The organism is Streptomyces sp. NPDC004031, from assembly GCF_053604375.1.
Map to the genome: position 1 here is coordinate 1 of NZ_JBSGHL010000049.1, position 57671 is coordinate 57671.

46 protein-coding genes (1 of these 46 running past the window's edge) are annotated in these 57671 nt (G+C 73.8%); 22 read left to right on the forward strand and 24 right to left on the reverse strand.

The window, feature by feature from the left end; translation table 11 throughout:
• Positions 1-112: 112 nt before the first annotated feature.
• Both ACWERV_RS26890 and ACWERV_RS26895 read right to left on the reverse strand, forming a co-directional pair.
• Positions 113-1681 (reverse strand): alkaline phosphatase family protein, encoded by a 1569-nt coding sequence (locus tag ACWERV_RS26890; protein ID WP_398183679.1) that lies wholly within the window; start codon positions 1679-1681, stop codon positions 113-115.
• A gap of 77 nt (positions 1682-1758) precedes the next feature.
• Positions 1759-5142 carry an NHL domain-containing protein gene (locus ACWERV_RS26895; protein WP_452937648.1) on the reverse strand — a complete coding sequence of 1128 codons (3384 nt, stop codon included), beginning with the start codon at positions 5140-5142 and terminating at the stop codon, positions 1759-1761.
• Between the two features lie 755 nt (positions 5143-5897).
• On the opposite strand from ACWERV_RS26895, the gene ACWERV_RS26900 reads away from it, so the two are divergent.
• Together ACWERV_RS26900 and ACWERV_RS26905 are read left to right on the forward strand one after the other, a co-directional pair.
• The gene (locus ACWERV_RS26900) at positions 5898-6773 is read left to right on the forward strand and encodes an SCO6745 family protein (protein ID WP_452937651.1); all 876 of its coding nucleotides are present in this window, start codon (positions 5898-5900) and stop codon (positions 6771-6773) included.
• Between the two features lie 174 nt (positions 6774-6947).
• Positions 6948-7511: an RICIN domain-containing protein gene (locus ACWERV_RS26905; RefSeq protein ID WP_452937654.1), complete on the forward strand. Its 564-nt coding sequence runs from the start codon at positions 6948-6950 to the stop codon at positions 7509-7511.
• 41 nt (positions 7512-7552) lie between these two features.
• Here ACWERV_RS26905 and ACWERV_RS26910 read toward each other — a convergent pair whose 3' ends face one another.
• Entirely contained in the window at positions 7553-9559 is a 2007-nt protein-coding gene (locus tag ACWERV_RS26910; RefSeq protein ID WP_452937656.1) for a TerD family protein, read from the reverse strand.
• A 151-nt stretch (positions 9560-9710) separates the two neighbouring features.
• Here ACWERV_RS26910 and ACWERV_RS26915 point away from each other — a divergent pair, with 151 nt between their 5' ends.
• Positions 9711-10037 (forward strand): YkvA family protein, encoded by a 327-nt coding sequence (locus ACWERV_RS26915; RefSeq protein ID WP_452937659.1) that lies wholly within the window; start codon positions 9711-9713, stop codon positions 10035-10037.
• 40 nt (positions 10038-10077) lie between these two features.
• Here the strand turns inward: ACWERV_RS26915 and ACWERV_RS26920 are convergent, their stop codons facing one another.
• Positions 10078-11109: a YihY/virulence factor BrkB family protein gene (locus ACWERV_RS26920; protein ID WP_452937662.1), complete on the reverse strand. Its 1032-nt coding sequence runs from the start codon at positions 11107-11109 to the stop codon at positions 10078-10080.
• 293 nt (positions 11110-11402) lie between these two features.
• Here ACWERV_RS26920 and ACWERV_RS26925 point away from each other — a divergent pair, with 293 nt between their 5' ends.
• Positions 11403-11531 (forward strand): hypothetical protein, encoded by a 129-nt coding sequence (locus ACWERV_RS26925; protein ID WP_398183696.1) that lies wholly within the window; start codon positions 11403-11405, stop codon positions 11529-11531.
• Between the two features lie 84 nt (positions 11532-11615).
• Here the strand turns inward: ACWERV_RS26925 and ACWERV_RS26930 are convergent, their stop codons facing one another.
• Positions 11616-11894, reverse strand: a complete 279-nt coding sequence (locus ACWERV_RS26930) for a GlsB/YeaQ/YmgE family stress response membrane protein (protein WP_398183699.1) — start codon at positions 11892-11894, stop codon at positions 11616-11618.
• 204 nt (positions 11895-12098) lie between these two features.
• Here ACWERV_RS26930 and ACWERV_RS26935 point away from each other — a divergent pair, with 204 nt between their 5' ends.
• From ACWERV_RS26935 to ACWERV_RS26950, 4 genes are all read left to right on the forward strand, one after another.
• Complete coding sequence (locus tag ACWERV_RS26935) at positions 12099-12797, forward strand: DUF4230 domain-containing protein (RefSeq protein ID WP_452937665.1); 699 nt, start codon at positions 12099-12101, stop codon at positions 12795-12797.
• Between the two features lie 132 nt (positions 12798-12929).
• Positions 12930-13277, forward strand: a complete 348-nt coding sequence (locus ACWERV_RS26940; RefSeq protein WP_398183704.1) for an STAS domain-containing protein — start codon at positions 12930-12932, stop codon at positions 13275-13277.
• Positions 13278-13374: 97 nt separating this feature from the next.
• Entirely contained in the window at positions 13375-14190 is an 816-nt protein-coding gene (locus tag ACWERV_RS26945; RefSeq protein WP_452937668.1) for an MEDS domain-containing protein, read from the forward strand.
• Entirely contained in the window at positions 14187-15149 is a 963-nt protein-coding gene (locus tag ACWERV_RS26950; RefSeq protein WP_452937671.1) for an anti-sigma factor RsbA family regulatory protein, read from the forward strand. The genes ACWERV_RS26945 and ACWERV_RS26950 overlap by 4 nt, the downstream gene beginning before the upstream one ends.
• 24 nt (positions 15150-15173) lie before the next feature.
• On the opposite strand, the gene ACWERV_RS26955 is transcribed toward ACWERV_RS26950, so the two are convergent.
• Positions 15174-15509, reverse strand: a complete 336-nt coding sequence (locus ACWERV_RS26955) for an STAS domain-containing protein (protein WP_452937673.1) — start codon at positions 15507-15509, stop codon at positions 15174-15176.
• Entirely contained in the window at positions 15506-19666 is a 4161-nt protein-coding gene (locus tag ACWERV_RS26960; protein ID WP_452937676.1) for a SpoIIE family protein phosphatase, read from the reverse strand. Before ACWERV_RS26960 ends, ACWERV_RS26955 begins: the two co-directional genes overlap by 4 nt.
• Positions 19667-19792: 126 nt before the next feature.
• On the opposite strand from ACWERV_RS26960, the gene ACWERV_RS26965 reads away from it, so the two are divergent.
• On the forward strand, positions 19793-20152 hold the full coding sequence (locus tag ACWERV_RS26965) for an STAS domain-containing protein (RefSeq protein WP_452937679.1): 360 nt from the start codon (positions 19793-19795) through the stop codon (positions 20150-20152).
• A gap of 53 nt (positions 20153-20205) precedes the next feature.
• Here ACWERV_RS26965 and ACWERV_RS26970 read toward each other — a convergent pair whose 3' ends face one another.
• Positions 20206-20613: an ATP-binding protein gene (locus ACWERV_RS26970; RefSeq protein ID WP_452937682.1), complete on the reverse strand. Its 408-nt coding sequence runs from the start codon at positions 20611-20613 to the stop codon at positions 20206-20208.
• Positions 20614-20813: 200 nt separating this feature from the next.
• Between ACWERV_RS26970 and ACWERV_RS26975 the strand changes: the two genes are divergently transcribed.
• From ACWERV_RS26975 to ACWERV_RS27005, 7 genes are all read left to right on the forward strand, one after another.
• Positions 20814-21659 carry an STAS domain-containing protein gene (locus ACWERV_RS26975; RefSeq protein ID WP_452937683.1) on the forward strand — a complete coding sequence of 282 codons (846 nt, stop codon included), beginning with the start codon at positions 20814-20816 and terminating at the stop codon, positions 21657-21659.
• Positions 21656-22033, forward strand: coding sequence for an STAS domain-containing protein (locus ACWERV_RS26980; RefSeq protein ID WP_452937685.1), 378 nt, complete (start codon positions 21656-21658; stop codon positions 22031-22033). Before ACWERV_RS26975 ends, ACWERV_RS26980 begins: the two co-directional genes overlap by 4 nt.
• 47 nt (positions 22034-22080) lie before the next feature.
• Positions 22081-22458: an anti-sigma regulatory factor gene (locus tag ACWERV_RS26985; RefSeq protein WP_452937761.1), complete on the forward strand. Its 378-nt coding sequence runs from the start codon at positions 22081-22083 to the stop codon at positions 22456-22458.
• Positions 22446-23498, forward strand: coding sequence for an ATP-binding protein (locus ACWERV_RS26990; protein ID WP_452937688.1), 1053 nt, complete (start codon positions 22446-22448; stop codon positions 23496-23498). Before ACWERV_RS26985 ends, ACWERV_RS26990 begins: the two co-directional genes overlap by 13 nt.
• Positions 23495-25300, forward strand: coding sequence for an ATP-binding protein (locus ACWERV_RS26995; protein WP_452937691.1), 1806 nt, complete (start codon positions 23495-23497; stop codon positions 25298-25300). The genes ACWERV_RS26990 and ACWERV_RS26995 overlap by 4 nt, the downstream gene beginning before the upstream one ends.
• On the forward strand, positions 25297-26901 hold the full coding sequence (locus tag ACWERV_RS27000; protein ID WP_452937693.1) for a SpoIIE family protein phosphatase: 1605 nt from the start codon (positions 25297-25299) through the stop codon (positions 26899-26901). Before ACWERV_RS26995 ends, ACWERV_RS27000 begins: the two co-directional genes overlap by 4 nt.
• A gap of 192 nt (positions 26902-27093) precedes the next feature.
• On the forward strand, positions 27094-27264 hold the full coding sequence (locus ACWERV_RS27005) for a DUF5670 family protein (protein WP_031516930.1): 171 nt from the start codon (positions 27094-27096) through the stop codon (positions 27262-27264).
• A gap of 84 nt (positions 27265-27348) precedes the next feature.
• Here ACWERV_RS27005 and ACWERV_RS27010 read toward each other — a convergent pair whose 3' ends face one another.
• The 4 genes from ACWERV_RS27010 to ACWERV_RS27025 all read right to left on the reverse strand — a co-directional run bounded on the left by ACWERV_RS27010 (position 27349) and on the right by ACWERV_RS27025 (position 32714).
• Complete coding sequence (locus tag ACWERV_RS27010) at positions 27349-27573, reverse strand: hypothetical protein (RefSeq protein ID WP_452937696.1); 225 nt, start codon at positions 27571-27573, stop codon at positions 27349-27351.
• A 283-nt stretch (positions 27574-27856) separates the two neighbouring features.
• Complete coding sequence (locus ACWERV_RS27015; protein ID WP_452937699.1) at positions 27857-28978, reverse strand: glycoside hydrolase family 3 N-terminal domain-containing protein; 1122 nt, start codon at positions 28976-28978, stop codon at positions 27857-27859.
• A 201-nt stretch (positions 28979-29179) separates the two neighbouring features.
• Entirely contained in the window at positions 29180-31387 is a 2208-nt protein-coding gene (locus ACWERV_RS27020) for an RICIN domain-containing protein (protein WP_452937701.1), read from the reverse strand.
• Positions 31388-31679: 292 nt separating this feature from the next.
• The gene (locus tag ACWERV_RS27025) at positions 31680-32714 is read right to left on the reverse strand and encodes a LacI family DNA-binding transcriptional regulator (protein ID WP_452937703.1); all 1035 of its coding nucleotides are present in this window, start codon (positions 32712-32714) and stop codon (positions 31680-31682) included.
• A gap of 189 nt (positions 32715-32903) precedes the next feature.
• Between ACWERV_RS27025 and ACWERV_RS27030 the strand changes: the two genes are divergently transcribed.
• A complete protein-coding gene (locus tag ACWERV_RS27030; RefSeq protein ID WP_452937705.1) occupies positions 32904-34823 on the forward strand; it encodes a glycoside hydrolase family 35 protein in 1920 nt (639 codons plus the stop codon).
• Positions 34824-34833: 10 nt separating this feature from the next.
• On the opposite strand, the gene ACWERV_RS27035 is transcribed toward ACWERV_RS27030, so the two are convergent.
• The 5 genes from ACWERV_RS27035 to ACWERV_RS27055 form a co-directional block, all read right to left on the reverse strand.
• Positions 34834-35178: a hypothetical protein gene (locus ACWERV_RS27035; RefSeq protein WP_452937708.1), complete on the reverse strand. Its 345-nt coding sequence runs from the start codon at positions 35176-35178 to the stop codon at positions 34834-34836.
• The gene (locus ACWERV_RS27040) at positions 35175-35639 is read right to left on the reverse strand and encodes a DUF6232 family protein (protein ID WP_452937711.1); all 465 of its coding nucleotides are present in this window, start codon (positions 35637-35639) and stop codon (positions 35175-35177) included. The genes ACWERV_RS27035 and ACWERV_RS27040 overlap by 4 nt, the downstream gene beginning before the upstream one ends.
• A gap of 279 nt (positions 35640-35918) precedes the next feature.
• Complete coding sequence (locus ACWERV_RS27045) at positions 35919-36923, reverse strand: helix-turn-helix domain-containing protein (RefSeq protein WP_452937714.1); 1005 nt, start codon at positions 36921-36923, stop codon at positions 35919-35921.
• 82 nt (positions 36924-37005) lie between these two features.
• Entirely contained in the window at positions 37006-37227 is a 222-nt protein-coding gene (locus ACWERV_RS27050) for a hypothetical protein (protein WP_398183769.1), read from the reverse strand.
• Positions 37228-37264: 37 nt separating this feature from the next.
• Positions 37265-38413, reverse strand: coding sequence for an anion permease (locus tag ACWERV_RS27055; RefSeq protein WP_452937717.1), 1149 nt, complete (start codon positions 38411-38413; stop codon positions 37265-37267).
• 648 nt (positions 38414-39061) lie between these two features.
• Here ACWERV_RS27055 and ACWERV_RS27060 point away from each other — a divergent pair.
• Positions 39062-41368: a discoidin domain-containing protein gene (locus ACWERV_RS27060; protein WP_452937719.1), complete on the forward strand. Its 2307-nt coding sequence runs from the start codon at positions 39062-39064 to the stop codon at positions 41366-41368.
• Positions 41369-41483: 115 nt separating this feature from the next.
• Here ACWERV_RS27060 and ACWERV_RS27065 read toward each other — a convergent pair whose 3' ends face one another.
• On the reverse strand, positions 41484-42329 hold the full coding sequence (locus tag ACWERV_RS27065; RefSeq protein WP_452937722.1) for a phytanoyl-CoA dioxygenase family protein: 846 nt from the start codon (positions 42327-42329) through the stop codon (positions 41484-41486).
• A 143-nt stretch (positions 42330-42472) separates the two neighbouring features.
• Here ACWERV_RS27065 and ACWERV_RS27070 point away from each other — a divergent pair, with 143 nt between their 5' ends.
• Both ACWERV_RS27070 and ACWERV_RS27075 read left to right on the forward strand, forming a co-directional pair.
• Positions 42473-43414: an AraC family transcriptional regulator gene (locus ACWERV_RS27070; protein WP_452937725.1), complete on the forward strand. Its 942-nt coding sequence runs from the start codon at positions 42473-42475 to the stop codon at positions 43412-43414.
• A 129-nt stretch (positions 43415-43543) separates the two neighbouring features.
• Positions 43544-44965 (forward strand): condensation domain-containing protein, encoded by a 1422-nt coding sequence (locus tag ACWERV_RS27075; RefSeq protein WP_452937728.1) that lies wholly within the window; start codon positions 43544-43546, stop codon positions 44963-44965.
• Here the strand turns inward: ACWERV_RS27075 and ACWERV_RS27080 are convergent.
• From ACWERV_RS27080 to ACWERV_RS27100, 5 genes are all read right to left on the reverse strand, one after another.
• Positions 44952-45233, reverse strand: coding sequence for a hypothetical protein (locus ACWERV_RS27080; RefSeq protein WP_452937731.1), 282 nt, complete (start codon positions 45231-45233; stop codon positions 44952-44954). The two genes, ACWERV_RS27075 and ACWERV_RS27080, sit on opposite strands and share 14 nt — an antisense overlap.
• Before the next feature lie 107 nt (positions 45234-45340).
• The gene (locus ACWERV_RS27085) at positions 45341-48700 is read right to left on the reverse strand and encodes an SAV_2336 N-terminal domain-related protein (RefSeq protein WP_452937733.1); all 3360 of its coding nucleotides are present in this window, start codon (positions 48698-48700) and stop codon (positions 45341-45343) included.
• Between the two features lies 1 nt (position 48701).
• Positions 48702-49712, reverse strand: coding sequence for an AAA family ATPase (locus ACWERV_RS27090; RefSeq protein WP_452937736.1), 1011 nt, complete (start codon positions 49710-49712; stop codon positions 48702-48704).
• Positions 49709-51853 (reverse strand): vWA-MoxR associated conflict system protein, encoded by a 2145-nt coding sequence (locus ACWERV_RS27095; RefSeq protein WP_452937739.1) that lies wholly within the window; start codon positions 51851-51853, stop codon positions 49709-49711. Before ACWERV_RS27095 ends, ACWERV_RS27090 begins: the two co-directional genes overlap by 4 nt.
• Positions 51850-52863 (reverse strand): hypothetical protein, encoded by a 1014-nt coding sequence (locus ACWERV_RS27100; RefSeq protein ID WP_452937742.1) that lies wholly within the window; start codon positions 52861-52863, stop codon positions 51850-51852. The genes ACWERV_RS27095 and ACWERV_RS27100 overlap by 4 nt, the downstream gene beginning before the upstream one ends.
• A gap of 353 nt (positions 52864-53216) precedes the next feature.
• On the opposite strand from ACWERV_RS27100, the gene ACWERV_RS27105 reads away from it, so the two are divergent.
• Both ACWERV_RS27105 and ACWERV_RS27110 read left to right on the forward strand, forming a co-directional pair.
• On the forward strand, positions 53217-55823 hold the full coding sequence (locus ACWERV_RS27105) for a glycoside hydrolase family 9 protein (RefSeq protein ID WP_452937763.1): 2607 nt from the start codon (positions 53217-53219) through the stop codon (positions 55821-55823).
• A gap of 223 nt (positions 55824-56046) precedes the next feature.
• Positions 56047-56952, forward strand: a complete 906-nt coding sequence (locus ACWERV_RS27110) for a hypothetical protein (protein WP_452937744.1) — start codon at positions 56047-56049, stop codon at positions 56950-56952.
• Here the strand turns inward: ACWERV_RS27110 and ACWERV_RS27115 are convergent.
• Positions 56949-57671, reverse strand: the 3' portion of a protein-coding gene (locus ACWERV_RS27115) for a LacI family DNA-binding transcriptional regulator (RefSeq protein ID WP_452937747.1). Its footprint extends 333 nt past the window's final position; 723 of the gene's 1056 nt are visible here — the last part of the coding sequence; its start codon lies off the right edge, out of view; its stop codon occupies positions 56949-56951. The two genes, ACWERV_RS27110 and ACWERV_RS27115, sit on opposite strands and share 4 nt — an antisense overlap.

Consider the following 57671-nt stretch of genomic DNA (forward strand, 5'->3'; position numbering starts at 1 on the left):
GCGGCAAGGACTTCACCACGGTCACCTCGTACGACGACGAGACGACCGAGATGACGTACACGTGCACCGTGGAATCACGGGCCCGCCACCGGGCGGCCGCCGTCGCGCAGTGTCAGTGCCGCTGGTGGGGCATCTCCTGGGTCGCGCCGGGCACCTGCGGCATGGGCTGGGTCGCGGCCTCGGCCTGCGCGTTGACGTTGGCGAGCCGGGCCTCCTCGTGGAACTCCGGGTCCGACGGCGCCGGCTTGGCACCATGGCGGAAGACTCCGGTGAGGTCGCTGAAGGTCTTCCGGCGCCACCGCGTGATGGCGTCGAAGGTCACCGCGCCCTTGCCCGACAGGCCGCCCGCCGCGGTGACCGACTCGATGAGCCGCAGCGGCGAGGTGTGGTCGGAGATCTCGGAGAAGACGTGGCCGCCGACCGTCCACGGGGACACCACGAGGCACGGCACGCGGAACCCCGCGCCGACCGGCAGACCGCCGCCCGGGGTGCCCTTGGGCGACGGGAGGCTCACGTACTCCTCGGGGTACGCCTTGCGGTCCGGGACCGGCGGCGGGACGTGGTCGAAGAAGCCGTCGTTCTCGTCGTAGTTGATGACGAAGACGGTCGAGTTCCACAGCTCCTCGTTCGCCGCGAGGGCCTCCAGCTTGGAGGCGAGGAAGTACGCGCCCGCGGCGGGGGTGTTCGGCGGGTGCTCGTCGGAGGCGTAGGGGCCGTCCGGGAAGAGCCACGTCACGTCGGCGAGGGTGCCGTTGGCGCAGTCCTCCTCGAAGCCGAGGTAGGGCGTGCTCGCCATGGTCGGGTTGAGCGGGTCGCCCACGCCGCCGGGCGTGCCGTCGCCGAACAGGGTGCCGTTGAGCCGTATCCGATTGTACAGCTCGGCCGGGACGAGGCCCGGCTCCTTGAAGTTGGCCCACCAGCTGAAGTAGTTGTAGCTGCCGGAGCTGGTGTACGTCTTGACGGTGTACCCGGCGTCGAAGAGCACCTCGGCCGCCGACTTCCAGGCCAGCGTGTTGGGCTGCACCGTCTCCAGGATCGGGCCGCCCTGCTTGCCCTGCGGGTCGTTGGTGCCCGACATCCACACCGCCCGGTTGGGGTAGGTGGGGCCGAGCACCGAGCAGAAGTAGTGGTCGAGCAGGGTGAAGTTCTCGGCGAGCGCCCAGTGGAAGGGGATGTCCTCCTTCTTCAGGTAGCCCATCGTGTAGGAGCCCTTCACGTCGCCGTCCGAGGCGAGGTGGGAGACCAGCCAGCCGTCCATCGCGCCCTCGTTCCAGGCGGCGTGCTGGTCGCGCCAGTCGTGCGAGAGGGACGGCACGGCGGCCGCGCCGGTCTTGACGGTGTCCATGTGGAAGGGCTCCAGCCACCCGTCGGGGTTGGCCGGGTCGGGCTGCTTGAAGACGGAGTTGCCGTTCGGCAGCTTCATCGCCTTCTTGTCGCTGAAGCCGCGGGCGCCGGGGAAGGTGCCGAAGTAGTGGTCGAACGACCGGTTCTCCTGCATGACGTACACGACGTGTTTGATCTGCGAGAGGTCGAAGCTGCGCCGGTCGGCGGACGCGGCGCGGGCCAGCTGGGCGGGCAGCACGCCGGACATCCCGGCGGCGGCGGCGATCGAGGCCGCCCCGGCGATGAAGGCGCGCCGCGAGGTGCCGCGGCTGCTCGGGTCGGTGCTGTTGTCGGACATGCGGGTGTCTTTCCTCGTCACGGAGTCGGGGTCGGGTCGGTCCGGGGGCCGGGAGCCGGGGATGCTTCCCGGCCGCCTCAGCGGGCGACGCCCAGGACCTCGGCGATGGCGCTGTTGGTGGTGTCGGCGATGTACAGGACGCCGGTCGACCGGTCGACCGCGACGGCGTACGGGGTGTTGAGGTGCGAGGCGGCCGGGGCCTGGCCGCTGCTCTCGCCGCCCGCGGCGGGCGCCGCGGCGTTGACGACGGTGGTGATGATGCCGTCGGGGGTGACCTCGCGGATCGCGTTGTTGAAGGTGTCGGCGATGAAGAGGTCGCCCGCGCTGTCGACGGCCACGCCCTGCGGGACGTTGAGCTGGGCCTTGACGGCGGGGCCGCCGTCGCCGGACCAGCCGCCGCGGCCGTCGTTCTCGGCCTTGTCCTTGGCGTAGTTGCCCGCGACCGTCGTGATGGTGCCGCGCTTGGCGTCGACCTTGCGGACGACGTTGTTGGACGCGTCGGCGATGTAGACGTCGCCGTGGCCGTCGACGGCCACGCCGGTGGGCATGCTCAGCTTCGCCTTGTGGGCGGCGCCGCCGTCACCGGCGTACCCGGCCTTGCCGCTGCCGGCGAAGGCGGTGATCTTCCCGTTCGGCAGGAGCTTCAGGACGCGGTTGTCGAAGGTGTCGGCGATGTAGACGCTGCCGTCCGCGCCGACCGCTACCGCCTGGGGGTGGTTGAGCGAGGTGCGGGTGGCGGCCCGCTGCTCCTGGCCGGAGAGGTCGGAGCCGGCGCCGCCGGCCTTCCCGGTGCCCGCGACGCGGTGGATGACCCCGTCGGGGGTGATCTCGCGGATCACGTTGTCGGCGCTGTCGGCGATGTACAGGTCGCCCTTGGCGTCCACGGCGGTGCCGCCGGGCTGGTAGAGCGTGGCGGCGGTGGCCGGACCGCCGTCGCCGGCCAGGCCGGAGCCCTCCAGCGAGCCCGCGACGACCGTGCTCCGGCCGTTCGACAGGGCGGCGATGACGTTGTCACCGGTGTTGGAGGCGTAGACGACGCCCTTGTCCGCGGAGACCCCGGCTGGGCGGTAGAGGCCGCCGGCGGGCGGCAGCGGCAGGCCCGTGGTCGGGTCGATGCGGACCTCGCCGCCGCCCGTGGCGTCGTAGGGCAGGGTCTGCAGGATCGGGCCGGTCGGCTTGGTGCTGTCGCCGATGACCAGGCTGAGGTCGTCCGCCTCGCCGTTGTTGTCGGCGCCGGTGTTCACCGCGGTCATGGTGATCTTCACGATCACCTTGGCGGCACCGGTGGGGACGGTCCCGTACCAGGCCTGCGGAACAAGGCTGGAGACTGCGGCCCGCTGGTTGGCCTTGACCGGGCCGATGCTCGCGACGGTGAGCGTCTTGCCGCCGCCGTCCTGGAAGTCGGCGGTCACCACGGCGTTGTCGTTCTGCGTGGCGTAGCCGCCGAGCAGGCCGGAGAGCTTGAAGGACCTGCCCTCGACGTCACCGAGCGGGCCGAGGTCGATCGGCTGGGTCTGGGTGGTGGCGACACCCGCGATCGCGTTCTGCGGGTCGTGGCCGCCCCAGAAGACGCGGGTGCTGGTGCGGGCGGGCGGGTAGCTGGACGGGGCCTGCGCGTAGGACTCGGCGACGGCCCGGGGCGCGGGCAGCGGGGAGGCGCTGGCCCAGCAGTCCGGTACGGCCACCGACGCGTCACCGGGGGCGCCGAACCACACGTCGGAGGTGTAGTTCTCCGCGCCCGGGTTGGACACCAGGTTCTGGTCCAGGGCCGGAACCGCCGGGTCGGGGCAGTTCGGGACGCCGCCGTGGGTGCCGGTGGTGAGGTCGTAGTTCTGCGCGTGGGTGCCGGACGCGGTGGGGTCGATGACGAAGCCGAGGTCGTCGGCGATGCCGTTGCTGTCGTTGCCGGACGAGATCGCCGTCGCGGAGATCGTGACGACGACCTTGACGGTGCCCTGGGGCAGGGTGCCGAGCGTCTGGGTGGGCAGCATGCCGCTGTCGGCCGGGGTGCCGCCCTTCGCCGCGAGGTAGTCGGCGGCCGCGACCCGCTCGGTCTCGGTGATCGGCCCGATCTGCGCCTGGGCCAAGGTGGTGCCCGCCGCGTCCTGGAAGGCGGCCTGGACCTGGGCGAAGTCGCCCTGCGTCGAGTAGCCGCCGAGCTGGCCGGAGAGCGCGAAGGGGTGGCCGCCGGCGTCCAGGCCGCTGACGTCGATGGTCTGGCTGGCCGTGGTCGTCACGCCCTGGACGTCGTTGCGGAAGCCCGGGGCCGGGGTGAAGCCGGGGTTCGCGGCCGGGGTCGCGCTGGAGTTGTTCCCGCCGAAGAAGTACCGGGAGCCCTCCAGGCCCGGGTACGGGCCCTTCTGCGTCCTGGACTCCACGACCGCGTCGGGCGCCGGCAGGTCGCCGTGGCTGATCCAGCACGCCGGCACGTCGAGGGTCGCGTTCGCCTGGCCGGGGTTGGTGACGCCGCCGCCGGTGCCGTACGGGTAGGCGACCGTGTCGTGGTCCTCCGCGCCCGGGTTGGAGATCAGGTTCTTGCCCGCGCCGATCGCGGCGGGGTGCGGGCAGGTGGCCGTCCGGTCGTAGTCCTGACCGGCCGGTGCGACCGCTTTGTCACCGACGACGAGGCTGAGGTTGTCGGCGTTGGCGTCGTTGTGCCCGGCGCCGCCCATGGTGAAGGTCAAGGTGACGACGACCCGGGTCGCGCCGTCGGGCACGGTCCCGTAGTGGCTGCGCGGCAGCATGCTGGAGGTGTCGCCGCGGTCGGCCGCCATCACCGGGCCCAGCGTGGTGACCGCGGGGCGGGAGGTGCCGTCGTCGACCGGGTTGCCCTCGGAGTCCTCCCAGGTCGCGCTGACGGAGGTGGCGTCGTCCTGGTTGGCGTAACCGCCCAGGCTCGCTTCGAGCGCGAAGTGCTTGCCGGCGACGTCACCGAGCGGGGCGAGGTCGATCGTCTGGGTCGCGGTGGTGACCGTCCCGGCGGGCGCCTTGTCGTTGGCGCTCTTGCCGCCGTAGAAGTTCTGGGCGCCGGCCTTGCCGGGGTAGGAGGCGGCGGCGACGCTGGCGATCTCGTTCGCCGCGTCGGTGCCGGCGATGGTGGAGGTGAGCGACCAGCAGTCGGGCAGGAGTACCGCGTCGGGGTCCGTGACCCCGCTGCCGGCGGTGGTGCCCGCGCCGCCCGGCAGCGCCCCGCGCGTGGTCGCGTACTCCGCGCCCGGGTTGGAGATCAGGTTGGCGTCCAGCGCGACGTTCGCGAGCCCCGTGGTCGCGGAGCAGTACGCGCCGCCCGTGAGGTCGTACGCCTGCGGCGCCGCCGTGAACGGGATCGCCCCCGTCGCGGCGCCTGCCGACGGCAGCCCGACGATCGCGAGCCCCGCGGCGACCACCGCGACGGCGGCCTTCCGCTGCGCCCGTCCGCCCCACCGGCGTCCGCGCCATCTGACCAGCCCGTTCAACGCCACCGTGCCGCCTTCCGCTCGCAAGAGTGCTCCACCGGTGAACCGGCAAACGGCGAGCAGCACCGGAGGTCCCGGGTGCGCTCGCCTGTGCGTACGTTCGGCGTCCCGGGTGAACGAGCGTCAAACACCTGCCGATCAGCGTGTGTTGGATCAGCGAACGGTTCCGCCGGGGGAACGCCGCGCCGGCCGTGTGACCACGGACGACGTACGAACGCGGCCGGATCCGCCGCCGTCCGCCGGCGACAGCGGATGATCATGCGGTGACCGCGGGCCACAGCGTAGACCGGGCCCGCGGCGGCGGCACCGTCCCGAACCGCGCGCCGCGCCGCGAGATCACGCGGTTCGCCCAGCCCCTTGGATACCGGGTTGCGGCCCCGGCGCCGCCTCTGCTGGCATCCGCGCATGCGCATCACCTCGGAAACGGTGGAAGGCGGCGTCCGCGAACAGCTCTTCGCCGTCGGGGAGATCCCCGGGGCGCTGTGGACGCCCGTCACGGGCGCCGGCGACCGGCCGCAACACCCCGAGGTCGAGCGGCTGGTCGCGATCATCCAGGGACGGGAGGCGGCCGGCGAGCCCGTCGGCCCGGAGTGGCGCGCCCTTCGAAATCGACAGCTGCGTCCGCTTCTTCGCCCGCCACCTCGGCCCCGCGCCCGGCCCTTCCGGGGACGCCTTCTGACCCGCCTCCGGAAGGGGCGGGACGGCGACCGCCCGGCGGCGGGCCCTCCTCGCGCCGATCGGCGGCTTGTAGGCTGATCCGCATGACGGACCCCCGGGCCGGACGCCGGTGCCACAATCCTCTCAACGCCCTGCACTCCGCGGTGTACTTCTCGCCGGAGTTCGACGCGGAGATGGAGGCCCTCGGGCTCGCCAGGGCGCCCGGGGCCTACTTCAGCGCCGCGGGGTACTTCGGTGCCCGGTCCGCGGCGATGGGCGCCGTCGGGCCCGGTACGGTGACGGCGACCTTCTTCAACTTCAGCCATGCGCTGATCGCCCGGCACGTACCCGCGGTCTGGGATGTCGCCACGCCCGAGCAGCTGCTCGCGGCCCGGCTGCGGGCCGCCGACAGGCTGCTGCGGCGGCTGCTGGGCGACGCGGTGGTGGAATCCGCGGTGACGGCCGAGGCGGCCGAGCTGGCCCGGCGGGCCGCGGCGGGCTGCGAGCGGGCGGGCCGTCCGCTGGGCGCCGCGGAGGCGGACCGGCCCGCGGCGACACAGCCGCACCTGGCGCTGTGGCAGGCGGCGACGGTCCTGCGCGAGTACCGCGGGGACGGCCATATCGCCCTGCTCACCCGCGCGGGCCTGGACGGGCTGGAGGCGCTGGTCTCCCACACCGCCTCCGGGCGCGGCTTCACCCCGGTCTTCGCGCGGGCGACCCGCGGCTGGAGCGAGCAGGAGTGGGCGGCGGCCGAGGACCGGCTGCGGGACAGGGGCCTGCTGGACGCGGACGGTGATCCGACCGAGGCCGGGACGGCGCTGCGCGCGGACCTGGAGCGCGAGACGGACCGGCTGGCCGCCGCGCCCTACGACCGCCTGGGGGCGGACGGGGTCGCCCGCCTCACCGACCTCGCGGGCGGGCTGGCCGCGACGGCGCTGGGCAACGGGGCGTTCCCGGACGGGATCTTCGGCAGGGGCTGAACGGCGCGCGGGTACCGGCGCCGGGTGAGCGCGGCGGACCCTGCCGCCCACGCCCTGCGGCCAACCGGGCTATGTGCGGTGCATTCGTTTTCGAAAGTCACCTGTTGCCCGACTTCGTACCGTAATACTCCTCCTGTCTTTCTCATCTGCACGACGGAGCAGGAGGCACACCGCGTGAAGACCCTCAGGAATCTGGCGGCGGGGGCGGGCGCCCTGGCGGTGACCGCCGGGGTGGCGTTCGGGACGCAGGGGGCGGCCGCGGCCGACCACCCCGCGGGCCCGGCGCCGAAGGCGATCGTGGCCCAGCAGTTCACGCTGCGGCTGGCCGCGAACCCCGGCGAGGTCGCGAACGTCCGCGGGGCGGGCAGCTCGGACGGCGTGCCGGTCATCCAGTACCCGCTGACCAACGGGGCGAACGAGCGCTGGCAGCTGGACGCCGCCGGGGGCGGCTTCTACACGATCAGGTCCGTCAGCAGCGGCAAGTGCGTCAACGTCACCGGGGGCGGCACCGCCAACGGCACCGAGGTCATCCAGTACACGTGCGGAACCGCCCCCAACGAACTGTGGCGGTTCGTGCCCGCGGGCATCGGCTACCAGATCGTCGACAAGTCGGCCAACAAGTGCCTGAACGTCGCCGGCGGCCTCGGGATCGGCCACCTGCTGATCCAGTACGACTGCACGGTCCCGGGCTCGCCCAACGACGTCTGGCTGCCCGTCTGGGAGCCCAACGAACGCTGACCGGCCGCCGGGCCCCCGCCGGGGCCCGGCCGCGTACCCGCTCAGCCCCTCGGTTCGAGGGTCCACCGGCCGCCGCACCGGAACTGCACATAGCCGCTCGGCAGCCGCTGGAGTCCGGCGGAGGTGCTGATCCGGCGCACCGGTTCCAGCCGGTCGTCCAGCTCCCACAGCACCGGCAGGTCGAGCGTGCCGCCCGGCTCGTAGGCGACCATCACCTCGGCGGCGGGCCCGGTGTTGCGGACGACCGCGTAGCCCTGGCCCTCGGCGCCCTTGCCGATCTCCGGCACAGTGGCCAGGGAGGCCGTCTCCAGCCGCCACCCGGTACGGTCGCCCGCGCTGACCTGGACGTAGCAGTGGCCCGCCGCCGACACCCACAGCGGGCCGGTCACCGGGCGCCGCCGGCCCGCGGTGTCGGCGGAGATCGCCGAGCGGCCGCCGGCCTGGAAGGTGCGGGTGAGCAGGTTGCCGTCGTCACGCGTGGTGCGCCGCAGCCCGAGCAGCGCGGGTGGGCCGTCGTACCGCAGGACGGTGCTGCCGGTGCCCTCCACGGGGCCGGTGAGCGCCGGGACCTGTTCGGCCGGCAGCAGCCGCAGGCTCCACCCGCGCACGCCGTCCAGCCGCAGCCGCACCTCGCTCTCGCCCTTGCGGAAGAGCAGGGTACGGCCGTGGTCGCCGTGCTGGGAGCCGCTGAGGAAGTCCTCCTCGTCGTCGTACTCGTCGAGCAGCTTCACCTGGTGGCCGAAGACCGTGTCCTCGCTGGTGACCGCGTACTCCAGCAGCGCGGGCCGCCCCGGGGAGGGGTTGGCCAGGGTCACGGTCCCGGCGCCGCGTCCGGTCCAAAGGCCGGCGCTCTGCCGCGCGGGCCCGTCGTGGCCGGGCAGCGGCCGGGCGGCGAGCTGCCAGGGGCCGTCGGCCTCGACCACGAGCAGCAGCGGGCCGTCGGTCAGCGGCGCGGTCTGCCGCAGCCGGCCGGTGTCGTTGACCAGCAGGTCGTAGGCGTCCGGGTCGTCGAGCGACGAGGCCTCGTGGGAGGTCACCCCGAAGTAGCCCTCGCCGTCCTCGTCGCCCGCGTACTCCACGTCGAGATCGGCGGCGCCGCCCTCGTACACCACGACCTCGGGGCCGTTGCCGTGCAACGGGGCGGCGCCGAGGCGGCGCGCGGCCGACAGCGGCTGCACGAGCACCGTCCAGCCGTTGTCGCTCTCCACGCGCAGCCGCAGCGGGCGGTCCTGCGGGACGCGGACCAGGGCGCGGCCGCGGAAGTCGCGCGCGGTGGTGTTGAAGAGCAGATCGCCGTTCTGGTTGCGCCGGTCGAGGGTGTGGGCGCCGAAGTAGCCCTCGCCCTCGTGCCAGGCCTCGACGATCACCGGCCCCGCGGGCAGGGGGACGTCCACCGAGACCACACCGTTGCCGCGCCCGCGCCGGACGTAGGGCTCGAACCCGGGCCCGAAGGAGTACGGGAGGGCGTCCCGCACGGCGGCGGCGGGCGCGGGGGAAGAGGCGGGCGCGGGAGCGTCCTCGGGTGCGTCGACGGCGATGCCGAAGTCCGTGGCCAGCCCGGCGAGTCCGGACGCGTACCCCTGCCCGATCGCCCGGAACTTCCACTGCCCGCCGCGCCGGTAGAACTCGCCGAGCACGAACGCCGTCTCGCTCGACGCGTCGCCGACCTCGTAGTGGGCGACGACGGCGCCGTCCGCCGCCAGCGCCTGCACGTACAGCCCGGGGACCTGCCCGAACACCCCGCCGTCGCACGAGCCCGCTATCAGCACCCGCTGCACACCGGGTTCGACGCGCGGCAGGTCCACCTCCAGCCACTCGGCGAGGATGCCGCCGCCCTCGGCCGTTCCGGCGTGCCGTACCGCCCCCGAGGGATGCGCGGGCTGGTTGTAGAAGACGAGGTCCGCGTCGCCCCGGACCTTGCCGTCCGCGCCGAGCAGCAGCGCGGAGGCGTCCACCACCGGGGCGCCCGCGACCTGCCGCCGGCACACGGCGACCCGCAGAGCGGCTTCCGGGACGGGGGTGTTGGCGCCCTTGCTGAGGTGTGTCATGGCGATCATGGTGACACCCCCGCCCGCCGGCTCCTCGCGCAGGGGGCACGGCGACCTGCCGTTTCCCGCCGGGCGACCGCGGCGGCCCGCTCGACTCCCCAGGCGCGTCGGGCGGTATCCGGGGAAGACGCAGAGCACGGAGGTGATGCGGATGGACGGCAGGGAGCGTCTGCTGCTCTGGCTGGCGGCAGTCCTCGCCGTGGTCTGCCTGGTGATCGCGCTGAGGCTGCTGATCAGGCTGATCCGGACGTGGCGGCTGCTGAAGGCCTCGGGGGTGCCCCTACCCCACAAGGCGATGTTCTGGGCGTCGGTGGCCTATCTCGTCTGCCCGGTGGACCTGCTGCCCGACCCGGTCTACCTCGACGACATCGGTGTCCTGCTGCTGGCCCTGCGCTCCCTGAACGCGGCCGCGCGCCGCTACGGGGTACGGCCCGCGCGCGACGGCGGGTCAAGCGCCCCGCAGGGCAAGGACGGGTGAGGGCGGTGGTCCCCGGCGGTGCGGCCGCGCCGCGCGCGGGTCAGCGCGCGGCGCGTCCGGACCGCCGTGCGCGGCCGGGCGGCGGGGCGGCGGCCGGCGGTTCGGCGGGCGTGCCCGGCGCGGGCGGACGGCCCGCGTCGTCGCCCTCCCGTTCCGGGACGGCGGATGTCCGAGACACCAGGACGGCGTTGTAGTGCGCGCCGACGAGCAGCGCGAGGTTGGTGAACCACAGCCACACCAGGAAGGCCACGGCGCCGGAGAGCTGGCCGTACAGCCGGTCGTACGTGCCCAGGCGGGTGGTGTACGTCGCGAAGCCGGCCGAGCTGAGCAGCCACAGGGCGATGGCCACGCCGCCGCCCGGCGCGGTCGTCCGCAGCCCGCGCGTGGCGGGCGGCCCGGAGCGGAAGAGGATCAGTACCGTCACGGCGGCCACGGCGACCAGGCCGGGCCAGCGCAGCCCGCGCCACGCCGAGACCAGCGAGCTGCCGATGTGCAGCACGTCGCCGGTCCTGCGGGCGAGTTCACCGCTGACGACCACGCAGATGGTGCTGCACACCATCAGGACCAGCAGCATCAGCGCGGTGACGACGACGAGCGGCGTGGTGCGCCACGCGGGGCGGTGGTCCGCCACACCGTGGATGTGGTGCAGGGCGCGCCGGAAGACCGCCGCGTAACTGCACGCCGCCCAGGCGGCCGCCGCCCCGCTGACGGCGGCCAGTGACGTGGTCGCCGAGGCGTCCTCGGCCAGGTGCCGCAGCGTGTCGGCGACCAGCGGGCGTGACGCGCCGGGCATGAGGGCCTCCAGCCCGCCCGGCACGCCGCTGCCGTCGGGGTTCCCGGTGAGCCCGACCAGCGACAGGGTCATCAGCAGCGCGGGGAACAGCGCCAGCACCGTGTAGTAGGTGAGCGCGGCGGCCCGTTCGGTCGCGTCCTTGTCCCAGGCCGCCGCGAGGGCGCGCGCGAGGGTCCCGAGGACGGCGAACACCCGGCCCGCCCGTCGTGTCCGCCGCCGGTCCTTGCCTGCCGGTCTCTCCCGGCCGCCGTCGGACGGCGTGCCCCCGCCACCGGACATGTGCTCTCCCTGTCGCCGACGTTCCCTTGCCGCGGTCCACCGGACGGGCGCCCGGACCGGCCGCTTCGTCCATGGCGGCCGCTTTCCCCCGCCGCGCGCTCGCACGCCCGTGAACCGCCGCCACGATCACGGCGACCTGCGGCGCGGACGGCCGGAGCCGGTCGTACCGCGGGCCGGGCTGGAAACGCGTTCCGGGGGTAGAAGCCGACCGGACGGCGTCATGTCCGTACGCACTCGGGGCCGTTCGCGGCGCCGAGGCCGGCGTCCGGTCCCCGAAGGCACGGGAGGTCAGGATGCAGCATCGAATGGAGATGGTCGGTCAGGGGTGGGCCCCCGGGAGCCCGCTGTGGGATTTCGTCACCGTGCTGGTGATCGCCTTCTCCCTCGCGACCATTGTCAGGCTGCTGCGCAACAAGCAGTAGCGCGGGCCGCGCGCCCGCCGAACGAGGCCCCGCCGTACGAGTCCTCCTCGTACGGCGGGGCCTCGGCCACCGGCGTGACGCACCTCAGAAGCGGTGGTGGTGCCGGTGGCCGCGGCCCGCGTACAGCGGGGTGATGAGGCCGATCAGGACCGCCGCCGCGCCGATCTGGAGCGCGTGCCGGATCCAGTCGACGCCGTTGGTGTCGGCGACACCGAAGGCGGAGGCCAGGCCGTTGCCCAGCAGTCCGCCGATGATGCCGAGGACGACGGTCAGCCACAGCGGGATGGGCTGGCGGCCCGGCAGGACGAGCTTGGCGAGCAGGCCGATGATCAGACCGGCGATGATGGCCCAAAGAATAGTCATGACACTCCCAACCTTTCCGGTCAATTGGCTCAGGTGGACACCCAACGTCCGCTTGCCCGCTGCGACTCAGGTCACTCCTGGCAACTTTCGGCCGGGGGTCGTGGCCGGGCCGCGCGGCAGGAGAAGACGCCGCGGCGGAGTTCCAGGGACTTCCCGGTCATCTTCGGGTGCTCGGCGGGCACACGACAGATCAGGAGGTATGTCATGAACACCGAAGCCGCGGTAAGCCGCACCCCTTGGTGGGCGCGAGTCGTCGTCGCACTGGCGGCGCTGATGGTGCTGGTCCTCTTACTCGGCGGACTGCATCTGCTGCCGGGACTGCCCAACCCGTTCGCCGAACGGACCAACGACCGCAGCGGGCCCGTCCTGCTGAAGTCGATCCAGGACATGAACCGCTACGAGGGGGCGAGCGGCAACTTCGAGGTCGTCGTGGACCTCCAGAAGGACGCCAAGTACCTGCCGGACATCGTGCACGGCGAGCGGACCCTGTACGTGGGCGCGGGCAGCGTGGACGCGTACGTGGACCTCGGCTCGCTCAAGTCCGACGCCGTGACGGTCAGCGACGACCGCAAGTCCGCGACGATCCGGCTGCCGCACGCGGCGCTGGAGCGGACGAACCTCGACCCCGAGCACTCCTACGTCGTCTCGCAGAAACGCGGGCTGTTCGACCGCGTCGGCGACTTCTTCGGCAGCGACACCGGCAACGCGCAGAAGCTCAGCGTCCTGGCCGCGCAGAAGATCCAGGACGCGGCCAAGAAGACGGAGCTGACGGCGCGGGCCGAGACCAACACCCGGTCCATGCTCCAGGGCATGCTCACGTCCGTCGGCTTCACCCGCGTCACCGTCAGTTTCGGTCCGCCGCCGACGCCTTCGAGCCCGGCGACGCCCTCACCGTCCTCCTGACCCTCCCGGGCGGCGGCCGGCCGGGACACCGGCGGAGTGGCGTACCGGGCCTCCGGCCTGGCACTCTCTGCTGAACGTTCGCGGCCGGCCCGCCGCGACCGGGCGGACCGGTCAGGAGAGGAGGCGGCGTCGGTGGAGGGCGAGGACGTGGCAGCCGGCGTCTACTACTCCGAGCAGTTCGGACAGGTATGGATGATCGCCTTGCAGGGTGACTTCGACATGGACCGGCTGGGCGTCGTGCAGGAGGTCACCGCGCGGGTGCTGGACACCTTCCACGGCCCGGTCGTGTTCGACCTCGCGCTGGTCTCCTTCTGCGACTCGGCGCTGCTCAACCATCTCGTCCGCACCGCGGCCCGGCGGCCGACCGCCCTGGTCCACGTCAGCACCGCGGTGACGCGCCTGCTGGAGCTCACCGGGGCCGGGGCGGTGTTCGCCGCCTACGAGGACGTGATCGCCCCGACGTCCGACCCCGAGCCGTAACCCGGCCCCGGCCGCCGGGGTGCCGGTTACCCACCGGCGGCGCGGGGTGAAAGACTGCTCCGAGGAGACGCGCCAGGGTTCGAGCCGGGAGGGTTGTGTGAGGATCGCTCGCAGCGTGGCGAGCCTCGGCCCGGTGGACATCGGCGACCACGTCTGCTGGGTGGTGCCGCGGCCCGGTGACCTGCGGCGCGCCGCGCGAGGGTATCTGTCGGACGGCAGGAACCTCGGCGACAAGATCATGGTCGTGGGGCCGTCGGCACCCGGGTGGCGGGACTTCCGCGCCCCGCACGGGCTGCTGGTGGACCCCGCCGCGGACGGCGGAGGCGTACGCTGGGATGTGGACGCACTGGTGAAACTGGTGCGGCAGGAGGCGGAGACGGCTGACCGCCAGGGCTTCAGGGCCCTGCGGGTGCTGGCACAGATGGACCGCATCTGGCCTGCCGACATCACTGCCGAGCAGGTGGCCGACCACGAGTTGCGGCTGGATGCCCTCACCGGGGCGACGGCGGCGATGGTCGTCTGCGCCTATGCGAGTCCTGGATTTGCACCCAAGGTGCTGGAACAGGCGGCGAGCGTGCATCCCCATTTCGCGGGCGCCCCCGCGCAGGCGCCCTCCTTCCACATGTTCAGCCAGACGGCCGACTGCTGGAGCGTCAGCGGCGTGGTCGACGCGGACGGCGCGGGCGCCTTCCGCGTCGCGGTCACCGGACTGCTGCGGACGCTGGCCACGCTGCGGCTGCGCTGCGACGGTCTGCAGCTGATGGACGCGGTGGGCATGCAGACGCTCGCCGAGGCGGCCGCCGCCCTCCCCGGCCGCAAGATCGTGCTCGAACGCGCCAACCCCACCGTACGAAGGTGCTGGGAGTTGCTCGGCTACGACGATCCCGCCGTCCCCGCGGAGCTGGTGCCGTGACGACGCCGCTGACCGCCGGGCCGGACGACGCCGCGTCGCCCGCCTTCCGCCACGAGCTCTACGCGTACAAGGGCGACTCCGGGTTCCTCCAGGGCGCGGTGTCCTTCGTCCAGGACGCGCTGGCCGCCGACGAGACGGTCCTCATCGCGGTGGGCGACGACAAACGGCGCATGCTGCGCGACGCCCTCGACGGCGACAGCGCGGGGCGCCAGGTGTCCTTCGTGGACACCGGCGCGCTGGGCCGCAACCCGGCACGCCTCATCCCCGCCTGGCACGATTGGATCGCCAAGAGCGTCGGCGCCGGGCTGCCGGTGCGCGGGATCAGCGAGTCGCCCTGGGACGGGGCCACCCCGGCCGAGCGCGGCGAGCTGCGCTACCACGAGTGGCTGCTGAACCTGACCTTCGCGACCTCTCCGGCGTGGTGGCTGCTGTGCCCCTACGACGTCACGACGGTCGAGAGCGCCGTCCTGGACTCCGCACGCCTGTGCCACCCCTTCCAGCTCGCCGACGGCACGCACGGCCGGAACCCCGCCTTCTCCGACGAGCCCTTCCGCTTCGACGACCTGGCCCCCGCCTGCGGCCCCGACCGGGGCCTGGCCTACGGGGCGGGCGATCTCGCGAAGGTGCGCGGCGCGGTGGCGGAGTGCGCGGCGAGCCACGGCCTGGACGGCCCGCGACTGCAGGAACTGCTGGTCGCCGCGACGGAGGTGGCCGCCAACACCATCCGGCACGGAGGCGGCACCGGCACCCTGCGCACCTGGACGGAGGGCGACCTGCTGCTCTGCGAGTTCCACGACACGGGGTACATCAGCGACCCCCTGGTGGGCCGCTCGCGGCCGAGCCCGGCCCAGAGCGGGGGCCGCGGCCTGTGGCTGGTCCACCAGCTCTGCGACCTGGTGCAGATCCGCTCGACCCCGGAGCACGGCACGACCGTCCGGCTGACCATGGCGCTGTACTAGGGCCTGTCCGGACGGGCCGCGGCCTCAGCCGGCGGCGCCGTCCCCCGTCCCTTTCGGCGGTTCGAGGCCGTGCACCGTCGTCAGTTCGGTGAGGCCGCAGATGGTCAGCACCGGGCCGAGCAGCGAGGCGGCGACGATCTCGATGCGGTGGGCCCGGACGAGGAGTTCGTTGAGCCCGGCGCTGTCGAGGTACTCCACCGCGCTCAGGTCGACGACCAGCGGCCCGGGACCGTGCCCGAGAGCCCGGTCGGCGGCCGCTGCCAGCTCGGCGCAGTTGCTCAGGTCCACCTCGCCCGCGGCGCGGAGCACGACGGCGCCGTCCTGGCGCTTGCTGTAGGTGAGGGTCAAAGGCGTGGTCATCGGCTGATCCTCGTGTGCAGGGCGACGGTGGTGCCGCCGGCGTCCGACGTGACGGTGACGTTCTGCATCAGCGCCCGCATGAGCGTGAACCCGCGGCCGCGGTCCGTGCCGGGATCGGGGCGTGGCGTGCGCCATCCCCCGGTGTCGGAAACCGTCAGGTGCATGTCGTCCGCCCGCGCCTCCGCCCGCAGCCGGACGGTGTCCCCGGGGCTGTCGCGGTGCCCGTGCTCCACGGCGTTGGCGCACGCCTCGCCGACGGCGACCAGGACGTTCTGCACCGTCTGCGGCGGCAGCGCGCACTGGTTCAGCCAGTTGCGCAGGGCCCGGCGCACCGGTGCGAGCTGCGCCGCCTCAGCCGGGAAGGCCACGTTCAGCGGCGCCGGGTGCCGGTAGAGCAGCAGTGCGACGTCGTCGTCGTACCCGCCGGGCGGGGCCATCCGGTCCATGAGGCGGGCCGCGAGGTCCTCGACGCCGATGTGCCGCCCGTCGCGCACCGCCGACCCCGCCCGGTCGATGCCCTCGGTCAGCGGGCAGCGGCGGCGCTCGACCAGGCCGTCGGTGTACAGCAGGAGGGTCGCGTGCGGCGGCACCCGGTCGTACGCGCAGGGGCGGGAGTCGGCGGGACGCACCGCCAGCGGGAGGGAGCGCCCCTCGTCGAGCAGCCGGACACCGCCGTCGGGGTGCACCAGCACGCCCGGCGGGTGGCCCGCGCTGGAGTAGGCCAGCCGGCCGCTCGCGGGGTCGAGGACGCCGCAGAAGACGGTGGTGCACATCGCCCCCGGGAGGTCGGCGGCGAAGCGGTCGAGCGCGAGCAGCACCCGGTCGGGGCGTGGGTCCTGGAGCAGCAGCGCGCGGCACGCGCTGCGCAGCTGGCCCATGACCGCCGCGGCCTGCAGGCCGCGGCCGACGCAGTCCCCGACGACGATGCCGATACGCCCGTCGGCCAGCGCGACGGTGTCGTACCAGTCGCCGCCCACTTCCAGCGGGCGGGCGGCCGGCTCGTACCGCACGGCGAAGCCCTCCGGCAGTTCGGACGGCCCCAGGATGGCGCGCTGGAGCGCCAGGGCCGTCTCCCGCTGCTGGTCGATCTGGTGGGCGCGGGACAGGCCCTGCGCCAGGTGCCCGGCCAGCAGCGACAGCAAGGTGACGTCCTGCTCGGTGAACGGCCGGTGCTCGCCGAGGTCGAGCCACAGCACCAGCGGGCCCCGCGGGTGCTCCAGGCGGACGCCGACGCCTCCGCCCCGGGCCGACGGGGTCAGCGACGGGCCGTCCCGCAGGGCGCAGAGGGTGGCCTGCTGCTCGGCCGCGAGGGTGTCCCAGTCCGGGGCCGTGCCGATCGCCGCCGTGACGGGCCTGCCTCCGCCGGGGAAGAGCACGGCCAGCCCGCGGCTGGCCTGCCACAGGCCGGCCAGCTCCTTGAGCGCGCCGTCCAGCGACTCCGCCGTGCTGCCGGCCCTCGACAGTCCCACCGTCAGCGCCGCGACCGCCGTCTCGCGCCGGATGGCGTACCGCTCGGCGGTGACGTCGCGGAAGGTGCCGACCAGCACCCGGTCGCCGCTGTCCGGGTCCTGGACCCGGGCGAGGCTCGCCGACACCCACAGCCGGCGCCCGTCGCGGTGGCGCAGGGGCAGGACGCGGTTGCCGCCCGCCCCGTCCGCGGCCGCGGTGAAGGCACGGGCGACCGCCCGGTGGCCCTCGGGGTCCGTAGCGGCGTCCGGCCACCAGGGCGGCTCCTGGGCGTACGGCAGGTGCTCGGGCCCGTATCCGAGCACGTCCGCGAAGGCGGGGTTGACCTCGATCACGGCGCCGTCCCGGTCGCACACGAAGAAGGCGTCCTGCATCGAGTCGGTCAGCGCGGTGCGCCAGCGGGCGTGCCGGGTGCGCAGCCGGGCGAGTTCGACGTTCGCCCGCACCCGGGCCAGGAAGTCGACGGCGGAGAACGGCTTGACGAGGTAGTCGTCGGCCCCGGCCTCCAGGCCTTCGACGGACGCCTCCTGACCGGCCCGCGCGGACAGCAGCAGGACGGGGACGCCCGAGGTGCGCGGCCCGGCGCGCAGCTTCGCCACCATCCGCAGCCCGTCCATGACCGGCATCATCACGTCGGCGACCAGCAGGTCGGGCGCCCGGGAGCGGACCTCCTCCAGCGCGGCCCGGCCGTCGGCGACCGTGCGGACCCGGTGTCCGGCGCCCCGCAGCAGCCGGGCGAGGTACTCGCGCATGTCGGCGTTGTCGTCGGCCACCACGACGTCGACGGGTCCGCCGCGCACCATGTGGCCGGGCGGCGGCACCGGCCCGGCGGGCTCGGCGGCCGCCTCCGGGGCGGGCAGCCAGCGCAGGGCCTCCTGCACGTAGGGTTCGGCGGCGGACCCGACCGCGGACCCGTCGCCGTCCCCGGCCACCGCGTCCGCCGGCAGGTGCGCGTGCCCGTAGGGCAGCCGGACGGTGAAGGTGGTGCCCTCGCCCTCCCGGCTGGTGGCGCCGATCGTGCCGCCGTGCAGCGTGACCACCTCCCGGACCAGGGCCAGTCCGATTCCGCTGCCCTCGTTGGAGCGCGAGCGGACGTTCTCCATGCGGTGGAAGCGCTCGAAGAGCCGGGGGATCTCCCGTTCGGGCAGTCCGATGCCCGTGTCGGCGACGGTGACCACCGCCTCGCCGTCCCCGTCCCGCACGGTGAGCCGGATCCCCCCGTCGAAGGTGAACTTCAGCGCGTTGCTGAGCAGGTTGAGGATCACCTTCTCCCACATGGCGCGGTCCAGGAAGACCGGTTCGGGCAGCGTGCGGCAGTCCACCTCGAAGGACAGTCCGGCCCGCTCGACGGCCGACCGGAAGACGCTGGCCAGCTCGGCGGTGAGCGCGGCCAGGTCGGCGCCCTCGTAGCGGGCCTGCAGACGTCCCGCCTCGATGCGGGAGAAGTCCAGCAGGGTGTTGACGAGTTTGCCCAGCCGCATCCCGTTGCGGTGGATCACCTCGACCTCTTCGCGCACCTGCGGGGCGGCGTCCGCCAGCCGGGCGCGCAGTTCCTCGGCGGGTCCCATGATCAGGGCCAGCGGGGTACGGAACTCATGGCTGACGTTGGAGAAGAAGGCGGTCTTGGCGCGGTCAAGCTCGGCCAGTTCCTCGGCACGACGTGCCTGCTCCCGGTAGCTGCGGGCGCTTCCGATGACGGCCGCCAGATGGGACGCGACCAGTTCCACGAAGCCGCGGGTGGCCTCGTCCGGCGGCCGGTAGCGGTTCAGCCCGGCGACCAGGAAGCCGTAGGGCCCGCCGCCCTGCCGGAGCAGCGGCACGACCAGCGCCCGGTCGGGCGGGGACGGCCAGCCGCCGGTCGGCAGGTCCGCGAAGGCCGGCCCGTCCAGGGTCACGACCGCGGCGCGCGAGGCCGCGGGCTCGGCGGCCGGCCACCCGGCCTCCGGGTCGGCGGCGCCGCCCGGCAGCCGGGCGGGCGCGGCCGGGTGCCCGGCGGCTATGCCGGTCGTACCGGCCAGCCGGGCGCCGCCGTCCTCGTCGAACAGGTAGGTCAGGGTGAAGGGCAGGTCGCGGGTGTTGCGCGCGAGCTGCCGGGCGGCGAAGGCGAGCGCCTGCTCCTCGGTGCGCGCCACGCTGGGGTCGGATCCCAGGTCCCGCAGGGTGGCCATGCGGCGCTCGGCGATGACCCGGTCGGTGTCCTCCCGCACCACGCACAGCATGCCGACGACCGCGTCGCCCTCGCGCAACGGGCTGTAGGAGAAGGTGTGGTAGGTCTCCTCGGGGTAACCGGAGCGTTCCAGCAGGAGCAGCAGCGCCTCGTCCCAGGTGGCCTCCCCGGTGCTGAGGACGCTGTGGACGCGGATGCCGATGTCGTCCCAGATCTCCGCCCACACCTCGCTCGCCGGACGCCCCAGTGCCCAGGGGTACTTGCGGCCGAGGGTGTCGCGGCGGTAGGCGGCGTTGCAGAAGAAGGTCAGTTCCGGCCCCCACGCCATCCACATCGGGAAGCGCGAGGACAGCAGGATGTCGATTGCGGTACGCAGACTCTGACCCCAGGTCCGCGGCGGTCCCAGCGGTGTCGACTCCCAGTCGACGGCGGCGAGGTCCCGTTGGATCTCGTCGTCCCCGGCGAACACCCCGCCCCGGCCGCGGTCCGGCCGCCCGTCCTCGGCTTCCTCCTGTGCTGCCATGTCCGCTCCTCTCCCGGCTCGTCTCGCCTACGATGTGTCTCTGCCCGCTGATCGGAAACCAAACGGACCGCCCGCGGGACGCGTGAACGGCGGCGTACGGGACAGCAGTCGCCAGGAGGAGGAAACGTGAGCGATCCCGATCCTGATCCCGTCCTGACCGTCACCGCGTCGCCGCACCCCGCGGGGCCCGTCCTGATCACCGTCGCCGGCGAGCTGGACTTCTCCAACGCCGCCGACCTCCGTGACGTGATCAGCGGCACGGACTTCACACCCGCGGGCGTGGTGATCGATCTCACCGGCGTCCAGTACTGCGACTCGACGGGCATCACCGTGCTCGTCACCGCCTCCCAGCAGGCCGGGAAGGCGGGCTCGCCGCTCGCGCTGGCGGGGCTCGGTGACAGCCTCCGGCGGGTCTTCGCCATCGCCGGGCTGTACGAGGTCTTCTCCTCCTACTCCACCGTGGACGAGGCCGTGCAGGCCCTCTGAGCAGACCCTCCGGGCAGGCCCTTCGACCCGCCGGACCGCCCGCCGCGCGGCCGTCAGGCCACCGGGAGCACGACCCGGATCCGCTTGCCGCCTGCCACGTCCTCCACGTGCACCGAGGTGGCGAGCCGCAGCACGATCGGCCAGCCGAACCCACCGGCCCGGGAGGCGTCGTCACCGGGCGACCGGCGGGCCCGCGGCCGCTGCGGGCTGGTGTCCTCGACCTCCAGCCACAGGCCGGACCCGTCGGGCGTGAGGCCCGCCCGGAGTGCGGCGAGGCCTCCCGCGTGCCGCAGCGCGTTGCTCACCAGCTCGGACACGACCAGCTCGGCGTCGCCTCTGGCGCGCGCGGTGCAGCCGGGGACGCCGTCCAGGACCTGGGCCACGGTCCGGCGGGCCGCTGCCGCGGGGTGCTCGGACGCGCTGACCGGCGTCCCGGCGAGGGGAATGCTGTGAGCTGACATGTGCGGGCCCCCATCGGGTCGGTGCGACGGACGGTGGCGGGTTCGGCTCCGTTCGTACGGCCCCTGTCGTCGGGGGGCCATGAATGGTCCACTTCCCTGTGCTGTGCCTCGTTACACGGAGCCGTTCCCCGGCCCCGCCGAAAGGCGGCAGAACGTGCCGTAGTCTCGCTTCGGACGAGGCGATCAGAAAGAGGTGCGCGATGGCGCAGGACAGGTCGGACCGGCTGCTGGATCTCCTGACAGACGGGCAGGGCGACTTCGTGGACCGGTGGATACGCACCGTGACGTCGTCGCTGGCCGGCCGGCTCACGCCCGCGGAGGTCCAGCAGGACCTGACCGAGCTGTACGCGGCGCTGCTCGGCGCCTTGCGGAACGGCGGCTCGGCCACCAGGAGCGAGGAGTACGGGGAGGTGCGCAGCCTGCTGAGCGAGCTGTCGCGCAACCGTGCCCGCCAGGGCTTCAGCCCGACGGAGACGGCGATCAGCCTCTTCGCGCTCAAGGAGGTGCTGGAGCCGGCGCTCGCCGAGACCGGCGACCTGGACGCGTACCTGCAGTTCTCGCGGATGCTCGACGATCTCGGGCTCTACACCATCGAGGTGCACGCCAAGGCGCGCGAGGAGATCATCGCCGCCCAGGCCGAGCAGCTGCTGGAGCTGTCCACGCCGGTGGTCAAGCTCTGGGACGGCATCGTGGGTGTCCCGCTGGTCGGGACGCTGGACTCGGCCCGCACCCAGGTGGTGATGGAGAAGCTGCTCCAGTCGCTGCTCGACCAGAACGCCACGCACGCCATCGTCGACATCACCGGTGTCCCCTCGGTGGACACCCAGGTCGCCCAGCACCTGCTCAAGACCGTGGTGGCCGCCCGCATGATGGGCGCGGAATGCACGATATCCGGCATACGCCCGCAGATCGCCCAGACCATCGTGGCGCTGGGGATCGAGTTCGGCGACATCACCACCAAGGCGACACTCGCCGACGCGCTGCGGCACGCGCTGCACAGCATCGACCGGGCCGCGCCCGCGGCCGTGATCGGCGGCCAGGCGTGAGCGACCGGGTACCGGTACTCAAGATCGGTGACGTCCTGCTGGTCTCCATCCAGGTCGATCTGGAGGACCAGATGGTCATGGACCTCCAGGAGGACCTGTCGCAGCGGATCGTCGACACCGGGGCCCACGGTGTGGTCATCGACATCTCGGCGCTGGAGATCGTGGACTCCTTCGTCGGCAGGATGCTGGCCACCATCGCGGCCATCTCCCGGGTCCTCGGCGCGGACACGGTGGTCGTGGGCATGCGGCCCGCGGTCGCCATGACGCTGGTCGAACTGGGCCTGTCCCTGGGCGGGGTGCGCACCGCGCTGAACCTCGAACAGGGCATCGGCGCGCTGCGCCGGGCCCGGGACCAGGGTTCGGTAGGCCGGTGACGTCCGGCGTCGAGCCGGTCGAGGAATCGGCGGCAGAAGAGTCCCCCATCGTCGCCAACGCCGACGTGGTCAAGGCCCGGCAGACCGTCCGGGCCCTCGCCCAGCAGGCCCGGCTCTCGCTCGTCGACCAGACGAAGCTGGTCACCGCGGCGAGCGAGCTGGCGCGCAACACCCTGACCTACGGCGGTGGCGGGAGCATGCGGGTGAGCATCGTCAGCAGGGGCCTCAAGCGCGGGGTGAGGGTGGCGTTCCACGACGAGGGGCCGGGTATCGCCGACATGGACCTGGCCCTGACGGACGGCTGGTCGTCGGGCAAGGGCATGGGCCTGGGCCTGAGCGGCGCGCGCCGCCTCGCGGACGAGTTCGAGCTCGTCTCGGAACCCGGCAAGGGCACCCGCGTCGTGGTAGTCAAGTGGGCACGGTGAACGCCATGTCGCCCGCCGAGGCGGGCGAAGTGCTGTGGCTGCGGGTCGACCAGGGGCTGGCCTCCGCCGGACGGCGCGAGGCCGCCGGACTCGCCCACCGGGCGGGGCTCACCGAAGGCCGCGCCGCCGACCTCGCGCTCGCCGTGACCGAGGCGGCCACCAACCTCCAGAAGCACGCGGACGACGGGGCGCTGGCCCTGCGCATCACCGCCTTCGGCGACGGGGCCGCCGTCGAGCTGCTGGCCCTGGACAGCGGACCGGGCATAGCCGACATCGGCGCGGCACTGCGGGACGGCTCCTCCACCACCGGCACGCTGGGTGTCGGGCTCGGCGCGATCCGGCGGCTCGCGGACGAGTTCGCCCTCCACACCCTGCCGGGCCGCGGTACGTGTCTGTACGCCCGCTTCACCGCGCCGCCGGCCGACGCCGCGGAACCGGGCCCCGCCGTTTCCTTCAGCGGGCTGGCGCGTCCCATCGGCGGCGAGACGCAGTGCGGCGACACCTGGGCCGTACGGCAGGAACGGGACGCCACGGGCGCGCCGCACCTGCTGGTGATGATGTGCGACGGGCTGGGCCACGGCCCGCTCGCGGCGCGGGCGGCCGACGAGGCGCGGACGGCGTTCCGCAACAGCCGGGCGTCGGACCCGGCCGCGCTCCTCACCGACATCCACACGGGCCTCAGGGGCACCCGGGGCGCCGCGGTCGCGGTGGCGCGGGTGGACCCGGTGGCCCGCACGGTGTCCCTGTGCGGGGTGGGGAACATCGCGGCGTGCGTGCTGGGGGCGGAGTCCCGCCAGCTGCTGATGTCGGTGCCCGGCATCGTCGGGCACAACTTCCCCCGGCTGCAGACGTTCAGCGCCGCCCTGCCCCCCGGCCAGGTCCTGGTGCTGCACTCCGACGGGCTCAACAGCCGGTGGCAGCCGGTCCAGTTCCCCGGGCTCGTCTCGCACGCACCGGCGGTCGTCGCCGCCCAGCTGCTGTGGCAGGCGGGCACCCGGCGCGACGACGCCGGCGTCGTGGTGGTCAAGGTGCCGTCGTGACATCGGCCGCGGCGGACCCCGGCGAATCCCCCCTCGTCCTGCTCTCGACGGCCGTCGCCAGCGACCGGGAGATGCTGGCCCTGCGCCGGGACGTGCAGGAGGCCTGCCGCCGGCTGGGCCTGACGGAGGCCGAGACCGTGCGGCTGGCCACCGTGGTGGGCGAGGTGGGCCGCGGCCTGCTGGGCGTACCCGGGCTGACCGGCCGGCTCGTGCTGGTCGACGCCGACCCGCCGCTGGTCACGGCCGTCCTCAGCTGGTCGGACACGGTGCGGCCGCCGGACGGCGCGCTCGACGCGGCGCGGCGGCTGCTGCACAGCTGCGAATGGCACGAGGACCCGTTTCCGCGGGTGATTCTCGGGCAGCCGCTCGGAGTGACGACTCAGCCTCTCGCCGAGCTGGCTGCCGGACTGCGCAAGGAGCTGATGGGGCTGGGCGGCGTGAGCGTGGCCGAGGAGCTGCGGAACCAGAACCACGATCTGCTCGCGGCACTTCAGCAGGCCCGCGCCCACCAGGAGGAGCTCCAGCGGCTCAACCAGGAGCTGGAGGAGACCAACAGCGGCGTCATGGCGCTGTACGCGGAGCTGTCCAGCGAGCTGGAGGCCACCAACAGCGGTGTGGTGGCCCTGTATGCCGAGCTGGAGGAGAAGACGCGGCAGCTCAGCCTGCTCAACGAGGCCAAGACCCGCTTCTGGGCGAACGTGAGCCACGAGCTGCGCTCCCCGGTCAACGGCGTCCTCGGACTGTCCCGGCTGCTGCTCTCGCCCGGCGCTGACCCGCTCACCGACGAGCAGGCCCAGCAGGTCCAGATGATCGCCTCCTCGGGCAGCACGATGCTGGCCCTGGTCGAGGAGCTGCTCGACGTGGCGAAGGCCGAGTCGGGGCGGCTGGAACCCGAGCTGGTGCCGGTGGACCTGCGGCTGCTGCTCCACCAGATGCGCGGCACGCTGCACGGGACCGCCGGGCCCGGGGTGTCCCTGGTCTTCCCCGAGGACGCCCCGCAGGAGCCGGTCCTCACCGACGAGGTGATGCTGACCCGCATCCTGCGCAACGTCCTGTCCAACAGCCTGAAGTTCACCGTGGCGGGCGAGGTCGCCCTGCGGGTGGAGCGGGTCGGGCGGGAGGGGCGGCCGTGGTGCGTCCTGACCGTCACCGACACCGGTATCGGCATACCGGCCGAGGAGCAGGTGCGGGTGTTCGAGGAGTTCTACCAGGTCCGTGGCCCGCATCAGCGGGCGCACTCGGGCACCGGGCTCGGGCTGCCGTACGCGCGCCGGCTCACCGAGCTGCTCGGCGGCCGGATGATGCTCCACAGCACCCCCGGCGAGGGGACCCGGGTGGTCGTCGAGATCCCCGCGGGCCCGCGGCCCGCGGCGCCGTCCGGCGGCCCGGCGGCGGCTCATGTCCACCTGGACCTCCTGGTCGTCGTCGACGACGACCCCGCCTTCCGCGCCAGCGTGCGGCCGGTCCTCGCCGAGCTGTCCCGGGAGGTGGTCGAGGTCGGCGACAGCTCCGAGGCGGTCGCGGTGATACGGCACCGGCGCCCCGACGCGGTCCTGCTCGACCTGACGATGCCGCCGCCCGACGGCTACCAGCTGCTGGAGCGGCTGGCCGCGGACCCCGCCCTGAGCGACGTCCCGGTGATCGTCCTGACCACGAACGACCCCTCGGGCCTGGAGAACTCCCGTCTGGTGCACGCGCAGGCCGTGCTGGGCAAGACCCACCTGTCCGCGACGCGGCTCGCGGACGTGCTCGCCCCGGTGCTCGCGCACCGCCCCGCCGACGACGGGAGGGCGCCGCGGTGACCGCCTCCCCCGCCGACGACGCCGCCGGCGCGACGGTGCTGCTCGTCGACGACAACCCGACCAACCGGTACGTGCTGGGCGCCTACCTGCGCCGCGCCGGGCACGAGGTGGTGGAGGCCGAGGACGGCGCCGGCGCCCTCGAACTGCTGCGCGACTCCACGGATCTGCCGGAGCTCGCGGTGATCGACGTGCGGCTGCCCGACATGACCGGCTTCGAGGTCTGCGAGATCGTCAAGGCCGACCCCAGGACGGCGGGGTTGCCGGTCATCCATGTGTCGGCCTCGGCCATCAGCGTCACCGACCGCGCCCAGGGCCTCAACCGCGGCGCCGACGCCTACCTCACCGAGCCCGTCGCCGCCAACGAGCTGCTGGCCACCGTGGCGGCCGTGCTGCGCTACGCGCGGGCGCGGCAGCGGGCCGAGACGCTCGCCGGCCGGCTCAGCCTGCTCAACAGCGTCACGCTCGACTTCTACCATGCCGACGACGTCGCCGACCTCGCCACCCGGGCCGCCCGCGGTGCGCAGCGGATGTTCGGCACCGACGCCCTGGTGGTGGTCCGCACCGCCGAGGACGGCCTGCTGCAGGTGATTGGCACGAAGGACGGCGAGGCTCCGGCCGTGGCCTCGGAGGCGCCGGAGCGGTTCGCCCGCGAGGTGCTGCGCCTGCAGTCCCGGGCGGATGCCGGTGTGCGGCTGGAGATGGTGCCGGCGGGCCGGCTGGCGGGCACCGACCCGCTGACCGGCGGTACCCGGGCCCTCGCCGTGGCATCGGCGCGGGTCAAGGGCACCGGTTCGACGGCGGGCGTCGTCCTGCCGCAGGACGCGCTCGGCGACGACGACCACGAGGTGCTGACGCAGCTGGCGCACGCCTGCGCGCTGTCCCTGGAGGCGCTGCGCTCCTACCGGGAGGAGCACGCCCTGGCGCTGACCCTGCAACGCACCTTCCTGCCCGCCTCGCTGCCCACCTCGCCGCTCGCCGAACTGGCCGTGCGCTACCTGCCGGCCAGCCAGACCGCCGAGATCGGCGGCGACTTCTACGAGGCGCTGCCGGTCTCCGGCGGCCTGCTGCTGGCCGTGGGCGACGTCGCGGGCCACTCGCTGGACGCCGCCGTGGTGATGGGGGAGATCCGGCACGCCCTGCGCGCCTACGCCCTGGAGGGCCACGGTCCCGACGTCGTCCTGTCGCATCTGGACCGGTTGCTGGAGCAGGTCGACTCCCCCATGGGCGCGACGCTGTGCGTGGCGCTGGTGGAGGAGTCCGGGCGGGCCGTCCAGGTGGCCAACGCCGGACATCTGCCCCTGGCGGTCCGCAACCCCGGGGAGAAGGCGTACTTCGTGCACGAGCACGGGCCCATGCTCGGGCTGGGGTTGTCCCATCCGCCGGCGGTGCGCCTCCCCGTCCGCCCCGGCACCCAGCTGGTCATGGTCACCGACGGCCTGCTGGAGCGGCGCGACGGCGACCTGGACGAGGCGATGGAGCGGATGGCCGACGTGCTGAGCGGCGCCCCGCAGGACGCCGAGGACATCTGCGAGCTGCTGCTCACCCGCTTCCCGCCGGACGGCCAGGACGACGTCGCACTGATGGCCGCGCGCCTGCTGTGACACGCGCCCGCGGCCCTACGGGCCCGGCCCCCGCAGAACGCACCACCCGCCGCCCGTACGCGCGTTGTACGGGCGGCGTCTCCTTTCCGGCGGCGCCTTTCCGTTCGCCCACCCGGTGGGGAACTCCTGCGGCATACATGACGGGAATACATGACGGGACCAGGGGAATACGCCGGTTGGAGGTTGATAACCATGGGACCGTTGCTCGTCGTTCTTCTTCTCGCACTGCTTCTGTTCGGCGCCGGATTCGCACTCCATCTCCTGTGGTGGATAGCGGTCGTCGTCCTTGTGCTGTGGCTGCTGGGATTCGTCATGCGGGGCACCCACTCCAGCGGCGGACGGGGCCGGTGGTATCGCTGGTAGCGGGACACCGGCAATGTGGTGAGGGCGTTCCCCGGCGGGGAACGCCCTCACCACATTGCCGTTCCGCCCGGCGCGCGGTCGGGGCTACACCACCCCCTTGTGGCGGTAATTCCTCAGCCGCGCGACCAGTTGGCGGATGACGGGAAGGCGATTTCGGTGCGCTTTCTCGTACCGGAGCAGGTCGGTCAGCTCCGCCGGGCCCAAACCGGGGAAGAAACTCTCCGCCGTCCGGCCCGCCAGATGGTTGTAGTCGACAATGGGCAGCTGCCCCGTCGACGGATCACGGCTCTCGTCCTCGAATTTCGGCATTCGACCTCCCGAGACGCATGGCCGCCTGCCCTCGAACGGGCGCGCGAAACCGTGGGGGTGCGGGAGTCAGCCGAACCGGGGCGCCGCGGAACACCGGGTGTGAGGGCGCCGAACCGGGGCACGCGACCTGTTGGCCCCCCAGGGTGCCGATGTCCCCTCGGGGACCGGCGGCGCTGCCGCCCGGTGGCGCCCGGTCGTCCCTCCCCCCCCTGGACGGCCGGGCGCACCTTTCCCGTGAGCCGGATCGCCGCCGCACATCTGTCTGCCGGGCCTGGAGGGCGCGTCAGAACAGCCGGGCGCGCAGTGCGCCGATCCTGCCGACCGCGGCATCGAAGTCGGCCGCGCCCAGCGTGCCGTTCTGGAGTGCGGCGGCCAGGGCGGAGACGATCGCCTGGCCCTGCGCGACGTCACCGGACGCGTCGAGGACGAGGTCCATGCCCGCCGCCGCGGCGGTGACCGCGTTCTGCGCCGGGGTACCGAGGCCGCTCAGCGCGCCCGCGCCGATCGCGTCGGTGACGGTGACCCCGGTGAAGGTGAAGCGGTCGCGCAGTTCGCTCTGCACCACGGTCGGGGACAGCCCCGCGGGACGCGCCGCGTCGAGCTGCGGGTAGACGGCCCAGGACACCATCACCAGGTCGGCGCCCGCGGCGAGCGCCGCGGTGTACGGGATCTCGTCGATGTGCCGCAACTGGGAGAGCGTGACCGGCAGGGTGACGGCCCGCAGGTCGGTGTTCTGCGCGGCGCTCGCCGAGCCCAGGCCGGGGAAGTGCTTGGCGGCGGCGGCGACTCCGGTGGCGCGCTGGGCCGTGACGAACTCCCGTCCGCAGACCGCGACCACCTCCGGATCGGTGCTGTAGGAGCGCTGGTACTGGTCGTCGAAGTCCCCGGCCGTCCGGTAGACGTCCAGCACCGGGGCCAGGTTGACGTTCATGCCGACGCTGCGCAGCAGGTTGCCCGCGCCCGTGCCGGCGCTCGCCGCTGCGGCCGCCGGGTCGGCGGAGGCACCGATCTGCCGGGCGGACTGCACCGGCGCGCCGGGCAGCCGCCGTATCTGACCGCCTTCCTGGTCGGTCATCAGGAGCAGCGGCGCGGGGGACGGGCTGCTCGCGTTGGCCTGCCGTATCTGCTGGACGGCCGCCGTGATCTGGGCGAGGCTGCCGATGTTGTCGCCGAAGAAGATCACACCGGCCGCCTGGCCCGCGCTGATCTGCATGAGCAGGCTCTGCGGGACGGTCGTGCCGGAGTACGAGAAGACGACCCGCTGCCCGGCCTGCTGCTGCGGGGTCGGCGCGGCGGCCCCGGCCGGGCGGAACATGCCGCCCAGGCCCGCGGCGGCGGCTCCGGTGCCGGCCGCCAGAACGGTGCGGCGGGAGAAGGGGCGACCGGGACGGCCGGTATCTGCCATGTCGTCCTCCGGGTGGTGAGCGTGCGGCGGCCGGGACGGGGGTGCGCCCGGATGCGGTCCACGCCAAGAGTGAAGGAAGTCTTCTCGTCGTACAAGATGCGTGAAAGAAAGCGTCATTGACCGGTCGCGCGGGCGGGCCGCAGCGAGGACGCTCGCTGCGGCCCGCCCGCGAAGGGGACCACCGCCGACAGTGAGGACCGGTCAGCGGACCGTCCACCGTTGCAGCGGGGAGTTCCCGTCCGGCTGCTGGGTGATCAGGGCGCCGTTGGCCTTCGACGCCGCCGTCAGCAGGAGGCCGCTGCCGACGGAGGCCAGGGTGTACGTGCCGTCCGCCCCGGCGGTGGCCCTCCAGTGCTGGTTGGCCCGGCCGGTGCACGGCCACTGGATCACCTTCGCGCCCGCCGCGGCCGAGGCGCCGTCGACGTCCGCGCACAGGCCGGACTCGGCGCTCGCCAGTTCGTAGGAGCCGTCGGACTGCCGGGTGAGGGTCCACTTCTGGTTCGCGCCGCCGTTGGCGGTCCACGCCGTGAGCTGGGTGCCCGCGGTGGTGCTGTGGTCGGGAGCGTCGAGCGCCTTCCCGCCCGTGGTGAGGGTGCGGGTGCCGTCCAGCGGGGCGGGCGCGGTGCCTGCCGCGGTGACGGTCAGCGTCTGCTCCGCGGCGGTACGGCCGCCGCCGACGGGGCTGCCGCCGGTGTCGCTCCAGGCGCGTACCGGGGTGGTCTCCGGCTGCCGCCCGCCGGGCGCGGACAGCCCGATCACCAGGCCGCTGTAGCGGTTGACGAGCCGGTAGGTGCCGGTGGGCGCGCCGTCGCCGGGCGATGTGCCGGGGAGGACGAACCACTGCTGGGCGGTGGTCGGCCCGCCCGCCGGTGCCGGTGTCACGACGGGCGCGCTGCCCCAGGCCCGGCCCCCGGACGGGGTGGCGGGGACGCCGAGCAGTTGTCCCGTCGCCGCGTTGGTGACGCGGTACGAGCCGTCGCCGTCGGCGCCGAAGAACCAGGTGCCCGCCGGGGACTGGGCACCTGGGGGCAGCGAGACGGTGGCGGACGTGCCGGCGCCCTGGGCGAGCACACCGCCCGCGCCGCTGGTGATGCGGTAGGCCGTCGCCGGGTCGAAGGGCGACGCGGCGGGGGCGGCCGCGTCGATCGTCAGGTTGACGTACTGCCCGGAGGCGCCGCCCGAGCAGCCGAAGGAGCAGTAGGAGCGGAAGTCCTTGCCGACGACGGCCGTGCCCGTCCTGGTGGCGCTGTCGAGGAACCAGCGGTACCAGGAGGCGGTGCGGTAGGAGCCCGAGTCGCCGAGCAGCGTCCACTTCTGGGTCGCGAGGTTGTCGGTGGCGTAGAACTGCTGCGGGGCGTTGCCCGACTGGTCGACGGCCTGCGGCTCGCCGATGTAGAGGCCCAGGTAGGCGTCGTAGGTGATGTCCATGACGAACAGCGGCGAGGTCGGCGGGGCGGTGCCGGCCGCGATCTGCTGGCTGGTGGTGCCGGGCGTGTCCGGGCGGTACTCCTCGGCGGGCGGGGTGTAGCCGGTGTCGCCGGGCGAGGCCACCGGCACCATGGTGCTCTCCCGGCCGCCGACGCCGGGTTCCGTCCAGTGGCCGTCGTACCACTTCTGCCAGGTGCCGGTGGCCATCTTCCCCGCGATCGGCGCGCGTGCCACGTGCTCGTAGAAGGCCTTCCACCCGCCGTTCTTGTCGACCACGCGCGAGCCGTAATACACGTAGAAGTAGCCGGACGCGGCATCGACGTAGAGCCGCTGGTCGCCGTCGCCGTAGTAGTAGGTCTGCTGCGGGAAGGCCGCGGTGTCACCGCGCCGGGTGCTGTACGGCGAGGTGATGGCGTGGCCCTCGATCGTCCAGCTGCGGCCCCGGTCGGTGGACAGCGCCCAGTCGACGGCGTCGTAGTGCAGGCCGTCGCCGAAGGGCTGCGGGGTGAACTCGTTGTGCACCAGGCCGTACCAGTCGCCGGTGTCGGGATCGACCCACACGCCCGCCAGGTCGCAGAAGTTGCGCTGCGAGTAGCCCGAGCCTGCCGGGGGGTCGGTGGCCTCGACGCCCGTCGGGCTGTTGTTGCACAGCGCGGTCGTGTCGGGGTTGGTGCCGGCGTCGCTGACGGGGTCCCGGGTGGCCGCGTCGAAGTCGGTGCCGGAGTAGAAGGTCCAGGACCGGCCCTGGGTGGAGCCGTAGAGGGAGTGGGCCTGCTGGAAGTGGAAGGTGCCGTCCTTGTCGAGGTAACCGGCCGCCGGGGTGTCGTCCGGGTGCGTCCAGGACCCGAGGGCGCCCACGGTGACGGTGTACGGGGGCGGGGCGGCGGATGCGCCGGTCTGCCGGGCGGCGGCCACGGAGGGCACGGCCGCGGCCAGGGCGGTGGTCAGGACGGTCAGGAGCGTTCTCCAGGTGCGTCGCACGGGGACTCCTCGAAGGTGGGGGGCGCGTCGATGCGGTCGGGCCGGCGTTCCTCCCGTCGGGGTTATCGATGCCATGCCCGACATCGCGGGGTGCGGGGCACATCTGTGCCGCTCGCACGGGGGGCGTGACCTGGCGTACCAGGTGGAACACCGCGGACGGCAAGGGCGGCCGGAGGCTCGCGCCACCACGGGGGTACACCCGTCCGACGGCCTTTCAGGCCGAAGCATGGCAGAGGATGTTATCGATGCCAAGGTGCTGTGCACCGGCACCCGGCCGCGGGTGCGGGGCAGTTCAGCGCGCGGGCGGCGGGGCGGTGCTGGCGCGCACCCGCAGTTCCGGCTCCACCCTGGCGCGCTCCCGCACCGCCGCCGGGTCGCTGACCAGCCGCAGCAGATGGCTGATCGCGAGGGCGCCCATGGACGCGAACGGCTGGGCCACGGTGGTCAGGGACGGCGAGCAGAACTCGGCGAGCGGGATGTCGTCGACGCCGACCACCGAGATGTCGTCCGGCACGCGCCGGCCCAGCTCGTGCAGGGCCCGGACGACCCCGAAGGCCATCTCGTCGCCCGCGACGAACACGGCGGTGACGTCCGGGATCTTGCCCAGGACCAGGCCGCACCGGTAGCCGGAGGCCGCGGACCAGTCGCCGTCCAGCTGCGGCGGCACCGCCCGGCCCTCGGCCTCCAGCACCGCGCGCCAAGCGGCCGTGCGGCTGGCCGCGTCGAGCCACTGCCGGGGTCCGGCCACATGCCAGACCGTCTCGTGGCCGAGGTCGAGCAGATGACCGACCGCCAGCTCGGCCACCCGCCCCTGGTCCACGGCGACGACCTCGGTGGCCGCCGTGCGCGAACCGTCGATGGTGAGGGTGGGCACCACGGCCGTCAGGTGCTCGATCCGCGGGCTCACGTGGATCAGCGGCACCGCCAGGACGATGCCCTCCACGTGCTGCTCGGCAAGCCGCAGCAGCGCGGCCTCGATCGCGGAGGTGTCGAGCGAGGCGGTGGTGGCGGTGTTCACCGAGTAGCCCGCCTCGTGCGCGGCGCGTTCGGCGCCCGCCAGGAAAGCGGCCCGCGAATGGAAGCCGGTCTCCAGGGTGACCAGCCCGATCGTGCGGCTGCGCCCGGAGGACAGCACCCGGGCGGCGTTGTTCTTGCGGTAGCCGAGCTGCTCGGCGGCGGCCAGGACCCGGGCGCGCGTCGCCGCCTGGACGTTCGGATGCCCGCCCAGTGCCCGGGACACCGTCTGGGCGGAGACGCCCGCGACCCTGGCGACGTCGGTCATCCCCGGCGGCCGGGTTCCGCCGCCGCCGTCCGGCTCCCTCACCATGTGCGCCCCTTCGCCCCTGCGTCGCGCCATGCTACCGCTCCCATCCGCGGGTGTGGCCCGTGTACGCGGGCGAAGGCCCGTACCGCACGTGGGATGAGATTGGCATCGATAACATCCCGTGCCACAGTAGGGGCCGCACCTGGCGGAGCCCGACGCAGAGGGCCGGCAGGCATCGAGAAGGAGTGGTCCGTGGGGTCATCGGGCAACGACGCGATATCGATAGCGTTCCGCGGCATGGTCGTCCGCCCGGACGAGCTGCGGGACGGGCCCTCCCCCGCCGCGGAACCCGTTGCCGCCTCCGCCGTCCCCCGGCAGCCGCCCGCAGGCGCCGAACCGGCGCTGTCGTGGCGGGCCAGCGAACTGCTGCGGGAGGGCCGTCCGCACCGGATCCTCGCCGGATCCCTGCACTACTTCCGGGTCCACCCGGAGCAGTGGGCCGACCGGCTGGCGCGCCTGGCCGCCATGGGCCTCAACACCGTGGACACGTACGTCGCCTGGAACTTCCACCAGCCGCGGCGCGGGCGGCCGCGTTTCGACGGGTGGCAGGACATCGGGCGCTTCCTGGAGCTGGCGCGGGAGGCGGGTCTCGACGCCGTCGTCCGCCCCGGCCCGTACATCTGCGCCGAGTGGGACAACGGCGGCCTGCCCGCGTGGCTCACCGGCACGCCCGGGATGCGCCCGCGCACCTCGCACCGCCCCTACCAGGACGCCGTGGCGGGCTGGTTCGACGAGCTGATCCCGCGGATCGCCGCCGCCCAGGCCGGACGCGGCGGGCCGGTCGTCGCGGTGCAGGTGGAGAACGAGTACGGCAGCTACGGCGACGACACCGCCCACCTGGAGTGGCTGCGGGACGCGCTGACCGGGCGCGGGATCACCGAGCTGCTCTACACCGCCGACGGCCCGACCGACCTCATGCTCGACGCCGGGATGCTGCCGGGCGTGCTGGCCGCCGCCACCTTCGGGTCGAAGCCCGCGGACGCGGCGGCCGCGCTGCGCCGGAGGCGGCCCGGCGAGCCCTTCGTGTGCGCGGAGTTCTGGAGCGGCTGGTTCGACCACTGGGGCGAGCAGCACCACGTCCGTTCCCCGCACAGCGCCGCGCAGACGCTGTCCGGCATCCTGGACGGCGGCGGCTCGGTGAGCTTCTACATGGCGCACGGCGGCACCAACTTCGGCCTGACCTCGGGAGCCAACCACGACGGGGTCCGCCTCCAGCCGACGGTGACCAGCTACGACAGCGACGCCCCGATCGCCGAGCACGGCGCCCCGACGCCGAAGTTCTTCGCGATACGCGACCGGCTGCTGGCCCTGACCGGCGCCGAGGCCCCTCCCCCGCCCGCCGGTGTCCCGCTGCTCCCGCCCCGCGTACTGCGGACGGAGCGCGGCGCCGGACTGCTGGACGGCCTGACCGCCATGGCCCGGCCCGCGGTCGCCTCCCCGTCCCCGCTGAGCTTCGAGGAGCTGGAGCAGCCCTCGGGCCTGGTGCTCTACCGGGCCGCCCCGCGCATCCCGGCCGGGCGCCACGAGCTGGGCGTGCACGGCCTGCACGACCGCGCCCAGGTCTTCCTCGACGGAGCACCGGCCGGGATCCTCGACGGGGAGACCTCCGCCCTCACCGTCGAAGGCACCGGCGGGCCGGTCCGGCTCGACCTGCTCGTGGAGAACCAGGGGCGTATCAACTACGGCCCGCTCCTCGGCCAGGGCAAGGGCATCCTCGGCGGCGTCCGCGTCGGCCGGCGCCTGGTCCACACCTGGCGGATGCACGGGCTCCCGCTGGACGAGTGGACCCCGCGGGACGTCCGCCGGGCCCCTGCCTCCGCCCCGCCGGACGGCCGGGCCGGTTTCGCCACCGCGCACTTCACCGCGCCCGAACCCGCCGACACCTTCCTGGCGCTGCCCGGCTTCGGCAAGGGCTTCGCCTGGATCAACGGCACCCTGCTGGGCCGCTACTGGCACACCGGTCCGCAGACCACGCTGTACGTGCCCGCGCCGCTGCTGGCACCGGGCCGCAACACCGTCACCGTGCTGGAGCTGGAACGGTTCGGGGAGGCCGTCGAACTGCGCGACCGGCCGGAACTGGGCCCGCCGCAGGAGTACGTCGAGACGTTCTGACCGCGACCGCCTACCCCAGCAGCGCCAGCAGCCGGGCCAGCGCGGCGGCCATGGGCTCGGCCAGCGGGCCGACCGCGGCCGCGACCCGCCCGAGCCGCTCCAGGGCCGGGCGGTTCGCGGTCATCGCGGCCCGGTCCGTCACGAGCACCGGCCGGACCTCCTCGACCGTGCGACTCTGCGCCGGGGTGAGGTGGGCGGCGACGGCGAGGAGCGCGGTGGCCAACTGGCCGACAGCGGCGCGCAGTTCCGCGTCCGGGGCGCGGCCGACGCCGCCGTGGTTGATCCCTATGTTCGTTTCGCCGTGCTGGTTGAAGACCGGGCCGTTGTAGGTCGTCCGGTGCGTCGGTTCGGTCACTGTCTGATCCCCGTGTTCGTCCTGCCGTGCTGGTTGAAGACCGGGCCGTTGTAGGTGTACTGGTACACAAAGCGTGTGAACTCGGCCTCCGGGTGGTCGATCGCGTGGACGATCTGCCGGGCGATCTCCGCCAGCTGTTCCAGGTTCGGCAGCGTCACGGCCACGCAGGAGCCGCCTGCCGTCTCCACGGCCAGGACGGGCCGCACCTGTCCGGACCTGAGCAGGACGAACAGGAGCACGGCGGTCACGGCCAGGGGGGCGAGCGAGAGTTCGTCGGCTCCGGCGGCGCGCAACGCCAGGACCACCGCACCCGAGACGGCAGCGGTCTTCCACATCAGACGCTGGCCCCAGGTCCGGGTCAGGGCGGGTCTGACCATGGACGCCTCGACCCGGGTGATGTTGTGCAGCGGGACGGCCGCCGGGCCCACCCACAGCGTCCGGCGCCGGACCGCGATCTGCACGTACGGCCCAAACGGCGCCGGGGCGCGGCCCGAAGGCCCCGGCAGCGGTCCGTACGGCCCCGGCCCCGGCGGTGGCCCCGGCCCTGGCGGTGGCGGCACGAAATGTCCCCCGGCTGTCATGCACTCCCCCTCGTACCCACAGGCGCTCCGCCCTGCCGCACGGACGGGCGGCGCTGCCGCGAACCGTCCGCGGCCCGGCGCCCCCCCCCGACGCCGGGCCCCTATCGTCGTGCTCCGCACGCCCGTTCAGCAGGCCGCCGGTGCGCGGCGAATGTGCATTCAGCGCGAGGTCCGCGCCGCCGCCGCCGTCTCGTTCCGGAACTGCCGGGGTGTCGTGCCGTACGTCCTTTTGAAGACCCGGCTGAACTCCGCCGCGCTGGAGAAGCCCCAGCGCGCGGCGAGGACACCGATCGGCTGCTCGCGCAGGGCGGGGGTGGCGAGGGCGTCGCGGCAGCGTTCCAGGCGGCGGCGCCGCACCGTGGCCATGACGCTCTCCGCCTCGCTGCCGAACACCTGGTGCAGGGTGCGGACCGAGATGTGGTGGCGGGCGGCGATGACCCCCGGGGTGAGCCCGGGGTCGCCGAGGTTCGCCTCGATGAAGGCCTCGATCCTCGCCCTCAGGGCCCGGCTCCGGGTGTCGGCCGGGAGCAGGCCGGCCGCGTCGAGGTGCCCGGCGAGGAACGCGGCCGCCAGGTCGACGGCGATGGTGCCCAGGCGCAGGGTTTCGGCCACCGTCTGGTCCGCGACCTGGCCGAGGGCCGTGCCCATGAGGTGCCGCAGCAGGGATCCGGTGGCGCCGCGGGTCGGGACCGGCCTTGCGTACAGCCGCTCCATCCGGTCACCGGGCAGCGGGAAGGAGGCCCTGGGCAGCTGGAGGATCGTGACGACGGAGCGCTCCGTGAGGTCCGGGAACACCGCCTCCAGCGGATAGGCCATGTCGAAGAAGACCAGCCCGCCGCGGTCGACGGCCACGCTCGCGCGCCGCTGGGTCACCTGGATGGGGCTGCGGTGGACGAGTCCCAGCATGTAGGCCTCGGCGCCACCGCGCCGGATGTGCCGGGGCGTACGGGTGGCGTCCAGCGCGGGGAAGGAGAAGCGGGCCAGCTGTGCGGCGCCGAGATCGGTGTGCACGATCTCGGCGGGGAAGTCCCGGGCGTAGGGGCTGGCCATGGCGAGCGGCGCGAGCCGGTCCTGGATGACGTCGACGTACCAGCCGAAGCGGTCCTGGGCGGCGAGCGCGCTGTTCGACAGCGTGACCACGGACGGGGTGGTGGATGGCGTCACGCTGCCATGGTCGGGAAGCGGGTCCCGCCGGGGAAGCAGGTCTTCGGCCACGTCGGGGCCCGCGGGCCACGCGGCGGCCGGGTCAGTGGAACTGCGGGACGAGCAGGTAGAGCCCGTAGGCCACCGCGGCGGCGCACACCGTGAAGCACGCTCCCGCAGCGACGTTGCGGGCGGGGCCGGCCGGCCGGTCCGCCGCGCGCCCGGCCAGCGCGCGCACCCCCAGCGCGAACACCAGCACCACGCCGACGGTGGCGCCGAAGCTCACCACCGCGACCTCCGCCAGCGATCCCCATTTCACGTCCATGCGGTGCCTCCTGCCTCCCGGTCGGTGCCCAGTGCGGTCACGCCCCGGCCTCCGCGTCGGCCGGCGGGGTCGCGGCGGTGCCCGGCGCGTTGTTGACGTTCGCGGCGTGCACCGGGTTGCGGCGCGAGAGCAGGACGACGACGACGGCGACGACGGCCGCGGCCACCGCGATCAGCACCGTGCCCAGCGTGCCGCCGTGCACCACCGCGCCCGCCGCGACCGCGCCGACCCCGGCGGCGGCCGGCAGCGTCACCAGCCAGGCCAGCGCCATCCGCCCCGCCGTGTTCCAGTGCACCTCGGCGAGCCGGCGGCCGACTCCGGCGCCCAGGATGCCGCCGGAGCACACCTGCGTGGTGGACAGCGCGAACCCGAGGCCGGCGGAGCTGAGGATGACCGTGGCGGACGTCGACTCGGCCGTGAACCCCTGCGGCGACTCGATCTCGACGAGCTGTCTGCCCATGGTGCGCATGATCCGCCAGCCGCCGACGTACGTACCGCTCGCGATGGCCAGCCCCGCGGTCAGGATCACCCACACCGGCGGGCCCGCGTCCTGGCCGAGTGCCCCGCAGGAGATGAGGGCGAGGGTGATGACGCCCATCGTCTTCTGCGCGTCGTTGGTGCCGTGCGCGAGCGAGACCAGCGAGGCGGAGGCGATCTGGCCGGACCTGAAGCCCCGTGAGACGCCGTCCCTCGGTGCGCGGGCGGTGACCCGGTACGCCAGGTACGTGGCGGCGAGAGCGGTCAGGCCCGCCACCACCGGGGAGGCGACGGCGGGGATGACGATCTTCTCCAGCACCTTGTCGAAGTTCACCCCGCTGCGGCCCGCGCCCACCCACACCGCGCCGATCAGGCCGCCGAACAACGCGTGCGAGGAGCTGGACGGCAGCCCGAGCAGCCACGTCGTCAGGTTCCACAGGATGGCGCCGACCAGCCCGGCGAAGATCATCCCCGGTGTGACCAGGGCGTCGTCCACGATCCCGCCCGAGATCGTCTTCGCCACCTCCGTGGACAGGAAGGCCCCCGCCAGGTTCAGCACCCCGCTGATGCCGACGGCGACCTTGGGGCGCAGCGCGCCGGTCGCGACGGACGTCGCCATCGCGTTGGCGGTGTCGTGGAAGCCGTTGGTGAAGTCGAACGCCAGGGCCGTGACGATGACCGTTCCCACGAGGAAGGTGATGTGGTCCATCCGCTCAGGTAAACAGGGCCGGGCGTCCGGCCGGGCGAAGGACACGGGATGCCGGACCGCCGCCCGGGGCCTCCCCCGAACGCACCACGGGGAGAACCGCGCCGGTGGAAGCCTCTGCGATGAACCCGGGACCGGACGGGCGCACGCGGCATCACCCCGGGTACGCCGAACCGCCGGGCGCGGCCGGTCGATTGTGCTGGGGTTCTCTGCGCAGGCCGGAGCGATCCGGCCAGCGGCGCCGGGGCGGCCGCCCCGCGCCCGGCCGAACAGGTGTCCAGTTCGCGCGGTCCGCGGAGCACCGCGGTGTGCTCCGCCGGCCGCCCGGGGTTCCGGGCGGTGCTCTGTTCTCGGCCACGGGGCCGCATGGGCGAAACATCGACGTTACGTGAACGGGTTCTTACCATGCGTCGGCAGAGCCCTCGTGCGGCGCGGCGCGCTCCACCGCGCCACGCACGACGCGGCCACGTCCCACGGCGCCACCGCACACGCCCCACGTACGCCAGTGCCACCGCGTCACCCCCCACCCCACGGCAACCCGTTCCGGGACGGCACGGACCCCGCCGTCCGGCGCCGCTGTGCCGCCCGCCCCCGCCGCCGTACCCGGCACGGTGCCCGTGGGTCCCTCCCGCGAGAAAGCGAAGTGCACCCATGTCTCCTGACGGTCCCTCCACCCGGACGAGACGGCGCGTCAGACGCCTCGTCGCCCTCGTCGCGGCCGTGGTCGCAGCCCTGCTGACGACGATGCTGGTACCTCCCGGCGCCGTCGCCGGCCCGTCCGGCCGCTCGACGGCCACCCCGCAGGAGTGGCAGAGCGCCATCTCCCAGCTCGCCACGCCGGGCAAGGGGTGCTACACCGCCACCTACCCGGCGCTCACCTGGCAGGGCGCGGCCTGCGCCACGGCGCCGGACCGGACCTACGCGCCGCGGTCCGGCGGCGGCGCCGCGGCGCCGCACCTGCCCGCGGTCGCGCGGAAGGCGACCGGCTCGGCCGCCACGCCCTACGTGGTCGGCGACGGCATCGACTACTCCGCCGGGGTACCCGGCATGACCGCGGCGACCGGTTCGTTCACCGAGGTCTCCGGCGTGACGAGCGAGACCGGCGGCGGCGTCGCCGACTCGTACTCCCTCCAGCTGAACAGCGCGCCGTTCAGCAGCCCGCTGTGCGCCGGGCACGCGGGCTGCCAGGGCTGGGAGCAGTTCGTCTTCTCCAACCCCGGCTCGGCCGGCAGCGCGGCCTTCATCCAGTTCTGGCTGCTCGGCTACTCCGCGGCCTGCCCGGCGGGCTGGTCGACGTACTCCTTCAACTGCTACCGCAACGGGCCCGCCGTCCCGGTGGCCGCGCAGCCGATCACCAACCTGGCGAACCTGAGCCTGTCGGGGAACGTGACGGCCACAGCGGACACCGTGGTGATGTCGACGGGCACCGGTACCGTCAGCGCGGCCACCGCGGACAGCACGCTGGGCCTGTCGACGGCCTGGAACGCGGTCGAGTTCATGATCGGCGGCGACGGCGGCGCCTCGGAGGCCGAGTTCAACCCCGGTTCGACGATCACCGTGCAGACCGTCACCCACAACGGCACCACGACCGCGCCGACCTGCCTGATGGAGGGGTTCACCGGCGAGACCAACAACCTGAACCTCGTCACCACCGCCGTCTACGGGCCGGGCCCCTCGCCGTCCCTGCGCAGCCGGCAGAGCAATATCCTGACCACCCCGCCCTCCTGCGCGGCCGCCAAGGGCACCGGTGACACGCACCTGCAGACCTTCGGCGGCACCTACTACGACTTCCAGGCGGAGGGCACCTTCACCCTGGCGAGGTCCTCGGCCATGACCGTCCAGTCCCACCAGGTCTCGGGGGCCTCCCTGGGCTGGCCGGGCGCGTCGGTCAACAGCGGTGTCGCCACCCGGATGGGCGCCGACACCGTCGCGGTGTGCGCGGCCGGCGGCCTGGTCGTCAACGGCTCGGCCACCTCGCTGGACCCGGGCGCGAGGATCACCCTGCCCTCGGGCGACACGATCGTGCGCGACGGCAGCCAGTACGTCGTGACCGACCCGCAGGGCGACAGCATGGCCGCGACCGTCAACACCGGTTACGTGGACGTCCACGTCGGCCTCGGCTCCTACCCGCAGCCGGTGGTCGGGCTGCTGGCCAACGCGCCGGGCACCACCAACCAGCTCAAGACCAGCACCGGCCTGGTCCTGCCCATCCCGCTGGACCTGCAGACCCTCTACAACGTCTACGGCAACAGCTGGCGCGTACCGGACAGCCAGTCGCTGGTCGCGGTCTGCGGCGACAGCGGCGCGGACGCCAACCCGACCACGCCCTTCTGGGAGAACCAGCTGCCCAAGAACGTCCACGACAACGCGCTGGCGGTGTGCCGGAACGCCGCGGTGCAGAACGCCACGCTGCTGGAGGCCTGCACGCTGGACGTCGCGGTGCTCGGCGCGGACGCGGCCAGGGAGTTCACCGGCGCGAGCGCACCGGTGAACGTCGCCTTCAGCGAGGACACCCAGGCGGTGACGGACGGCGAGGTGGTGACCATCCCGCTGCCGGCCGGTGTGCACAGCCGGTTCGTACGCCTCACCTACACCGCCAACAGCGCGCAGACCGGCGCGCAGGCGGGCGAGTTCGCCGTCTACGACGCCACCGGCCGCAACCTGGCCGTCGGCGCCCCGGTGACCGCCAGCAGTTCGGCCTCCGGGCTGCCCGCCGCCAACGCGGTGGACGGCAACACCCGTACGTACTGGCAGAGTGTGGCCAGCGCGGCCGCGGGCGGCTGGCCCTCCACCCTGACCGTCGACCTCGGCGCACCGGCCACCGCCACCGCGGTCGGCATCGCCCTGCCGTACACCTTCGCCCCCAGGACCCAGACGCTGTCCGTCCAGGGCTCGGCCGACGGGGCGGTCTGGACGACGCTCGTCGGGCCCAGGACCTACCAGTGGGCCCCGAGCTGACCGCCTGACCGCCGTGCCCGCCCGCGGCGTCTCCGTTCGCTGATGACCGGCCCGGTGCGCGGGCCCGGAGCCTCCCGGGGTTCCGGGCCCGCGCACCCGCCCCGTGGGCGGTCCGTCAGCCGCGCGTTCCCGGAGCGCCGTCGTACAGGACGGGGTTGAGGGGGGTGGCGGGGACCTGGCCGACGGCGGCGCCGGGCATCCAGGCGCGGTCGTGCGCCTGGTGGGCGTTGGCGGGCTCGGTGACCCTGATGTCGGCGTCCATGTAGATGACCGTCATGACACGGCGGGGCTGCGTACCGCCGTTCGGGCCGGCGTGGTGGAAGGTCCACCCGCGGTGGAAACTGGCGTCGCCGAGGGCGAACGGCTCGACGACGTCCTCGAAGTCCTGCTCGGCCAGGGCTTGTACGAGCTGCCGCTCGGACTCGTCGGAGATCGGCAGGTCGCGGCCGTGCGCGAAGTTGTGGCTGCCGCGCGCGAAGGCCAGCGGGCCCATCGCGAGGGGCGTCTCCTGGAGCGGCAGCCAGACGGTCACACAGCGGTCGGAGGACAGCGGCCAGTAGTACTGGTCGGCATGCCACGGGGTGATGCCGCCGCTCGGTTCCTTGTAGAGGGCCTGGTCGTGGTAGAGCCGGACGGCGTGCACTCCCAGCAGGGCCGCCGCGATACCGGCCAGCCGCCGGGAGAAGACCAGCCGCCTGACGCTCTCGTTCTCCCGCCACAGGTTGGTCACCTGGAGGAACGCCCTGCCGTAGGTGTCGCGTTCGCCCAGCGGCAGGTGCTGGGTGTTCAGCCGGATCACCTCCGCGGTGATCACCGGCTCGTAGCGTCCGACCGTCTCCGGCGAGAGCACACCGGACAGGTGCACGAAGCCGTCGCGGTTGAAGTCGGCGGCCGCGGTCGGCGGCAGGCCCGGATAGGGAACGTCCAGTTCGTCGGTCCCGGTTGCCGTGGTCACGGTCACTTCGGTGTCACTCCTTGCGTCCGGGGGTGGGGCGGGGATCACGGTCGCAGGCGGGGCACGGGTGCTGCCACGTCTGTGTTGCCCACTTCCGGTACTCAGTTGACACTTACCCGGCGGCGCTCGTCCGGGCTACGCTCGCCCGCGTGAAGCCGCGCTACGAGCAGCCGCACTCCCCCGACGGCACGACGCTCCTCAGCTACCTCCGCCGGGAGGCGGCGTACGGCTTCGGCTGGCACTACCACCGCGAGTACGAACTCACCCTCATCACCGAGGGCTCGGGCACCCGCTATGTGGGTACCACCGTCGAGCGCTACCGGCGGGGGGATCTCGTCCTGCTCGGCCCCGACCTGCCGCACACCTTCGTCTCGGACCCGGACGCCGGACCGGCCGGGGCGGCGGTGACACAGTTCCGGCACGACTTCCTCGGCCCCGGCTTCTTCGCCCTGCCGCAGTTCCACGCCCTCGCGGACCTGCTGGCCCGTTCCGTCCGCGGCCTGCGCTTCGACGGTGTCGACGACGGGACGCGGGCGCTGCTGGCCGCGCTCCCGGCGGCGGAGGCCGCGGCGCAGACGGTGACGCTGCTGGACGTGCTGTGCCGGCTCGCCGCGGACGCCGCCCCCACCGCGATCACCGGCCCCGGCTACACCCCGGCGCCGGGCAGCGCGGTACGCAGCCGTATCGACGCGGTGTGCCGGCACCTCCAGCACACCCACACCGGCCCGGTGCACCAGGACGAGGTCGCCGCCCTGGTGCACATGTCCCCGACCTCCTTCAGCCGCTTCTTCCGCACCGCGATGGGCCGCACCTTCACCGACTACGTCAACCAGCTGCGCATCGAGACCGCCTGCGCCCTCCTCACCACCACGTCCCTCCCGGTCACGACCGTCGCCACCCGCAGCGGCTACCGCAACCTGTCCAACTTCAACCGCCGCTTCCGCGAACTGAAGGGCCTGCGCCCGACCGAATACCGCGCGGCCCACCGCGAACCCCCGCCCACGTCCCCCGGCCCACCCGCCCACCGACCGCGGACCGATCCCGCTCCGGCCGACGCAGCGTCAGTACTGGAGCGGGTGATCGTGGTGTGACGGGTGCTTCCGTCGAATGGTTGCAGTTCTTGCTGGATCTCCTCAAAACCTTGCGGAGCCGGGGGCGCCGGACCCAGGATGACCCGGCTGGTGTCGGGGCACGGCGGACATGTCGAGGGGCGGCGGGCGATGGCTGGACCGGTACCGGGGGCGTTGCTGGGCGGGGTACGGATGACCGACCGGGTCGTGGTGCCCTTCGAGGGGGCGGGGGCCGGGGTCGGCGGGCTGACCTGGGGGCAGCGCAAGGTGTGGACGCTGATGGGGCAGGCGGGCACATCGATGAGCATGGGCGGGGCCGTGCCCGTCACCGACGGCCGTAACGTCGCCCACCTCGCGGCCGAACTGCGGTTCTTCCTCAGCCGCTACGCCTCGATGCGGGCCCGTGTCCGCACCGGCGCGGACGGCGATCCCGTGCAGGAGGTGTACGGCTCGGGCCGGGCCGAGCTGGGGATACTCGACACCCCGGACGGCGGCGACCCGGACCGGGTCGCGCGGGAGCTGGCGGAGCAGTGGGAGGCCACGCCGTTCGACCACGCCGAGGAGTGGCCGATCCGGATGGCGGCGGTGCGCAGCCACGGCCGGGTCACCCATGTGGTGGTGACGATCTCGCACATCGCCACCGACGGAGGCGGCATCGCCGTCATGCTCCGCGAACTGGCCGAGCGCGACCGGGGCACCGGCGGGGCGGAGGGACCGGCGCCCGCGATGGGTCCGCTGGAACTGGCCGCGCTCCAGCGGACACCGTCCGCCCGGCGGCAGAACGACATCTCGCTGCGCCACTGGGAGCGTCTGCTGCGCACCGCAGGACCCCGGCGGTTCGGCCCCCGCGTCGAGCGCGGCGAACCGCGCTACCGGCTCGGCGTCTTCACCTCCCCCGCCCTGCACCTGGCCTCGAAGGCGGTGGCCGCCCGTACCGGCGACACGGCGTCCTCGGTGCTGCTCGCCGCGTACGCGGTCGCGGTGGCGCGGCTGACGGGCATCACCCCCGCCCTGATCCAGGTCGTCGTCAGCAACCGGTTCCGGCCGGGGCTGGCCGGGGTGTCCCACCCGCTCTCCGTGAACGGCCTGTTCATGGTCGATGTCGCCGACGCCTCCTTCGAAGAGGTCGTGGCGCGCACCCGGCGGGCGCTGGCCCTGTGCTCGAAGCACGCCTACTACGACCCGGGCGCGCTGGACGCGCTGCGCGCCCGCGTCGACCGGGAGCGCGGCGAATCCGTCGAGACCTCCTGCCTGTTCAACGACCGCAGGCTCGGCGCGGTCGCCGAACCGCCGGGCCGGGTGCCGCCCTCCCGGCAGGAGCTGGAGGCCGCGCGGGCGGGGAGCGCCCTGCGCTGGGGCAAGCCGTTCGAGACGTACCTGGACACGCTGATGGTCCAGGTCGGGGCGGCCGAGGACACGGTGGAGCTGGAGATCCAGGTGGACACCCACCATGTGTCCGCGGACGGCGTGCACGCGCTGATGCTCGACCTGGAGGAGCTGGTCGTCGCGGCGGCGCTCGACCCGGCCACCCCGACCGGTGTGCGGGCGGCGGTGCCGGTCAGCGGTCTCTGAGCGGCCGTACGGCATGGCCGGAGATCCACACCACCACACCGCCGTCGTTCTCGCGGATCGCGGCGATCAGCTCCTTCGCGCCCTCCACTCCCTGGTCCGCGAAGCCCTGGAGCTTGTCGATGTCGTCCCTGGTGAGATGGCACTCCTCGCTGTCGCGTCCGCCTCCGTCGTGCCCCCAGAGCCAGGGGGCGATCGCACGCTTGAGGGCGTCGGGCAGCTCGTGCCTCGGGCGGGGGCTGCCCGGCCGCCAGTACAACCTGCGGGGCATGGTGACCTTCCCGGTGCGTCGGGCGCCCACCACACGCCTGCGGGGGCGCAGATCACGTTCGTCCGCTCAGCTTTCCAGACCTACGGCCCCCAGGTCGCGCACGCCGTCTAGAACTGCCCCTGCCGCGGGGCCTCCACCCGCAGCAGCTCGACGTCGTGGGCGGGGAGGGACGGCCGCCGGAGGAACACCAGCGTGACGGCCAGCTCCGTGGAGACGAAGGCGAAGCCGTTCTCCACCGCGAGCACCGTGATGTTGTGCGTCGACGACAGGTTGCGGTGCGGGACCAGGCCGTAGAGGAAGACGCGGCCGGGCACGTGCAGCTCGCCGCCCTCGTCGTCGTCGGGCGGGAACCCGGGGATCTCCGGGGTGTGCGGGCGCACCGAGACGATCAGCGGTTCGGTCAGTCCCTCGGGCAGGACGACGTCCTCGGGGGGCAGCAGCGTCCGCAGGTGCCATCCCTCGGCCACCGCCCGCTCGCTGAGGGACGCGCAGTAGGCCTCGACGGCCTCCGCCACCGAGCCGGGCGGCGGGACCGCCGCCGACGGCGGCCGGGGCGCGGGCGGGGCGTCCGGCGGCGGGGCGTCGACGGGCAGGTGCAGGGTCACCACGCAGGTGCCCGTCCCGCTTTCCCGGGCGACGGTCACCCGCTGGGCCAGGGCGGTGCGCTGCCGGTCCCTGGTCCCGCCGAGGGTGACGAGCACGGCGAACGAGGCGAGCCGGTCGTCCGGGGAGAGGGCGGCACCGGTGGACGGGCCCGCCCGCCGCCAGACCGATCCGCCGGAGAGGTCCAGCACCTCGACCGGCACCACCAGCGTGGGGTCCTCGTCGCGCGCACGGCAGTGCAGGGCGAACTGCAGCCCCTCCTCGACGCTCACCTCCCCGGCCGCCAGGAAGCTCTCCAGCCGGCCCCTGAAGGCGTCGCGGCCCTGCTCCCGCCGTCCCCGCGTCCACGCGGCGAGGAAGCCGACGAACGTGCCCATCACCCGTTCCGCGGCGGCCGCGACCCTGCTCGCCGTTTCGTCCAGCCGCAGCTCGCCGAGGACGCGGGCGAGCAGCCGCTCCACGGACGCGTCGGACGGGGCCTCCGTCCGCGCGGGCGCGGAGGCCCGGTTGCGGACCAGCGCGGGGGCGGCCTCGTGGTCCTCCTCCCGGACGCCCGAGACGCGGTAGGCGGCGGAGCCCTGCGCCAGGGCGGTGGCGCTGCCCACGAGTGCGCGGGCGGTCAGGAGGGGCGGCGCGGAGGGCACCCCTTCCGCAGCCGTCCGCAGGAGGTCCTCGGTGAAGGCCGGCGGACCCGCGGACGCGTACCGCGCCGTGAGCCACGTCGTGCTCTGGCGGCCCGCGTCCGGGGGCGGGGACGGGTGCTCCGCCTCTGCGGGCAGGCACAGGTCCTGGATCACCACGACGTGGGCGACGTCGAGACTGCGCAGGGTGGGCACCGGGCCGCCGGGGAGTGTCCCCAGGCCCGGGGACCGCTCCGTGCCGCCCTCCCCGTGGCCGATCACGTAGACGAGCAGGGCGTCGGCCGCCGTCGGGGCGATCCGGGCGATCGCGTCCCTCGTCTGCCCGTTCGTGGGATCGACGAGTCGCACGCACCGGTCGGGCGGCAGGTTCCACCCGTCCGGCGAGGTGAGCAGGGCGGCGACGTCGTCCAGAGCCGCGACCACCGCGTCCGCGTACGGGCCCGGCCCGCTGCCCGTGGTGGTGTCACCGACCAGGAGGGCGGCGCTCGCCGCGGGGTCCGGCAGCTCGTGCCGGGCTTCCGCGGCGCCGGCCGGTCCGCCGTCCGCCGGGAGCCACCGGGTGCGCTCCGCCCCGGCCCGCAGCGCCGCCATGACCTCGGCGGAGGCATAGGCGAAAGGCCGCAGGGACTCCGGCAGTTCGTCGGTGTCGAGCGCGGCGAGCGCGTTCAGCCCCCGGCCCGGCAGCCGGGTCCGCTCGGCGATGTAGCGGCTCAGCGCGTCGAGGACCTGCCATGCGTCATGGCGTCCGGCGATCTTGCTCAGCGGGGCGCGGGCCTGCTCCCGGAAGGTGACGAGCTGTGTGTCCTGCTCCGAGGTGCGGATCTCCAGCACGCCGCTCATCAGCAGTTCGGCGATGTCGGACGTGGTCGCCTCGGGGATGACCTCCTGGCGGATGAGCTGGATCAGCGGCAGGCTCAGCCGCCGGAAGGGGCTGCAGATCGCGGCCAGCCGGATGGCCGGGCGCGAGGCGGTGCGGAGGAAGGCCCGGACGTGGTCGGGGCTTCCGGGTCCGCCCTCGTCCTCCCCCCAGGGGACACGGCCCGCGCCCGGCGGGTCCGGCGGCTGCGGGTCGGTGAACGGGGACTCGCCCCCGGCGCCGCCCGGCCCGGTGAACGGCGACTCCGCCTCGCCGAACGGGAAGCCGGTGAACGGCGACTCCGGTCCGCCGAACGGTGTCACCAGCACCGCCTCGTACCCTTCGGGCGCGCCCCGGACGAGTCCCCGCGCCCACCGCTGGAGCGCGTGGGCGGTCAGGGTGAGGGTGGGCACGGCCACGTAGCGGCTGGTGTCGCCCAGTACGGCGCGCAGGTGCGGGGGCACGGTGTAGGTGAGAGCGGTGTTGCGCTCGCCGGGGAGCCGGTTGCGCACCCGGACCGCGGGCAGGTCGAGGGCGGTGCGGTGCCACAGGCGTGACGGCAGCGGGTTGGCGATGGAGAGCGATCCGCGGCCCGCCCAGTCGCGCAGCATCTGCCACACCTCGGCCCCGTACCAGGCGGGTGCGACGCAGTCGGACACGACGAGCACCAGGCGGCGGCCGTCGGGGGACGTCACACCGTGCGAGCCGACGAGCCGGCCGTGGGCGTCCGTCACGTACGGATGGGGTTCGGTCGACAGCCGCCACCGCTGCACCTGGCGGAAGGCCCCGGAGTTCTCCAGCAGCGCGGCGAACTCCTCGACCGCTTCGTGCCAGACCTCCATGGACAGGTGGGTGTCGACCACCAGCAGGATGTCGAACCATCGCTCCGGCAACGGGCCGATGACCGGGAGGAGTTCGCCGCCGCGGCTGTAGGAGTCGATGGTGGCGGCCAGGTCCAGGCCGGAGCGCCGGCCGTTGCGGAAGCGGCGCATGAACGGGCGCAGCGAGCGGGCCAGTTCGACTGCCTGCGGCAGGGCCCGCCCGGAGGCGACGGTCACCCGCGCGCCGCCGGTGTCCTCCTGCGCGTCATGGTTCTCGTACAGCCGGTACGGGGTGTGCCGCGCGCCTTCTGCGGGGTCCGCGCGGCCTGCGGGCGGTTCCGGCGGCGGCAGCGCGGCGGCCGGCGGCGGGGATGCGGACGGTGCTGGCGCCGCAGCAACGTCCGCTGCGGCGGACGGGTCCTCACCTGCGCTCCCGTGCTGCTGCCCGGACGCGGCGGCCAGCCACAGGACGTCCGCGACGAACGCCGCGTCGTGGTATTCCGGCGGCAGCACGCCGATGAGGGCGTCCAGCACCCGTCCGAGCACGTCACGCCCCGGACAGGTTGCGCAGCAGGTAGCGGATCAGCCGCTCGCGCTGCTCCCCGGTGGGCCCCTGGCTGTCCGTCACCAGCTTGACGGCGTTCAGCAGCTGGTCGACGGCCAGCGCCTCCCCGCGCGCGACCCGGCTGACGAACTCGTCGACCAGGGCGGAGGCCTCGTCCGTCACCGCCTGCCCGACGTGTGCCTCGACCGCGGAGCGCAGCAGGTCCGCGGACAGCGGCGGCATGTCGTAGCGGATGGAGCGGCGCAGGAAGGGCGCGGGGAATTCCCGCTCCCCGTTGCTGGTCATCACGATGAAGGGGAAGCGGTCGCACTGCACCCGGCCGTTGCGGATCCCGTAGGGCGGCAGTTCGTCCGCGGCCTCCTCGCCGTCGCCGCGCCAGCGCCGGACCGGCACCACCGGACGGCGGTTGCGGACCAGTTCGGGTATCTCGTAGGCGCCGCGCTCCAGGACGTCGAGCAGGTCGCTGGGCAGGTCCAGGTCGCTCTTGTCGATCTCGTCGATGAGCAGGGCGCGCGGCCGGGTGGCGTCGGGCAGCAGGGCCGTTCCCAGCGGCCCCAGCTGGAGGAACGCGGCGATGTCGTCCGGGGCGTGCGCGGCCGTGTCCCGTTCCGGCTCCGTCCCGGGCTCCGGCTCGGCCTGCGGTCGCTGCGCGGACTGGGCCAGGCGGAGGGTGTGGATGTGGCCCAGCGCGTCGTAGCGGTAGAGCCCGTCGGACAGCGTGCTGCGGGAGGTGATGTGCCAGCGCAGCACGGGGCCGAGCCGCAGTTCGTCGGCCACCTGCTCGATGACGGTGGACTTCCCGCTCCCGGCCGGACCCGTGATGAGCAGCGGGCGGTGCAGGAAGACGGCGGCGTTGACCGCGTCGACGAGTCCCTGCGGCGGCTGGAAGGTGTGCGGCGCGGAACGGCGGGGGAAGGTCCGCCACGGCGGCGGTTCGGGGAGGACGACATCGTGGGGCTTGCCCGTGCCGTTGTAGTAGGCGTTCCAGCTCATCGCGCACTCCCTGCTGACAGCATGACGTTTCCCTGGAACCACCGGCAGAAGTCGAGCCAGGGCAGGTCGTGCCACGCGGCCCGCAGTTCGGCGAGTTCCGCGAGGCGGTCGTCGCCGTCCTCGGCGCCCGGCGGGCAGTCGGCCGTGCCGCTCTGCCCCGACCAGCGCAGCTGGTGTGCGCGGACGAACTCGGCGGGCAGCTTCTCCCAGTACCGCGCCAGGGCGGGCGGCGGCTCGTGCACGACGTGGTGCTCCTCTCCCGGCCACAGCAGCACCGGGGTGTAGGGGAGCAGGGTCTGGACGAGTTCGGTGAAGTCGCGCGAGCGCTGGCCGATGCCGATCGCCCACTGGTAGGAGCCCTTCCGCAGCTGGTCGCGCAGATGCTTCCCGTCGCCCGTCGCGAGCGGGTCCAGCCAGTCGACCGGTGCCTGGCCGGTGGTGAGGACGTGGTGCTGCCACTGGGTCAGGCGGGTCCGGGCGGTGTCGTTGATGCCGCGGAAGTGGCGGGGCACGAACAGCCGGTCGGTCCAGCGCAGCACCACCGTGCGGTCCACGCCGAGGAGGTAGAGGCCGACCTCCACCTCCTCGGGCCGCCAGGTCGGCAGCAGCGCGGCGGGCACCACCATGTCGATGTGGTGCAGCCGGGCGTCGGCGGGGAGCTGGTCCTCCGCCCAGTGCACCACCTCGGTCAGCGCCTCCTCGACGCCGGCCTGCGTCGGCACACAGGGGAAGGACTTGAGCGGCAGGGTCTCCTCGCCCCTGCGCAGCCAGACCGACAGCGAGTCGGGCCAGTCGATACGGGCCGCGTGCAGGCTCACCACCAGGCTCGTCTCGCGCTGCCGCTGCTGGTACCGGGACCACTCGCGGGCGTCGTTGAGTTCCACCGTGACGCCGTGGGCGTCGGCCCACTGCTGGACGTCGCTGCCGGACGCGTCCAGCTCGCAGGCCTCGGCGACGGCGACCACGCAGCGGGCCACGGCCTGCACCGGCGTCCGGCGGCCGTCCATGGTGGTCTGGCGCAGCGCCGCGTGCTCCAGGAAGTACGTGAGCAGGCCGCTGCCGGACAGTCCCGGGTCGGCGCGCAGCGGTTCGTGGGTGTCGCGCCGCAGGGTGTTCAGTTCGGCCATCGCCCGGTGCACCGTGTAGCTCGTCAGCTCACGCCCGGCCCACTTGAGCAGGAACGCGGCGGTGTCGTGCGCCAGCAGCAGCGCGTCGGCCACCTCGCGTACCCGCAGCGCGGCGAAGTCCTGGCTGCGGGCGGCGAGTTCGCGCAGCCTGAGCAGACCGTCCCGGCCGCCGGTCTCGCCGGTCTCGGTCCCCTGCGGCCACGCCCGCAGTGCCGCGGCCAGGTCGGCCCGTCCGATCCGGCCCAGTCCCCCGGTGGTGTTCACCGGCCCGCGCCGGGCGTTGACCGCGAGCCACAGCCCGTCCTCGGACGCGGCGGGCACACCGTCGTAGAGCAGCGCGACGGCGTCCTGGCTCCGCAACGCCCCGATCAGCGCGTCGCGGTAGAAGCTCACGGGTACGAACTCGCCCGCGTCGTCGAAGCCCTCCCGGATCCGCCGGGTGATCTGCCGGGTGAAGTCCAGCGCGTAGGCGGGTTCCCCGGCAGGGGCCGCGGCGAGCACCGCGACCCGCACCTGACCGCCCTGGAACCCTCCGGCCAGCGCCTCGGACGTGGCCAGCCCGGCGCCGGACTGGCACGTGTCGAGCAGCACGATGACCCCGGCCACGCCCTGCTGGTTGGCCGCCGCCGTGATCAGGCCGTTCACGTCGACCGAACTGTTCGCGTCCTCCGGCAGGGAGTTGCTCGCCATGTAGTAGAGGCGCGACGCACCGCGCGGCGACTGCCCGTGGCCGACGAAGGCCAGGACGAGGACGGCGTGCGCCTCCCCCGCCCGCACGATGGCTCCCCGGACCGCGGCCTCGACGGCGGGCTGGTCGGCGCGCCCCGACCGCACGAGCTGCGCGGCGGGTGTCCTGCTCCCCCGGCAGGCGCCCAGCGCGGGGTCGGTGAGGACGCCGTGCAGTTCCTCCGCCACCTCGACGAGACCGGTGAGCGGCTGTTCGGCCTCGCACTGGGTCGCCACCACCAGGCAGTGCCTGGCCCGGTGGACCGGGTCCGGGACCACCGCGTTCATGACGGGACGGCGGAAAGACGCGCGACCGCGGCCATCACCGGTTCGGCGACTTCCTCGCGCCGCAGGTAGGTGGTGGCCGGATGCGTCCACAGGGCCCGGGACGACAGCGGCACCGGCTCGGGCCGTACCCCGCCGGGGCCGGGCGCCACCAGGTCGGCGAGGCGGCGCCGGGGGACGACGGGGTCGTCGCCGTCCCAGAGGTCCAGCCACCGCTCCACGGTCGGCGGCACCGCAGGGGGCCGGGGCGAAAGCCGCTGCCAGATCAGCGCGTTGGTCGCGAGGGGCGATCCGAGGGTGACGAAGAGCGGGACGGGACCCCCGTACTCGGCGAGGGCCTCCAGTGCCACCACGGAGCCGAGGGAGTGTCCGACGACGATCGCCGGCCGCCGGGGATCCAGGACGTCGAGCACCCGGGCCCTGATCCGCGCGTCCAGCGTCGTCGTCCGGCCGTCCGGACCGGGTCGTTCCTCGCCGCGGCGCAGGTAGCGTCCGGGCTGGGACAGGATCCCGAAGGCCCGGACGGCGCTGGCCCGCTGCACGCCGGTCTGCACCCCGGGTAAGCGGGCGAGTTTCGCGCACACCGCCGCGGCCCGGCGGACCACGCCGCCCACTCCCTCCTGTTCCAGGGGCCGCCCGGCCGGGTCCACCGGCTCCGGTTCCGCCTGGACCCGCAGCCGGGCGAGCGCGGCGGCCTGACCGGGCTCGGACGGGACCGGTAACGCGTCGATGACCTCGCACACGACGGCGAGGGTGAGCAGCGCGAGCTCCTCGTCCTCCTCCGGCCCGCCGGGGCCCTGCTCGTGGCGGCCGGATCCGAAGAGGTCGCCGTAGTGGGCGAAGGCGGTGTCCACCGCCCAGTCCATCGTCAGACCCGACACGGCGTCCGCGTACCCGGCCTTCCTCGCACCCTCGGCCAGCGCGCTCTTCCAGCTGTGCCGCTCCTCGTCCACCTCGCGCGGCCCGCCGATGCCGTGGACCAGCACCAGCTGCGGTTTGCCCGTCGTCCCCACGACCGTCCTCCCCCTGCCCCCGCCCTGTGCCCGACGGCCGCGGAGGCCGTCCTCGTAAGAGCGATGAAACCGTACCAACGTACGCATCACGCGGTGCGGTAATCGGGTCACATTCACGGACAACCCACGGCCGATCCCCCACCGTCCGCCGCGCCGTCCGACGGCGCCGCTCGCGCCGCCCACCCGGAAGCGGCGCGGCCGGGGCCCGGCACGGCCGTCTTGACGGCGCTCCCGGTTCCCCCGAAACTTTCGTGGGAGCGCTCCCATCCTCACTTCCACCCCAGAAGGAGCACCCCGTGATCCCCCACTCACTCCGCTCCCACCCGCCGAGACCGCGCGGGCGGGCCCGGCGGCTGCGTTCCCGCGTCCTCGGGACGCTGGCCGTGGCCGGTCTCCTCGGCGCCGCGCTGGCCGCCCCGGCGGGTGCCGCGACCGGCGCCGGCGACGAGGCGCCGGAGCAGATCGTCAACGGCGACTTCTCCGGCGGCGCCACCGCCCCCTGGTGGTGGACGGACAACAACCCGGCCTCCGTGGTGGACGGCCGGCTCTGCGCCGACATCCCCGCGGGCACGACCAACCCGTGGGACGCCATCATCGGGCAGAACGACCTGCCCCTCCTGGCCGGTGAGAGCTACACGCTCAGCTACACCGCGACCGCCTCCGTACCGGTCACGATCACCACCAACGTGCAGATGGCCGTCGACCCGTACACGACCGAGCTGTCCGAGCACGACCAGCTCACCGACGCCGCGGTGCCGATCGTCCACACCTTCACCGCCCGCACGGACAACGACGCCGCGCAGCTCGCCTTCCAGGTCGGCGGCAGCTCCAAGGCGTTCACCCTGTGCCTCGACGACATCTCCCTGCGCGGCGGTGCGGAACCCCCCGTCTACACGCCCGACACCGGCTCCCCGGTCCGGGTCAACCAGGTCGGCTACCTGCCCGGCGGGCCCAAGGACGGCACCTTCGTCACCGAGGCGACCGACCCGCAGACCTGGACGCTGAAGAACGCGGCCGGGACCGCAGTCGCCACCGGTGCCACCGTGCCCGGCGGCACCGACCCGACCTCCGGCCAGAACGTCCAGACGTTCGACTTCAGCGGCTACACCACCACCGGCGACGGCTACACCGTCACCATCGGCGACCAGACGAGCGAGCCGTTCACCATCGCCGACGACGTCTACGCCGCGCTGCGGACCGACTCGCTCGCCTACTACTACGACCAGCGCAGCGGTATCGCGATCGACGGCTCGATCGCCGGAGCCGCCTACGCCCGCCCCGCCGGGCACCTGAACGTCGCCCCCAACACCGGTGACAACCACGTGCCCTGCCAGCCGGGCGTGTGCGACTACACCCTGGACGCCGCGGGCGGCTGGTACGACGCGGGCGACCAGGGCAAGTACGTGGTCAACGGCGGCATCGCGGTCTCCGAGCTGATGAACGCCTACGAGCGCACACTGACCGCCCACGGCGCCGACGGCGCGCCGCTCGGCGACGGCAAGCTGAAGGTGCCCGAGCACGGCAACGGCGTGCCGGACATCCTCGACGAGGCCCGCTGGGAACTGAACTTCCTGATGGAGATGCAGGTCCCCGACGGTCAGCAGCTGGCCGGCATGGCCCACCACAAGCTGCACGACCAGGCCTGGACCGGGCTCCCGCAGGCGCCGGACAAGGACGCGCAGCCGCGCCGGCTCCACCCGCCGTCCACCGCGGCCACCCTCAACCTGGCCGCGGCCGGCGCCCAGTGCGCCCGGCTGTTCCGGCCCTACGACGCCGCCTTCGCCGACCGCTGCCTCACCGCGTCGCAGAAGGCGTGGACCGCGGCCCTGGCCCACCCGGACCTCTACGCCGACCCGAACGACGCCACCGGCGGCGGCGCCTACAGCGACGACAACGTCACCGACGAGTTCTACTGGGCCGCGGCGGAGCTGTTCATCACCACCGGCGAGGACACCTACCGCCGGGCGGTCCTCGACTCCCCGCTGCACGGCGACACCGCCGCGGTCTTCCCGCCCGACGGGTTCTCCTGGGGCTCCACCGCGGCGCTCGGCGCGCTGGACCTGGCCACCGTGCCCAGCAAGCTGACGGCCGACCAGCTCGCGGGCGTGCGCGCCATGGTGACGCAGGCCGCCGACGGCTACGCCCGGGACTCCCGCGACGCGCTCTACGGCCTGCCGTACGCGCCCGCGGGCAACCACTACGTGTGGGGCTCCAACAGCCAGGTCCTCAACAACGCGGTCGTGCTCGGCGTCGCCGCCGACCTGACCGGCGACACGGCCTACCGCGACGCGGTCGTGCACGCCCTCGACTACGTCCTGGGGCGCAACCCGCTCAACCAGTCGTACGTCACCGGTTTCGGCGAGCGCAACTCGCACAACCAGCACAGCCGCATCTGGGCGCACGAACTCGACGCGGACCTGCCCAACCCGCCCGCGGGCACCCTGGCCGGAGGCCCGGACAACGCGCTGGAGGACCCCACCGCGCAGAGCAAGCTGACCGGCTGCGCACCGGCCATGTGCTACATCGACGACATCGAGTCGTACTCCACCAACGAGAGCGCCATCAACTGGAACGCGCCGCTGGCCTGGGTCGCCTCCTACGCCGACGACCTCGGCATCGCCGGGGAGGGCGGCGGTACGGCGCCCTGCCAGGTCACGTACACCTCGTACCGGTGGAGCGGCGGCTTCACCACCCTGGTGACGCTTCGGAACACCGGCACCGCGCCGCTGTCCCCGTGGAAGCTGACGTGGTCCTTCGCCGACGACCAGCGGATCACCGACCGCTGGCAGGCGGAGATCTCCCAGAACGGACGGGACGTCACGGCGGGGCCGGTGAGCTGGAACGCCACCCTGCCACCCGGCGCGTCCGCCGGTTTCGGCTTCAACGGCACATCGAGCGGCCAGGTGAGCGATCCGAAGGCGTTCACGGTGAACGGCCGTACCTGCGCCACAACCGGGTGACGGGCGGGCGCCGCTGAGCGCCGCCGTGCCCGGCGCCCGTCCCGGTCCGCGCGTGGGCGTCGGGGGCAACTCGGGTGACAGCCCGCGCGCCACCCGGCGCGCGGGCTAAAATCCCAGCGGACGGGTCCGGGGCCGTGGCCTTCCGCACCACCGGGGTCCGGCGTGCGGGACCGCGCGGTACCGGCGGAGCGCCTTCGGCGCCGGCACGAGAGGCGAGGCTCCCTTGCGCGACCACGAGAACACCCGCGACGCGGGAGTCCGCGCCCCACGCAGCGCACGTACCGCCCGCACCGCGGCCGCCGGGCCGGCGCGCCCGGTGCGGCGCGGTCCGCTGGGCCTCCAGGCCACGGCCGGCAACGCCGCGGTGGTCCAGATGCTCCGCCGGACGGGCGGGGACAGGAGCCTGCGGGACGAGGAGGACACGGCCGAGGCCGCCCGTGTCCTGACTCCGCCCGCGCGGACACGGGCGGCGACGGCGGAGCGGAGCGGGACGGCGGAGACCTCCGCCGGCGAGGTGCTCCAGCGCGTCTCGACCCGGGGCGCCACCGGGAGTCTGCCGCTGCCCGCGTGGGACCGGCACCCTCCGGTGTGGACCGCCCCGGTCTTCGGCGCGGCGGCCAACGGCGGCCCCCTCCAGCGGATGGGCGGCACGAGCGTCAAGGTGACACTGGGCCCGAGCGTCAACGCGTCGGCGTTCTCGTACAGCGGCTCACGCCCCGGCGCCACCGAGTGCACCCTGGTCAACGAGCTGAACGCCCGGGACGGCAGCGGCTGGGTCAAGGGCCACCTGTGGAACGACAACCTGGGCGGCCACGGGGTGTCGCAGAACCTGACGCCCATGACCAACACCACGAACCGGAACTTCAACCATGAGTTCGAGGAAAAGCTCAAGCTGATGCTCCTGAAGTGCACCAACCACGCACAGCAGAACCCCAACTCGCCTTTCTGGTACGGGGTCACCTTCACCGTCGCCACCGACGGCAGGATGTCCACCGACGCCACCACGCTGGAGTACCTCGTCCCCGGCGGGGTCAGGTACACGGCGCGCTATGTGCAGATGGACAGAACGACGAACGCCGTCACCCCCGTCGCCGCCGCCCCGCAGGGTTTCCCGGCGGTGATCAGCTAGGGGCGGGACCGCGGGGCCGGCGGGGGCGGGGCCGTGGAGCCGCGGGGGACCAGGATGGGGACCTGGGCGGCGTGGGAGACGGCCTCGCGGTGCGTCATCACGTCGAAGAGCGTCTCGGTGACGTCGGCCCCGAAGGAGAAGATGTCGTGCTGCATGGCCGAGAGCGTGGGCCGGGTCAGCTGGCACAGCTGGGAGTCGTCCCAGGCCAGCACCGACAGGTCCTGCGGCACGGACAGGCCGAACTCGGCGATGACGCCGAGTGCGGTGACGGCCATGATGTCGTTGTCGAACACGATCGCCGTGGGGCGCTCGGGTGACAGCAGCAGCGTGCGGCAGGCGCGGCTGCCCTGGTCGGCGGAGAAGTCGGCGACCACGGTGCGCGCGGTCAGGCCGAGCTGCTGCGCGGTCTCGGCGAACGCCTTGGTGCGGATGGCGCTGTGGCCGAGTTCGGCGGGGCCGCTGACCCGGGCGATGGTGCGGTGGCCGAGGGCGGCCAGGTACTGCACGGCCTCCGCGGTCGCGGCGGCGTCGTCGGTCCACACCGAGGCGAACGGGCCGGCGAGCGAGGGGTGCCCGACGACGACGGCCGGCAGGCCGATCTCCGCCAGCACCGGGATACGCGGGTCGTCCGTCCGCAGGTCGACGAGGATCGACCCGTTGACCCGGTTGCCCTGCCACCACCCGCGCTGGACCTCGATCTCCTCCTCGGGCTCCACCAG

Bases quoted from the DNA above. Each gene is read 5' to 3' on its own strand.
- ACWERV_RS26935 (WP_452937665.1), top strand. From the start codon at position 12,099: ATGAACACCGAAGCCGCGGTAAGCCGCACCCCTTGGTGGGCGCGAGTC.
- ACWERV_RS27095 (WP_452937739.1), bottom strand. From the start codon at position 51,853: ATGAACGCGGTGGTCCCGGACCCGGTCCACCGGGCCAGGCACTGCCTG.
- ACWERV_RS26970 (WP_452937682.1), bottom strand. From the start codon at position 20,613: ATGTCAGCTCACAGCATTCCCCTCGCCGGGACGCCGGTCAGCGCGTCC.
- ACWERV_RS26910 (WP_452937656.1), bottom strand. From the start codon at position 9,559: ATGACACACCTCAGCAAGGGCGCCAACACCCCCGTCCCGGAAGCCGCT.
- ACWERV_RS27050 (WP_398183769.1), bottom strand. From the start codon at position 37,227: ATGGACGTGAAATGGGGATCGCTGGCGGAGGTCGCGGTGGTGAGCTTC.
- ACWERV_RS27060 (WP_452937719.1), top strand. From the start codon at position 39,062: ATGTCTCCTGACGGTCCCTCCACCCGGACGAGACGGCGCGTCAGACGC.
- ACWERV_RS26890 (WP_398183679.1), bottom strand. From the start codon at position 1,681: ATGTCCGACAACAGCACCGACCCGAGCAGCCGCGGCACCTCGCGGCGC.
- ACWERV_RS26930 (WP_398183699.1), bottom strand. From the start codon at position 11,894: ATGACTATTCTTTGGGCCATCATCGCCGGTCTGATCATCGGCCTGCTC.
- ACWERV_RS27055 (WP_452937717.1), bottom strand. From the start codon at position 38,413: ATGGACCACATCACCTTCCTCGTGGGAACGGTCATCGTCACGGCCCTG.
- ACWERV_RS27090 (WP_452937736.1), bottom strand. From the start codon at position 49,712: ATGAGCTGGAACGCCTACTACAACGGCACGGGCAAGCCCCACGATGTC.
- ACWERV_RS26915 (WP_452937659.1), top strand. From the start codon at position 9,711: ATGGACGGCAGGGAGCGTCTGCTGCTCTGGCTGGCGGCAGTCCTCGCC.
- ACWERV_RS26920 (WP_452937662.1), bottom strand. From the start codon at position 11,109: ATGTCCGGTGGCGGGGGCACGCCGTCCGACGGCGGCCGGGAGAGACCG.
- ACWERV_RS26925 (WP_398183696.1), top strand. From the start codon at position 11,403: ATGCAGCATCGAATGGAGATGGTCGGTCAGGGGTGGGCCCCCGGGAGC.
- ACWERV_RS26900 (WP_452937651.1), top strand. From the start codon at position 5,898: ATGACGGACCCCCGGGCCGGACGCCGGTGCCACAATCCTCTCAACGCC.
- ACWERV_RS26975 (WP_452937683.1), top strand. From the start codon at position 20,814: ATGGCGCAGGACAGGTCGGACCGGCTGCTGGATCTCCTGACAGACGGG.
- ACWERV_RS27075 (WP_452937728.1), top strand. From the start codon at position 43,544: ATGGCTGGACCGGTACCGGGGGCGTTGCTGGGCGGGGTACGGATGACC.
- ACWERV_RS26955 (WP_452937673.1), bottom strand. From the start codon at position 15,509: ATGACCACGCCTTTGACCCTCACCTACAGCAAGCGCCAGGACGGCGCC.
- ACWERV_RS27025 (WP_452937703.1), bottom strand. From the start codon at position 32,714: ATGGTGAGGGAGCCGGACGGCGGCGGCGGAACCCGGCCGCCGGGGATG.
- ACWERV_RS27005 (WP_031516930.1), top strand. From the start codon at position 27,094: ATGGGACCGTTGCTCGTCGTTCTTCTTCTCGCACTGCTTCTGTTCGGC.
- ACWERV_RS27015 (WP_452937699.1), bottom strand. From the start codon at position 28,978: ATGGCAGATACCGGCCGTCCCGGTCGCCCCTTCTCCCGCCGCACCGTT.
- ACWERV_RS26960 (WP_452937676.1), bottom strand. From the start codon at position 19,666: ATGGCAGCACAGGAGGAAGCCGAGGACGGGCGGCCGGACCGCGGCCGG.
- ACWERV_RS27080 (WP_452937731.1), bottom strand. From the start codon at position 45,233: ATGCCCCGCAGGTTGTACTGGCGGCCGGGCAGCCCCCGCCCGAGGCAC.
- ACWERV_RS27010 (WP_452937696.1), bottom strand. From the start codon at position 27,573: ATGCCGAAATTCGAGGACGAGAGCCGTGATCCGTCGACGGGGCAGCTG.